The sequence below is a fragment of the Mesorhizobium sp. B3-1-9 genome (assembly GCF_006439595.1).
In the GTDB taxonomy this organism is placed as follows: domain Bacteria; phylum Pseudomonadota; class Alphaproteobacteria; order Rhizobiales; family Rhizobiaceae; genus Mesorhizobium.
Genome location: NZ_VFTJ01000017.1, coordinates 1 through 56,107 on the forward strand (window position 1 = coordinate 1; position 56,107 = coordinate 56,107).

General features: G+C 64.1%; 52 protein-coding genes and 1 tRNA gene (1 of these 53 cut by a window edge). 23 read left to right on the plus strand and 30 right to left on the minus strand.

Annotated elements, in window-relative coordinates:
- From FJW07_RS23990 to FJW07_RS24000, 3 genes are all read right to left on the minus strand, one after another.
- Positions 1-6,110: autotransporter-associated beta strand repeat-containing protein (locus tag FJW07_RS23990; protein ID WP_210239908.1), on the minus strand; the 6,110-nt coding region annotated here is incomplete at its 3' end.
- Positions 6,111-6,316: 206 nt separating this feature from the next.
- Positions 6,317-7,942 carry a hypothetical protein gene (locus tag FJW07_RS23995; protein ID WP_246680856.1) on the minus strand — a complete coding sequence of 542 codons (1,626 nt, stop codon included), beginning with the start codon at positions 7,940-7,942 and terminating at the stop codon, positions 6,317-6,319.
- A 603-nt stretch (positions 7,943-8,545) separates the two neighbouring features.
- Positions 8,546-8,621: transfer RNA gene (locus FJW07_RS24000), tRNA-Ile, on the minus strand.
- Positions 8,622-8,830: 209 nt separating this feature from the next.
- Here FJW07_RS24000 and FJW07_RS24005 point away from each other — a divergent pair.
- On the plus strand, positions 8,831-9,541 hold the full coding sequence (locus FJW07_RS24005) for an SIMPL domain-containing protein (protein WP_140640624.1): 711 nt from the start codon (positions 8,831-8,833) through the stop codon (positions 9,539-9,541).
- 200 nt (positions 9,542-9,741) lie between these two features.
- On the opposite strand, the gene FJW07_RS24010 is transcribed toward FJW07_RS24005, so the two are convergent.
- Positions 9,742-10,101, minus strand: a complete 360-nt coding sequence (locus FJW07_RS24010) for a hypothetical protein (protein ID WP_140640626.1) — start codon at positions 10,099-10,101, stop codon at positions 9,742-9,744.
- Between the two features lie 366 nt (positions 10,102-10,467).
- Complete coding sequence (locus FJW07_RS24015) at positions 10,468-10,914, minus strand: YcgN family cysteine cluster protein (protein ID WP_140859026.1); 447 nt, start codon at positions 10,912-10,914, stop codon at positions 10,468-10,470.
- Between the two features lie 243 nt (positions 10,915-11,157).
- Here FJW07_RS24015 and FJW07_RS24020 point away from each other — a divergent pair, with 243 nt between their 5' ends.
- Together FJW07_RS24020 and FJW07_RS24025 are read left to right on the plus strand one after the other, a co-directional pair.
- Positions 11,158-13,413 carry an OmpA family protein gene (locus FJW07_RS24020; RefSeq protein ID WP_348640188.1) on the plus strand — a complete coding sequence of 752 codons (2,256 nt, stop codon included), beginning with the start codon at positions 11,158-11,160 and terminating at the stop codon, positions 13,411-13,413.
- Positions 13,414-13,713: 300 nt separating this feature from the next.
- The gene (locus FJW07_RS24025; RefSeq protein WP_140859028.1) at positions 13,714-14,262 is read left to right on the plus strand and encodes a TIGR00645 family protein; all 549 of its coding nucleotides are present in this window, start codon (positions 13,714-13,716) and stop codon (positions 14,260-14,262) included.
- Here FJW07_RS24025 and FJW07_RS24030 read toward each other — a convergent pair.
- From FJW07_RS24030 to FJW07_RS24040, 3 genes are all read right to left on the minus strand, one after another.
- Complete coding sequence (locus FJW07_RS24030; RefSeq protein ID WP_140859029.1) at positions 14,246-15,112, minus strand: NAD(P)-dependent oxidoreductase; 867 nt, start codon at positions 15,110-15,112, stop codon at positions 14,246-14,248. The genes FJW07_RS24025 and FJW07_RS24030 overlap by 17 nt on opposite strands.
- Positions 15,113-15,373: 261 nt before the next feature.
- A complete protein-coding gene (locus FJW07_RS24035; RefSeq protein ID WP_140859030.1) occupies positions 15,374-16,021 on the minus strand; it encodes a helix-turn-helix transcriptional regulator in 648 nt (215 codons plus the stop codon).
- Positions 16,022-16,029: 8 nt separating this feature from the next.
- Positions 16,030-16,905 carry a S1C family serine protease gene (locus FJW07_RS24040; RefSeq protein WP_140859031.1) on the minus strand — a complete coding sequence of 292 codons (876 nt, stop codon included), beginning with the start codon at positions 16,903-16,905 and terminating at the stop codon, positions 16,030-16,032.
- A gap of 160 nt (positions 16,906-17,065) precedes the next feature.
- Here FJW07_RS24040 and FJW07_RS24045 point away from each other — a divergent pair, with 160 nt between their 5' ends.
- On the plus strand, positions 17,066-18,013 hold the full coding sequence (locus tag FJW07_RS24045; protein WP_140859032.1) for a trypsin-like peptidase domain-containing protein: 948 nt from the start codon (positions 17,066-17,068) through the stop codon (positions 18,011-18,013).
- Between the two features lie 15 nt (positions 18,014-18,028).
- Here the strand turns inward: FJW07_RS24045 and FJW07_RS24050 are convergent, their stop codons facing one another.
- On the minus strand, positions 18,029-18,454 hold the full coding sequence (locus FJW07_RS24050) for a VOC family protein (protein WP_140859033.1): 426 nt from the start codon (positions 18,452-18,454) through the stop codon (positions 18,029-18,031).
- 66 nt (positions 18,455-18,520) lie between these two features.
- Between FJW07_RS24050 and FJW07_RS24055 the strand changes: the two genes are divergently transcribed.
- Positions 18,521-19,147 (plus strand): TetR/AcrR family transcriptional regulator, encoded by a 627-nt coding sequence (locus tag FJW07_RS24055; protein ID WP_140859034.1) that lies wholly within the window; start codon positions 18,521-18,523, stop codon positions 19,145-19,147.
- On the opposite strand, the gene FJW07_RS24060 is transcribed toward FJW07_RS24055, so the two are convergent.
- Entirely contained in the window at positions 19,089-20,036 is a 948-nt protein-coding gene (locus tag FJW07_RS24060; RefSeq protein WP_140859035.1) for a LysR family transcriptional regulator, read from the minus strand. The two genes, FJW07_RS24055 and FJW07_RS24060, sit on opposite strands and share 59 nt — an antisense overlap.
- Positions 20,037-20,152: 116 nt before the next feature.
- Here FJW07_RS24060 and FJW07_RS24065 point away from each other — a divergent pair, with 116 nt between their 5' ends.
- Positions 20,153-20,791, plus strand: a complete 639-nt coding sequence (locus tag FJW07_RS24065) for an FMN-dependent NADH-azoreductase (protein WP_140859036.1) — start codon at positions 20,153-20,155, stop codon at positions 20,789-20,791.
- Positions 20,792-20,868: 77 nt separating this feature from the next.
- On the opposite strand, the gene FJW07_RS24070 is transcribed toward FJW07_RS24065, so the two are convergent.
- From FJW07_RS24070 to FJW07_RS24080, 3 genes are all read right to left on the minus strand, one after another.
- Positions 20,869-22,044, minus strand: a complete 1,176-nt coding sequence (locus tag FJW07_RS24070; protein WP_140859037.1) for an ROK family transcriptional regulator — start codon at positions 22,042-22,044, stop codon at positions 20,869-20,871.
- A 149-nt stretch (positions 22,045-22,193) separates the two neighbouring features.
- On the minus strand, positions 22,194-23,213 hold the full coding sequence (locus FJW07_RS24075) for a sugar isomerase (protein ID WP_140859038.1): 1,020 nt from the start codon (positions 23,211-23,213) through the stop codon (positions 22,194-22,196).
- A gap of 19 nt (positions 23,214-23,232) precedes the next feature.
- Complete coding sequence (locus tag FJW07_RS24080; RefSeq protein WP_246680857.1) at positions 23,233-24,150, minus strand: BadF/BadG/BcrA/BcrD ATPase family protein; 918 nt, start codon at positions 24,148-24,150, stop codon at positions 23,233-23,235.
- Between the two features lie 155 nt (positions 24,151-24,305).
- Between FJW07_RS24080 and FJW07_RS24085 the strand changes: the two genes are divergently transcribed.
- The 4 genes from FJW07_RS24085 to FJW07_RS24100 are packed head-to-tail and all read left to right on the plus strand — an operon-like array spanning position 24,306 to position 28,307.
- On the plus strand, positions 24,306-25,556 hold the full coding sequence (locus tag FJW07_RS24085; protein WP_140859039.1) for an extracellular solute-binding protein: 1,251 nt from the start codon (positions 24,306-24,308) through the stop codon (positions 25,554-25,556).
- 17 nt (positions 25,557-25,573) lie between these two features.
- Entirely contained in the window at positions 25,574-26,509 is a 936-nt protein-coding gene (locus FJW07_RS24090; RefSeq protein ID WP_140859040.1) for a sugar ABC transporter permease, read from the plus strand.
- On the plus strand, positions 26,509-27,339 hold the full coding sequence (locus tag FJW07_RS24095) for a carbohydrate ABC transporter permease (RefSeq protein WP_140859041.1): 831 nt from the start codon (positions 26,509-26,511) through the stop codon (positions 27,337-27,339). Before FJW07_RS24090 ends, FJW07_RS24095 begins: the two co-directional genes overlap by 1 nt.
- 35 nt (positions 27,340-27,374) lie before the next feature.
- Entirely contained in the window at positions 27,375-28,307 is a 933-nt protein-coding gene (locus FJW07_RS24100) for a 3-keto-5-aminohexanoate cleavage protein (RefSeq protein ID WP_140859042.1), read from the plus strand.
- A gap of 12 nt (positions 28,308-28,319) precedes the next feature.
- On the opposite strand, the gene FJW07_RS24105 is transcribed toward FJW07_RS24100, so the two are convergent.
- Positions 28,320-28,613, minus strand: a complete 294-nt coding sequence (locus tag FJW07_RS24105; protein WP_140653798.1) for an HlyU family transcriptional regulator — start codon at positions 28,611-28,613, stop codon at positions 28,320-28,322.
- A 67-nt stretch (positions 28,614-28,680) separates the two neighbouring features.
- Positions 28,681-29,322 (minus strand): TetR/AcrR family transcriptional regulator, encoded by a 642-nt coding sequence (locus tag FJW07_RS24110; RefSeq protein WP_140859043.1) that lies wholly within the window; start codon positions 29,320-29,322, stop codon positions 28,681-28,683.
- Between the two features lie 174 nt (positions 29,323-29,496).
- Here FJW07_RS24110 and FJW07_RS24115 point away from each other — a divergent pair, with 174 nt between their 5' ends.
- Together FJW07_RS24115 and FJW07_RS24120 are read left to right on the plus strand one after the other, a co-directional pair.
- Positions 29,497-30,174 carry a PspA/IM30 family protein gene (locus FJW07_RS24115; protein WP_140859044.1) on the plus strand — a complete coding sequence of 226 codons (678 nt, stop codon included), beginning with the start codon at positions 29,497-29,499 and terminating at the stop codon, positions 30,172-30,174.
- A gap of 43 nt (positions 30,175-30,217) precedes the next feature.
- The gene (locus tag FJW07_RS24120) at positions 30,218-30,478 is read left to right on the plus strand and encodes a YiaA/YiaB family inner membrane protein (protein ID WP_140859045.1); all 261 of its coding nucleotides are present in this window, start codon (positions 30,218-30,220) and stop codon (positions 30,476-30,478) included.
- A gap of 79 nt (positions 30,479-30,557) precedes the next feature.
- Here the strand turns inward: FJW07_RS24120 and FJW07_RS24125 are convergent, their stop codons facing one another.
- From FJW07_RS24125 to FJW07_RS24150, 6 genes are all read right to left on the minus strand, one after another.
- Complete coding sequence (locus FJW07_RS24125) at positions 30,558-31,211, minus strand: PadR family transcriptional regulator (protein WP_140859046.1); 654 nt, start codon at positions 31,209-31,211, stop codon at positions 30,558-30,560.
- 136 nt (positions 31,212-31,347) lie between these two features.
- On the minus strand, positions 31,348-31,728 hold the full coding sequence (locus FJW07_RS24130) for a DCC1-like thiol-disulfide oxidoreductase family protein (protein ID WP_181182706.1): 381 nt from the start codon (positions 31,726-31,728) through the stop codon (positions 31,348-31,350).
- Positions 31,729-31,793: 65 nt separating this feature from the next.
- Positions 31,794-32,087, minus strand: coding sequence for a GYD domain-containing protein (locus FJW07_RS24135; protein ID WP_140640672.1), 294 nt, complete (start codon positions 32,085-32,087; stop codon positions 31,794-31,796).
- Positions 32,088-32,295: 208 nt separating this feature from the next.
- The gene (gene rpoD, locus FJW07_RS24140; protein WP_140640674.1) at positions 32,296-34,323 is read right to left on the minus strand and encodes an RNA polymerase sigma factor RpoD; all 2,028 of its coding nucleotides are present in this window, start codon (positions 34,321-34,323) and stop codon (positions 32,296-32,298) included.
- A 429-nt stretch (positions 34,324-34,752) separates the two neighbouring features.
- Complete coding sequence (dnaG, locus tag FJW07_RS24145; RefSeq protein WP_140859047.1) at positions 34,753-36,696, minus strand: DNA primase; 1,944 nt, start codon at positions 36,694-36,696, stop codon at positions 34,753-34,755.
- 136 nt (positions 36,697-36,832) lie between these two features.
- A complete protein-coding gene (locus FJW07_RS24150) occupies positions 36,833-37,195 on the minus strand; it encodes an RcnB family protein (RefSeq protein ID WP_140859048.1) in 363 nt (120 codons plus the stop codon).
- Between the two features lie 363 nt (positions 37,196-37,558).
- Between FJW07_RS24150 and FJW07_RS24155 the strand changes: the two genes are divergently transcribed.
- From FJW07_RS24155 to FJW07_RS24165, 3 genes are all read left to right on the plus strand, one after another.
- Positions 37,559-39,223 (plus strand): Na/Pi cotransporter family protein, encoded by a 1,665-nt coding sequence (locus FJW07_RS24155; RefSeq protein ID WP_140859049.1) that lies wholly within the window; start codon positions 37,559-37,561, stop codon positions 39,221-39,223.
- Positions 39,224-39,318: 95 nt separating this feature from the next.
- Positions 39,319-39,528, plus strand: coding sequence for a DUF2061 domain-containing protein (locus FJW07_RS24160; RefSeq protein ID WP_140640682.1), 210 nt, complete (start codon positions 39,319-39,321; stop codon positions 39,526-39,528).
- 126 nt (positions 39,529-39,654) lie between these two features.
- The gene (locus FJW07_RS24165; RefSeq protein WP_140859050.1) at positions 39,655-40,836 is read left to right on the plus strand and encodes an MFS transporter; all 1,182 of its coding nucleotides are present in this window, start codon (positions 39,655-39,657) and stop codon (positions 40,834-40,836) included.
- 16 nt (positions 40,837-40,852) lie between these two features.
- Here the strand turns inward: FJW07_RS24165 and FJW07_RS24170 are convergent, their stop codons facing one another.
- Positions 40,853-42,229, minus strand: a complete 1,377-nt coding sequence (locus tag FJW07_RS24170) for a PLP-dependent aminotransferase family protein (protein ID WP_181182707.1) — start codon at positions 42,227-42,229, stop codon at positions 40,853-40,855.
- A gap of 116 nt (positions 42,230-42,345) precedes the next feature.
- Here FJW07_RS24170 and FJW07_RS24175 point away from each other — a divergent pair, with 116 nt between their 5' ends.
- A complete protein-coding gene (locus FJW07_RS24175; protein WP_140640688.1) occupies positions 42,346-42,732 on the plus strand; it encodes a DUF983 domain-containing protein in 387 nt (128 codons plus the stop codon).
- A 3-nt stretch (positions 42,733-42,735) separates the two neighbouring features.
- Here FJW07_RS24175 and FJW07_RS24180 read toward each other — a convergent pair whose 3' ends face one another.
- Together FJW07_RS24180 and FJW07_RS24185 are read right to left on the minus strand one after the other, a co-directional pair.
- On the minus strand, positions 42,736-43,293 hold the full coding sequence (locus FJW07_RS24180; RefSeq protein WP_140859052.1) for a GNAT family N-acetyltransferase: 558 nt from the start codon (positions 43,291-43,293) through the stop codon (positions 42,736-42,738).
- Between the two features lie 49 nt (positions 43,294-43,342).
- Positions 43,343-44,053: a DNA helicase gene (locus FJW07_RS24185; protein ID WP_140859053.1), complete on the minus strand. Its 711-nt coding sequence runs from the start codon at positions 44,051-44,053 to the stop codon at positions 43,343-43,345.
- A gap of 285 nt (positions 44,054-44,338) precedes the next feature.
- Here FJW07_RS24185 and FJW07_RS24190 point away from each other — a divergent pair, with 285 nt between their 5' ends.
- A complete protein-coding gene (locus tag FJW07_RS24190; protein ID WP_140859054.1) occupies positions 44,339-45,337 on the plus strand; it encodes a hypothetical protein in 999 nt (332 codons plus the stop codon).
- A gap of 11 nt (positions 45,338-45,348) precedes the next feature.
- Here FJW07_RS24190 and FJW07_RS24195 read toward each other — a convergent pair whose 3' ends face one another.
- Positions 45,349-45,798 carry a GatB/YqeY domain-containing protein gene (locus FJW07_RS24195; RefSeq protein WP_095817380.1) on the minus strand — a complete coding sequence of 150 codons (450 nt, stop codon included), beginning with the start codon at positions 45,796-45,798 and terminating at the stop codon, positions 45,349-45,351.
- A gap of 260 nt (positions 45,799-46,058) precedes the next feature.
- Here FJW07_RS24195 and carA point away from each other — a divergent pair, with 260 nt between their 5' ends.
- Complete coding sequence (carA, locus tag FJW07_RS24200) at positions 46,059-47,264, plus strand: glutamine-hydrolyzing carbamoyl-phosphate synthase small subunit (RefSeq protein WP_140859055.1); 1,206 nt, start codon at positions 46,059-46,061, stop codon at positions 47,262-47,264.
- A gap of 117 nt (positions 47,265-47,381) precedes the next feature.
- Here the strand turns inward: carA and FJW07_RS24205 are convergent, their stop codons facing one another.
- The 4 genes from FJW07_RS24205 to mntR all read right to left on the minus strand — a co-directional run bounded on the left by FJW07_RS24205 (position 47,382) and on the right by mntR (position 50,667).
- Positions 47,382-48,653: a TCR/Tet family MFS transporter gene (locus FJW07_RS24205; RefSeq protein WP_140859056.1), complete on the minus strand. Its 1,272-nt coding sequence runs from the start codon at positions 48,651-48,653 to the stop codon at positions 47,382-47,384.
- A gap of 165 nt (positions 48,654-48,818) precedes the next feature.
- Positions 48,819-49,748: a neutral zinc metallopeptidase gene (locus tag FJW07_RS24210; RefSeq protein WP_140703780.1), complete on the minus strand. Its 930-nt coding sequence runs from the start codon at positions 49,746-49,748 to the stop codon at positions 48,819-48,821.
- 176 nt (positions 49,749-49,924) lie between these two features.
- The gene (locus FJW07_RS24215; RefSeq protein WP_140640705.1) at positions 49,925-50,113 is read right to left on the minus strand and encodes a hypothetical protein; all 189 of its coding nucleotides are present in this window, start codon (positions 50,111-50,113) and stop codon (positions 49,925-49,927) included.
- Positions 50,114-50,208: 95 nt separating this feature from the next.
- Positions 50,209-50,667 carry a manganese-binding transcriptional regulator MntR gene (gene mntR, locus FJW07_RS24220; RefSeq protein ID WP_140640707.1) on the minus strand — a complete coding sequence of 153 codons (459 nt, stop codon included), beginning with the start codon at positions 50,665-50,667 and terminating at the stop codon, positions 50,209-50,211.
- Between the two features lie 221 nt (positions 50,668-50,888).
- Here mntR and FJW07_RS24225 point away from each other — a divergent pair, with 221 nt between their 5' ends.
- The 4 genes from FJW07_RS24225 to FJW07_RS24240 all read left to right on the plus strand — a co-directional run bounded on the left by FJW07_RS24225 (position 50,889) and on the right by FJW07_RS24240 (position 54,673).
- Positions 50,889-52,247 (plus strand): Nramp family divalent metal transporter, encoded by a 1,359-nt coding sequence (locus FJW07_RS24225; RefSeq protein ID WP_140859057.1) that lies wholly within the window; start codon positions 50,889-50,891, stop codon positions 52,245-52,247.
- 36 nt (positions 52,248-52,283) lie between these two features.
- Positions 52,284-53,126, plus strand: coding sequence for a methyltransferase domain-containing protein (locus FJW07_RS24230; protein ID WP_140859058.1), 843 nt, complete (start codon positions 52,284-52,286; stop codon positions 53,124-53,126).
- A 154-nt stretch (positions 53,127-53,280) separates the two neighbouring features.
- The gene (locus FJW07_RS24235) at positions 53,281-53,931 is read left to right on the plus strand and encodes a dihydrofolate reductase family protein (RefSeq protein WP_140859059.1); all 651 of its coding nucleotides are present in this window, start codon (positions 53,281-53,283) and stop codon (positions 53,929-53,931) included.
- Between the two features lie 91 nt (positions 53,932-54,022).
- Positions 54,023-54,673 carry a glutathione S-transferase family protein gene (locus FJW07_RS24240; RefSeq protein ID WP_140703789.1) on the plus strand — a complete coding sequence of 217 codons (651 nt, stop codon included), beginning with the start codon at positions 54,023-54,025 and terminating at the stop codon, positions 54,671-54,673.
- 118 nt (positions 54,674-54,791) lie between these two features.
- Here the strand turns inward: FJW07_RS24240 and FJW07_RS24245 are convergent, their stop codons facing one another.
- On the minus strand, positions 54,792-55,658 hold the full coding sequence (locus FJW07_RS24245) for a LysR substrate-binding domain-containing protein (protein WP_140859110.1): 867 nt from the start codon (positions 55,656-55,658) through the stop codon (positions 54,792-54,794).
- Between the two features lie 100 nt (positions 55,659-55,758).
- Here FJW07_RS24245 and FJW07_RS24250 point away from each other — a divergent pair, with 100 nt between their 5' ends.
- Positions 55,759-56,107, plus strand: partial view of a LysE family translocator gene (locus FJW07_RS24250; RefSeq protein WP_140859060.1) — the 5' portion only. It continues 251 nt past the right edge of the window; only the first 349 of its 600 coding nucleotides appear in the window; it begins with the start codon at positions 55,759-55,761; its stop codon lies off the right edge, out of view.

A 56,107-nucleotide genomic window follows, 5' to 3' on the forward strand; every position in this document is an offset into this window, starting at 1 on the left:
CTGCCGCCGATCGTGCCGGTGCCGCCGAGGGTCGCGCCGCTCGCGACCGATGTCGGGCCGGTAGCACCCGACTGGTTGCCGTTGATCAGCAGCGTCCCGGCATTGATGTTGGTGGCGCCGCTGTAGCTGTTGGTGCCGGTGAGCGTGGTGATGCCGGTGCCGAGCTTGTTGACCGCGCCGGTGCCGGAGATGACGCCGTCGAAGCTGTAGTTGTTGTTCAGGTTGAAGGCGAGCGTGCCGTTGTTGGTCACGCTCGGTGTCGTCAAGGTACCCGCTGTCGCGCCGCTGCCCACCTGGAGCGTCCCGCCCTGGATCGTCGTGCCGGCGCTGTAACTGTGGTCACCAACAAGCGTCAACGTTCCGGTGCCCTGCTTGTCCAGGCTCTCGAACCCGCTGATGCCCGCGCCCTGGACTGTGCGATTCACCGTGTTGATTACCCGAAGCGTGTCGCCCGCGCCCGTCTCGCCACCGGTGCCGGCGTTGACTGTTCCGGTGAGAACGGCGCCGTCGTTAAGCGTCAGCGTGTCGTTGCCGGCGCCAAGGTTGACCGCTCCCACTCCGGTGTTCAATGTCCCGGTCAGATTGACAGTGTCGCTGCCACCGCCAAGGTCGCCATTGCTGCGCAGCGTGCCGCCATTGGCGATGTTGATCGTGCTTGCCCCTGCGTCGCCGGTGATTGCTACGGGGGTCGCGCCGACCGCCTGCACGGTGCCATTGACGTTCAAGGTCGAGCCGCCATCCATGGCGATGGTCGGCGTTTGCAGGCCGCCATCCACCTGCAATGTGCCGGCATTGATGGTGGTCGCGCCAATGGCGTTGTTAGGCGATGTCAGCACGCTTGTGCCCATACCGATTTGCGCCAGGGTGCCGGGCCCGCTCAGCGTGCCGCTGAAGGTGAAGGTGTCGCTGCGGTTGAGGGACAGGGTGGATGTTGACGAATTGACGATGACATTGCCCACACCGGCATTGCCGGTGGTGCCGCCATTGCCGATCATCAGATTGCCGTCGTTGATGACGGTGTTGCCGGAATAGGTATTGTTGCCGGTGAGGACCCAGGTGCCGCTGTCGTTCTTGGCGAGCGTCGTGGCGCCGGTGCCGTTGTCGCCGATGGCACCGCCCATCGTGTTAAGGCCGGTGTTGGTGCCGCCTAGCGCAATCGTGCGCGTTGCGTTGGTGCCGGTCAGGCTGACCGTCCCGGTACTGGCGAAGACGAGCGCTCCTGTCCCCGAGGACTGGATATAGGTCACGCCGGTATCGAGCGTGAATTGACGGTCGGTGGTATCGCCCGTGCCGACATAGCGCAACGTCGAATCCTTGCCGATCACCAGGTTGCCAGCTGCGTTGGAGGATGCACCGATGCTGCTGGCCATGCCGCCATCGGCTAGTTTGTCGACGATCAGTATGCCGCCGCCGATGGTGGTCGCGCCCGTATAGCTGCTGGCCTGATTGGTCAGGCGCCAGGTGCCGGTGCCGGTCTTGGCGAGCGAGGTGACGCCGGCGACATTGTCGTCCAGCCGCGCGGCCAGGATATTGGTGCCGGTGTTGGTGCCGGTCAGCGTCAGGGTGCGCGCGATGCCGGCTCCGGCCAGGGTTGCCGGGCCGGCGTAGGTAAACTGGATGGCGCCGGTTCCTGATGAATCGAGCGTGCTGCCACCTGCGCCGAGCGTGAACTGACGGTTGGTGCTGCCGCCCGTACCGACATAACGCAGGGTGCCGCCGCTCAGGACTAGATTGGCGGGATCGGACGACGAGGCGCCGATCGAGCTGTTGACGCCCCCATTTGCCAGACAGTCGACCTGCAGCGTGCCGGCATTGATGACCGTGCTGCCGGTATAGCTGCTTGCGCAGCCGGCGAGCGCCTGGATGTTGTTGCCGTTCTTGACCAACCCGCCGCTGCCGCTGATCGCGCCGGCATAGGAGCGGGTATCGACTCCGTTGATCGTCAACGTGGCGCTGCCGAGGCTGATATTGCCGCCATTGGCGCCGCCGCCGATGAGCGACGTCACCGCCGTGTTGAAGCTATTCAAATCCAGCAACACGCCGGCGGTATTGTCCAACGTCATATGCCCCTGCGGGCCAAAGGCATTGGTCGTCCCCGCACGCAGCACGCCGCCGGAAACCTGGGTATTGCCGGTGGACGTATTGGTGCCCGACAGGACGAGGGTGCCGGGTCCATCCTTTCGGAAGGTGCCGGCCCCGATGACATTGCCGGTGAATTGCAACGTGGTGGCGCCGGTGGCCACGCTGATCGCCCCATTCCCTCCCGCCAGCTGGAAGCCGCGATCGGTGGTCACACTGCCGCCGGTGTAGAATAGCGAGGAACCGTTGAAGATTAGATTGGTGGGAGCGCTGCTCGAAGCGCCGATGCCGCTGGCCACGCCGCCGTTGCGAATGCAGTCGGTGCTGATGCTGCCGCCGCCCTGCAGGCTGGTGGCCCCGGTATAGCTGTTGTTGCAGCCGTTGAAGGTCTGGGTGCCGCCACCGGTGCGCAGGATGCCGCCGGTGCCGCTGATCCTGCCCGCATAATTGCCGTTGCCGCCATTGATCTGGAGCGTGGCCGAACCCAGCGTGACATTGCCGCCATCGGCGCCGCCGCCATTCAGGGGGCCGATCGTGTTGTTGAAATTGTTGAGGTCGAGCGAAACACCCGCTGCATTGGCCAGGTTCATGGTCGAGGCGTTGCCGTTAACACCGAACACGTTCGTAGCCCCGGCGCGCAGGACACCTGCGTTGACCGTACTGCCCCCCGTATAGGTATTCGCGCCGGTCAGCACCAACGTACCGGCACCGTTCTTGGTAAGCCGGCCGGTGCCCACTGCAAGACCGCTCACGGTGAGCGTCGTGCCCCCGTTTGCCACATCGACCGTGCCGCCGCCGGTCCCCAGGGTGAAGCCGCGGTTAATGCCGACCGTACCGCCGGTATATTGAAGGCCGCCGCCATCGAGCACGAGGCTGGCGGAAGCGCTGCTGGCCGCGCCAATGCTGCTCGCGACGCCGCCGTTGCTCAGGGTCGTCGCGCCCAGCAGGCCGCCGCTGACGGTGACGACGCCTGTGAAACCATTGGCGGCGTTGGCGAGCGTCAGAGTGCCGGCACCGCTCTTCGTGAAATTGGCGCCGTCTGCGCTGGTGACGAGTCCGCTGAAGGTCAGGTTGGCACCGGCATTGGTTACGTCGACGCCGCTGCCGAGGATCGCGCCCGACTTGCCGAAGGTGAAACCGCGATCGCTGGTATCGCCGGTGCCGGTATAGCGCAGCGTGCTGCCTTCCAGCACAAGATTGGACGAAGCCGCCGAGGATGCGCCGATGCTGCTCGCCGCGCCGCCATTGCCGATGCTGGTCACCGCCAGCGTGCCCTGCACGACGCGGGTGGCGCCGGTGTAGCTGTTGGCGGTGTTGGTAAGCGTGACCAGTCCCGTGCCCGCCTTGGTGAACCCCATGCCCGGACCGTTGTCGACGATCTGCGAGGCGATGGTGAAGTTGCCGGTACTGTTCTGCTGGATCCCCAGCACGCCGCCATTGGCGCCGGTCATCTTTCCGCCGGTGATCAACTGGTTGTTGCCCAGCACCGTCGGCGCGACAATGATCGTGCCGTCCACGCCCAGCGTCTCGCCGGCATTGACCGTCACAGTGGTGGAGACCGGCTGAGTATAGCGCAGCCCGCCGAGCTGCTTGGTCCCGGTCACCGTACCGGAAAAGCCGGCCACATCGGTGATGAACTCATTGTCCAGCCAGTTGGCGGCGTTGTCCTTGTCGGTGTAGTCGGCGTCAGTGAAGGCAAGGATGTTGCCGCCGACGACCTTGGCATAGTCGGTGCCGTTGACCGTCGCCCAGCCGCCGAGCGAGGTGCTGGTCGTCCTGATGTTGCCGCTGGTCGGCAGGTTGAAGTTCATCAGCCCGCCGGTACGGGTGATGGCGCCCAGATTGATGGTCAAACTGCCGCCCGACCCCGACGTGGCGTTGACCGTGTTGTTGCCGGCGGTGATCGTCAGGCCGTCGAAGGTCTGCGTGTCATTCTCGTTGTCGGCGCCGGTCACGTTCAGCGTGCCGCCGGTCATGACCAGGCTGGAATCGCTGCCGACGATATTGCTCGTCGGGCCGCCGGCCGGGCTGAAGTCGAGCGCAAGCGTGCCCCCGCCTATGGTCGTGTCGCCGGTATAGGTGCTGGCGCCGGTCAGCGTCTGGATGCTGTTGCCTAGTTTGGTGAGCCCGCCGCTGCCGGCGATGCTGCCGGCGAAGGTCGCGCTGGTCCCGGTCGCCGCGTTCAGCGTCAGCTGGGCGCTGCCCAGGTCGAGCGTGCCGCCGGTGCCATTCAGCGTCGTCAGCGTCTGGCCGAAGCCATTAAGGTCGAGCGTGCCGCCATTGACCACGAACTGGCTCGAACCGGCGAACGCGCCAGCGGAGCCGGCCCGCAACACGCCGCTATCGACGATGGTCTGGCCGGTATAGGTGTTCGTACCGGAAACGACCCAGGTGCCGGCCCCGGCGCCATGCAGGTTGCCGGCGCCCGAAATCACCCCCGAAAACATATTGTCGGCGCCAGCGAAACTGCCGCCCAGCGTACCCATGCCGCTGAGGCTCATGGTTCCGCTCAGCGCCAGTGCGCCGCTGCCGTCATTGTCGAGCGTGCCGCCGCCGCTGAGCACCCAGTTGCGGTTGGTGCTGGCGCCCGCCCCGGTATAGCTCAGGGTGCCGCCGCTTATGCCTGTTGTGCTCCCCGCTCCCAGCGAGCTGGCGACGCCGGCATTCGCAATGGTGCCTGCCTTCACGATTCCCGCGCCTGATACACCGGAATTGCCGGTGAACGTGTTGGCACCACCAAGCGTCAGGGCCTGCCCGGCATTCGCGATAAAGGTGGCGCTACCGCCGCTGATGACGCCAAGCAGCTCCAGGTCGGCGGTCGCCGCAGTGAAAGAAGGCACTTGGGCGAGACCGCTATTGCCCACCGAGATGGAGCCGGTCAGCGTCAGGGTGCCGGTGCCGCTGTTGCCGAGGCCCGTGCCGCGATAGCCGTTGGAGTACAAGCTCCAATTGCGGTTCGACACATCGCCATCGCCGACATAGGTGGCAGTGCGCGTGCCGGCGGTTCCGCTCGGATTGGATATGCTGATGGTGCCGGCCGCGACCGTGGTGGGCGCCCCAAGCGAACTCGCCTCGCCCAGGTTGCCGATCGAGGTGAAGGTGGAGCTGCCAGCGCCAACGAAGCTGGTTGCACCGGTGTAGTTATTGGTGTCGTCGGTCAGGTTCACCCCTGGGTTGACGGAAAGACCGCCCGTACCGGTGAAATGGGCACCACCGATACCGGCCCCGGAAATGCCGACATTCCCCGTCCCGCTGAGCGTGACGGTGCGCCCGGTCAGGCTGCCGCCGGCCGTGCCGATGTTCAGCGAACCGCCCGAGATGGTGATGTTGTTGCCGACATCGCCCAAGGCGGCGGCACCGCTCGCGGTTAACGTACCGTTGACGTTGATCTCGCCCATGAAGCTGTTGATGCCGGTCAGCGAGAGCGCGCCGCCGGTGACCACGGGGCTGCTGCCGAAGCTGTTGTTGCCTGTGAGGGACAAGATGCCGGCGCTTACGGTGAGGCCGCCATTGAAGCTGTTGTTGCCGGACAACGTCAGCGTCCCGCCACCGGCCTTGATCACCCTGCCTGTGCCGTCAATCGTCGATGCGATCGTGGAGCCCCCGGTCGTGACCGTGAGCGTGGGGTCGACTCCGCCGAGAGTCAGCGTACCGCCGGTGACGGAATAGCCATTGACCTCGAACGTCATGCTGTGGACGGTGGTCGGTGCGCCGAGCGTGACGATGCCCGCCGTGCCGCCAAAAAAGGCGTCGTCGAGCGCCCCGTTGTTCCAGGCATTATAAGGGCCGCTCACACCGTCATTGCTGGCGCTCCAGACCGAATCGGTCAGATTCCAGATGCCCGTGCCACCGCGGTTCAGCGATGTGTTGTTGACGTCCCAGTAGAGGTTGGCTGCCGGAGCGGTTGTCGTGGCAAGCCCTGTGAGCAGTGCCAGCGCTGGCAGCCTGCCCGGTACTCCATGGGTGACGCATGCGAAGAACCCGACCGCCTGGGGGGCGTAGCTGACCGCTTGTCCTTGCCATTTCGTCATGCGTCCGCCGCGACTGCTTGCGGGCAACAAGATTGTACAGTTCGATCCTGCCGCATGTTTCCCTCGCACCGTATCTAGGCGCGATGGTCACCGGAAAAGTCATGGAAACCGATATTTTACGCCCCAGGCTATCTACGGCGAAGCCCAGCCACAACGGAACGTAACTTACGGTATCGAACATCGGGAACGGCGCCTCGCATGAGGCATCAGTCCCGCATCAGGCCTGCCTTCTTGATGGAGCCGAGGAACGTTTCGGCATCATTGGAATTGCCGAACCGGAACAACGTCTCTTGTCGAATATTTGCGACCAGTCCGGGCTCATGGAGCATGAGCCACGAACGCTCGCGCTCGGCGTCCGCCGTGTAGCCTCCCTCGGCAAGGATCGCGGCGGCGATCGAATGATAGAGCGCATTGTCGGGAACATTCGCCTTTTTGATCCACATGACCGCCTGCTCGATGTCGTGACTGAAATAAGCGCAGAGAGCCAACCCCGCCTCGTAATAGGCGAGCGGCCCCGGATTGCGATTTCGTGCCTCCGCGACCAACGGGCACCCTTCTTTCCAATTTCCGGACAGCGCCAGCCGATACCCGTACTCACCTACGAATACAGTGTCGTTCGGATTGATGGCCATGCCACGGCGCCCCACTCTGATGGCCGCGTCAATTTCCCCCTTGAAATAGAGAGCAATCATCTGCGCCTGAAGGGCCCGGACGTTGGTCGACTCCAGTTGCACGGCGCGATCCGCCGCAGCAAGGGCGCGATCGATCAGCGGTGCCGATTTCTGGGATTCGAACGGATAGTAGAACCGGACTTCATCAATGTAGATCAGCGATAGAAGCGCCCAGGCGGTTGCATATCCGGGAAATCGCTCCACGGCCCTTTCGAGACAGGAACGGACAACGGGACGGGTCTCAGGATTGAAGCCGGCTCGATACGAATAATAGGAAAGCGTGCAGAAATAGGCAGCCTGATCGTCGGGAGCACCGGGAACGGCGCGCTTGGCATCTGCCTCGAACAGCGCGCCATATGGCTGTGCCAGGTTCGTGGCGACATCGGCGGCGATATCGGCCTGGACCTTCAGAAGTTCGGGCACGGTTGTCGCGCCGTCGTAACTGTGCGCCCAGAGCACCGATCCGTCCCCACGGTTGAGCATGCGAACTCGAACCCGAAAGCTCCCGGCGGACATATCCACACTTCCTGCGAGCGCGTACCGTATGTCGGATCCCACTTGGCCGAGAGGCTGGACCACGACAATGTCACTGAATTTGGAGAGCTGGCTTATGACCTCCTGCGTAAGCCCACGGGCCAGAGCCGTGGTTGCGCTCGACCCGTTCATGTCGTCAAACCACTCAACCAGCAAATGTGGGGTTTCCGGCTCGCTTGGAGAAAGCCGGGAAGAACCGAACCACAAGACGAGCACCGTGGCAGCAGCAACCAGCACGGCCACCGCTGCGATGAGTCGAGGCTTGCCCGGTCGGCGCGGCGGCTGCGGGGGCTCGCGTATAATGGCGGGCGTATGTTCTTCTGCGGAGGCAGCTACGGTGTCGCGCGATGAGAACGCGGCAACATATCCTCCCTTTGGAAGGCTGATGAGAATGGGATCGGCCAGTCCAGCCGTCAGGTAATACCGTTCAAGCGACCTGCGAAGGTGGCTGGCCGTAATGCGCACGATCGGGTCAGTCTGCGGGTCGAACGAAGGGTCCCGGTCGAACACCTCTACGGCTATTGAATAGGCCTTGATGCGATCGCTCCGCCCAGCCAAGGTTTCGTCCACGACATAGCTGAGGAACCGACGCTCGCGATCGGTTGCCTGAAAGTCCGCGCTGCTCAAAATACTCGCCAGCTGGGCTCTGCAGTCTTCGGTGGAGAAATCTATCCGTCCATGTGCGTTCAATTTCGCGCCAATCTATCCCTCATCCACCTTCATACCAACGGCGCCGAGTCGTCCGCGCGATGGCGCAGGCGTCTGTTGGTTACATTCCGGCCCGTGTGTCTGCAATGGTGCTTGCGCGTACCCCACCAGCTGTGGGCGGGAACTCGATAGGGAGTCGACGGAAATGGAGGCACGCAGGCCGGCGGCGACATAGCCGGAAACTGGTTTCCCAGTGCCGCTGCATCTGCGGCCCGACCGCCATCGGCCTTTAGCGTCCCGACACCAACGATGGATTCGCCCGTGAACGCCTAGTTCTCGGCGCCACGGCTGATTTTTGCTCGATCGGCGGCGGAACTCCGGCGTTGCCGCCATCGACAGCATGACATAGGCGGGATTCGTGAGCAGAGAACGGTCACGGTCAGCCAGCCGCTAGCCGCCTCCTCGAACTCTCAGCAGCCCACCGCAAGTCAATAAAATCAAGGCGATGCGCGGAGGTTCGCAAAAGGAACTCGGCTAACCGAAGGAAGAAATAGACGCCAAATCATTGATAAATAACGACAATGGTGGGCCCGGAGGGACTCGAACCCCCAACCAAGCGGTTATGAGCCGCCGGCTCTAACCATTGAGCTACAGGCCCCACGCGAGCTGGCTTAGTGTTTTTCGTTCGTCCGCACAAGGCTTTCGAAAACTCTGGCGGGAACCGTCAAAATCAGCCCATATTCGCTGCGTAGAGCGGCTTGCGCCCATAAGGCGCGTGAACAGGTCCAGGCCATGCACCGCACTGCAGGGAATCGGCGCCTTTGCGGGGTCGCACGGGCGGCGGACAGCAGACTTCGAGGAGTTTTCATGACCAGACATCTTTTGCCCATCGCGCTCGCTGCCGCGGTCGCGTTCCCGGCGCTGGCAAGCGCCGCCGACACCCAGCCCCCGCCCCGCATCATCGTGTCCGGTGAAGGCGAAGCGACGGTGGCGCCTGACATGGCGATCCTTTCGCTCAGCGTCATGCGCGAGGCCAAGAGCGCGCGCGAAGCGCTCGATGCCAACAACGACGCCATGGCGGCGGTGATCGCGGCGATGAAATCCGCAGGCATTGCCGACCGCGACCTGCAGACCGCCGGCATCCAGATCAACCCGCGCTACAATTACACCAACAAGGCCGACGGCAGCCAGGAAGCCCAACTCGTCGCCTATCAGGTGACCAACACGCTGTCGGTGCGCGTGCGCAACGTCGACAAGACGGGCGAGATTCTCGATAAGGCGGTGTCGCTCGGCGTCAACCAGGGTGGCGGCATCACCTTCACCAATGACGATCCGAAGGCGACGATCACCGAGGCGCGCAAGAAGGCCGTCGCCGACGCGATGGCCAAGGCAAAGACGCTCGCTGAAGCGGCCGGCGTCAGCCTGGGCAAGGTGCTCGAGATCACCGACCAGAATGTCGCGCCGGTGCCGATGCCGATGGCGGCCAAGTCGTTCGATGCGGCCCGTTCGGCCGTGCCGGTGCAGGCGGGCGAGAATTCCTACAACGTCCAGGTCACGGTCACCTTCGAGCTGAAATGACGCCCGGCCTAGTCGCGGGCATGCCGTTAACAAAAAGCCCCGGAGGAATCATCCTCCGGGGCTTTTTGAGCCGCGCCTCATTTGGGGGGCCCCGCTACTCGAGATTGATCTTCGCAGGAGATCATATCTGATAGCTGATCCTCGCAAGGATCATGCTTTCGGGCGATCCTCGCAGAGGATCTTCCTTTTCAGCTCCAGTCTCAACGATAGATGATCGGGCAGCCGCGCTCGTTGGCGAACACCACCACGACACGGTCGCCATACTGGCGGCCGGCCACCTTCACGGTACGGCGGCTGATGTCGACGATGCGCGCGCGATGCAGGCCCATGCGCTCGGCCTTGTCGAGGGCGCGGTCCGGCGAGCAGCCGCGCCAGTCGCGGTCGCGGTCACGGCGCCAGTCGCGGCGATAGCCGTCATCGTCGCCGGTGTAGATGCCGAAACGCGGGTCGTGCCTGTCCCCGAAACCGAGATAGAGGCTGTCCGCATGCGCCGGAATGGCGGCCAAAGTGCCAAGCCCGACAAGGGCCGAAAGGGCTGCCGTCTTGATCGTGTTGAACATCGTCTTCTCTCCTTGTTGTGGGCTTTCGCCCGTAGAACCGATGATTGGAAAATGCCTTTTTGTGTCTGAATTTTCTGCGAACCGACCATTCATGTCCGGTTCATGTAGCGCGAACCCGCCAAGGTTCCCCGCTCGCAGTGCTTAAACACGAACCCCACGATGGTTCGTCCTTAAACGCGGACCCTTCAACGTTCGTCATCAATATGCGTTGCGAACCGGTTACGGTTCGTCATCCAGACGCGAACCCATTAGGGCTCGTCGTCAAAACGCGAACCCACGTTCGTCGTAAAAACGCGAACCCGCAGGGTTCGTCGCTCGTCCTAAAAACGCGACCCCGTCAGGGTTCGTCACCCAGATGCGAACTGGTTACGGTTCGTCATCCAGTAGATAATCGAAATAGTCGTCTGGCTCGGCCAGATCGGTTTCCTTGGCCTTCACACGGCCCTGGACTGAAATCCCGGCATCGTGCACGGTCGCGGCGCTTCCCGAAACAAGCCTGTGCCACCAGTAGAGATCATGGCCCTCGGCGATAAGCCGGTAGGCGCAGGTTTTTGGCAGCCAGGTGATGGTGCGCACATTCTGCGGCGTCAGGCCGACGCAGTCGGGCACCCGCGCCAGGCGGTTGGCATAGTCGGAGCAACGGCAGTTCTGCGCGTCGAACAACCTGCAGCCGACGCTTGTCCAGAATATCTCGCCGGTATCCTCGTCCTCGAGCTTCGACAGGCAGCATTTGCCGCAGCCGTCGCAAAGCGATTCCCATTCGGCCGGGGTCATCGCTTCAAGCGTCTTGGTTTTCCAGAACGGCGCGGTCATTTTGGTGGATTTGGCCCTCCGCGGCCTTCCGGTCAAGCGCTGCTGTGACGCTGACCCCGTATCAACATTAGAAAAACATGAAATTGCCTTTAAAAGGCCGGTTGGGCGTCCTTGGCTGATGCCAATGCCTGACGGAACCAATTGCGGATGATGAAAGTTTGGGCAGGGATGGGACCCCACTAGGAGAAAATTGATATGAAACGCCAACCACGGATTCTGGCGGGCACGGCAATCGGCCTGCTTATGGCATCCGCGCCGTTGGGCGCGTACCCGCTGCAGGGGGGTGTCGCTTCTGGCAGCCTGCACGGCGCGCCACTCATTCTCGCGCAGGCCGCCTGCGCCGAAGGCCAGTCGGCCGAGGAATGCGCCCAGGCCGGTGGCGGCCAGCAGGGGGAACAGCCGCGGAAAAGGAAGCGCGAACAGCAGCAGCAAAGCGAATCGGCGCCGGCTGAACAAGCCGCACCCGCCGAGTCCGAGCAACAGCCGCGCAAGAAACGGCATGATCAGCAGCAGACGGACAATGGCCAGTCCGGGGAGGCTGCCCCGGCCGAGCAGCAATTCAAGCCGCGCAAGAAGCGCGACCAACAGCAGCAGATCGAAGCGGCGCCCGCCGATCAGGGCGGCCAGCCCGCGACCGACGAGCAGCCGATCAAGCCGCGCAAGAAGCGCGATCAACAGCAGCAGATCGAGGCGGCGCCCGCCGACCAGGGCGGCCAGCCCGCGACCGACGAGCAGCAGCCGCGCAAGAAGAAGCGCAATCAGCAGCAGATCGAAGCAGCGCCGGCCGACCAGCAGCCCGCGCAACAGGTCGCACCTGCCGCCGGTAACCAGCAGCAGAACGACCAGCAGCAAGGCAACCAGGGTCGCAAGAAGCGCAAGCACGATCAGCAGCAGAGCGAGCCGGCCGGTCAGACCGGCGAGCAGGTGGCGCCGACCGAACAGACCGCTCCCGCCAACGACAACCAGCAAGGCGGCAACCAGGGGCGCAAGAAGCACCGGCAGAACCAGCAGAACGAGGCCGCTCCGGCGGGCGAACCCATGCCACAGGCCGAGCCACTGCAAAACGGCGAGCAGCCGGTCCAGGGCGAACAGACCCAGGACAAGAAGAAGCGCGGCAAGAAACCGGCTGCCGAACAGCCGGCAAACGGTGAACAGCCCGCTACCGGTGAGCAACCTGCCAACGGCGAGCAGACAAAGACTGGCCGCCAGCCCGCCACCGGCGAGCAGCAACCCGGGACCGGCGAACAGCCGGCGAACAACAACCAGCCTGCCAATGGCGGCAACGCCGCGCAGGGCGAAACCGCCAATCCGAACGAGGCACCTGTCCTGGACAGCCAGAAAGATGCCGTGCGCAAGCACCGGGGTCGCAACGATAACGGCCAGAACGGTGGTGCCCAGAACGACAACGGTCAGGCCGGCAATGGCCAGAAGACCAATCAGGCCGGACAGCGGCAGGGTGGCGAGCAGGCGCAGAGGCCGGCTCCGGTCGATCAAGGCCCGCCGCCCACCGACGACAAGTCGGCGCAGCAGGCGATCAAGCCCGAGAAGCTCGTCCCTGTGGATGAGGAGAAGGGCAAGCGGATCGACCGCACGCCCGAAGACTTTGCCCGTGACCGCCGGCGGCCAAAGGGCACCGACGTCGTGAAGCAGTTCGGCGACCGCGTCATCCTCCAGTTCAACAACCAGACATTCGTGGAAAGCAACGAGGCGCCCCGCATCACCCGCGGCGCCAAGGACGTCTACTACGAGGACCTGTCGGGCGGGCGCACCCGCGAGACGGTCGAACGCGGCAACGGCGTCCGCGTCGTCACCATCCGCAACCGTTATGGCGATGTCATCCAGCGATCGCGCGTCATGCCGGATGGCCGTGAATATGTGCTGAGCTATGTCGATGAGCGGCAGTACCAGGATGACGGCGACTGGCGCGATCCCGGCGACGACCTGCCGCCGATGCGGCTCACCATCCCGCGGCGGGATTACATCCTCGATTCCGAGGATGTAGAGAGCGACGACGACTACTACACCTTCCTCGAGCAGCCGCCGGTGGAAAAGGTGCAGCGTCTCTACTCGATCGACGAGGTCAAGCGCTCGGCCCGCGTGCGCGACATTGCACGGCGTATCGATCTCGACACGCTGAACTTCGACTTCGGCTCGGCCACCATTTCCGACACCGAGGTGCAGAAGCTTGATGGCGTCGCCAACGCTATCGAAAAACTGCTGCAGAAGAACCCGGCCGAGACCTTCCTGATCGAAGGCCACACCGACGCCGTCGGCACGCCCGACGCGAACCTCGCTCTGTCGGACCGTCGCGCCGAGGCGGTCGCCGAGGCGCTCACCAACGCCTTCGGCATTCCGGCCGAGAACCTCACCACGCAGGGTTATGGCGAGGAGTATCTCAAGGTGAACACGCCCGGCCCGAACCGCGAGAACCGGCGTGTCGCTATCCGCCGCATCACCTCGCTGGTGGCGCCGGTGGCGAGCAACAGCGACCAGCAATGAGCGTGTGATTTCAAGATCCTGTCCGGATTTTCGGAATCAGCGCGCAAGATGAAGGCCCGTCCCGTCCGGACGGGCCTTTCTTCTTGCCGGCTCAAGAAGATTTGTCCTGCCGATTAGCGACTGCTCATTGAATCGCCGCATTGCGACACCCAGATTCTGTGCAGGGCGTTCCCTGCCCTGTCCCGACTCCAGCGGGACACACTGAGCCCCGTCGGGTCCCCTCCCCGGCGGGGTTTTTGTCTTGAAAACCGGCCCTGTCTGGCCGAAATACCCTCTATCGCAATTTGAACGGAAGCCTTCATGAAGCGTCTCGAACTCGCCATCGAATCCGTCATCCTGGCCTCGCGCTGGCTGCTGGTGGTCTTCTATCTGGGGCTCGGCGTGGCGCTGGCGATCTACGCGCTTTCTTTCGGCAAGAAGCTTTATGAGTTCGTGATGAGCGCCTTCACGATCGGCGACACCGACACGATCCTGAAGATGTTGGGCTTGATCGACGCCGCGCTTGTCGCCTCGCTGGTGGTGATGGTGATCATCTCGGGTTACGAGAACTTCGTCAGCCGCTTCGACGAGCAGGACGGCGAGGTCCATTGGCTGGGCACGATCGATGTCGGCTCGCTGAAGGTCAAGGTCGCCTCGACCATCGTCGCCATCTCCTCCATCCACCTTTTGCAGGTGTTCCTGAATTCCGTGTCCTACACGACCGACCAGCTGATGTGGCTGACCATCATCCATCTCGCCTTCGTCGTTTCGGCGCTGATGCTGGCCTATATCGACCGGGTCATGGCGTTGGCCAAGGGCAAGAAGGCCGCGATGGATCGAGGCGGGCGCTCCGTCAGTAGATCCTTCTGACTTTCGTCTGCGCGTTCGCGAACACCTCGTCGGGGACAAAAAAGTCGCCCGCGAGCTGATCGGCCGCGCCCGGTGCGTAGACCGAAAAGTCCGTGACGCCTTCGGCGCGCAGAACCTCTTCGTCGATGTAGAAATTGCCGGTCGCCTCGCGCGACGGGCGCAGGAAGATCGCGTGCGCCGCATCGGCCATGATGTCGGGCGAGCGGCTCATCGCCGCCACCGTCGCGCCGCCAAGCAGATTGCGCACGGCGGCCGTATCGATGGTCGAGATCGGCCATAGCGAATTGACGGCGATGCCGTCCTTGGCGAATTCGGCGCTCATGCCCAGCGTGCACATCGACATGCCGAACTTGGCCATTGTGTAGGCGACATGGTTCTTGAACCACTTGGCCTTCATGTCGAGCGGCGGCGCCAGATTCAGGATGTGAGGATTGTTCGCCAACTTAAGGTGGGGAATGCACATTTTGGAGACCAGGAAGGTGCCGCGCGTATTGATCTGGTGCATCAGATCGTAGCGCTTCATGTCGGTCTCCAGCGTGCCGGTGAGCTGGATGGCGCTGGCATTGTTGACGCAGATGTCGATGCCGCCGAACCGCTCGACGGTTCTTGCCACCGCGTCGGCGACCTGGACCTCGTCCCGGATGTCGCAAAGCAGCGGAAGCGCCTTGCCGCCGGCCTGCTCGATCTCTTCGGCTGCCGTGTAGATGGTGCCCGGCAGCTTCGGATGCGGCTCGGCGGTCTTGGCCGCGATCGTCACATTGGCGCCGTCGCGCGCCGCGCGCAGCGCTATCGCCAGCCCGATGCCGCGCGATCCGCCCGAGATGAACAGCGTCTTTCCGTTGAGCGACATCCTTCGCCTCCCTCATCAATTCGGAAGGCAACTTGCGCGGCTGATGGGCACGGCGCAAGAGCCGAAAGGAGGCGAAGCGGTTACGCTGCGTAGCGTAGGAAACCACCCTGGCGCGGAGCGGGTCACTTCAGATTCAGGTCAGGCCGAGTCGAGAATGGTGGGTTCCGAGAACCGGAGCGGAGCGTACTTGGGGTACGTGAGCACCGGAAGCGCAGGAAGCCGCCATTCGCAGGCTGGCCTCACCTGAATCTCAAGTGACCCCTAGACCAGCACCAGCCCCTGCCGCATGGCGATGGCAATCGCGTCGGTGCGGTTGGCGGCGCCGAGCTTGATCAGGATGGCGGCGACATGGAACTTCGCCGTGTGGACGGAAATGTTGAGCCGCCGGGCGATGACCTTGTTCGGCGCGCCTTCGGCGAGCAGCGCCAGCACCTCAGCCTCGCGGGGCGACAAAGCCGGGCGAGGCTGGTTGTCGTCAGGCGTCTCTTCCTCGGCAGGCTCGTCATCGTGGAAATCGCCATGCGCGGCCTCCGACGGCGCCGCCCTGCCGACGCGATAGCCTGAGGCCGCCAACCGCGCTGCGGCGGCGATCAGCAGGCCATCTGCGGAGGCAGGCAGCACGGCCAGCACATTGTCCGTCACCTGCTCGCTGCCCGCACGCCGCGAAAGCAGGACGATTGGGGTGGCCGAACTGACGACCCGGCCTTCCAGGCCGGCCTCATCGGCGATGGCGACATCCGCCATTTGGCCGACGCCGCTTCCAGCCAAGGCCGGCGCCAGATCGTCGCTCGCGGCCAGCGCATCGGCAAGTTGCTCGGCGCGCTGGGCATCGGCGAGCGCGACCAGCACCGTCAGCCGGTGAATTGCCGGCTCCGGTCTCGCGACTGCTTGTGCTGCGCTGTTTGCCATAGACCCTCTCAGCTCAGCGGCTTCTCGCCGATGGTGATCGAGACATCGCGCTCAGCGCCGCCGCTTGAAACACCGAGCGTCACGGTGGTGCCGGCGCTGTCCGGTCCGAGCTTGCGGATAAGCTCGCGCGGACCATGCACCGCCTCGCCGTTCCAGGCGACCACGATATCGCCGACATGCAGGCCGGCGGCCTTGGCCGGGCCGTTGTCGTCGAGGCTCATCACCATGGCGCCTTTGGTGTCGCCATTACGGATCGGATGCAGCCCGGCGCCGAGATAGCCGCGCGCGACATGGCCCTTCTCGCGCAGTGTCGCGACCGCGCGCTCGATCGTCTCATAGGGCATCACCAGCGCCCGCCGGCGCGGTCCGAACAAGAGCATGCCGATCACGCCGCCCTTGGCGTCGAGCACCGGCCCGCCCTCGAAGCGCCCGCCGGTGTTGATGGCGAGGTTGATGCGCCGGTCGATCGTGCCGCCGCGCATCGAGCGCCAGGCCGGCCCGACCTCTCCGACCGTGCCGAACACGGCAAGCGCGGTTCCCTCGCTGCTGCCCGCGGCGATCGCCAGATTGCCTGGGCGCACGGCAGAGGCCTGGGCCAACTGCGGGAGACCGGCGGAAGCGGAAGCCGGCTTCAACAGGGCAACGCCCGTCGAAGGATCGCGTCCGACAAGCTCGGCCTTGACGGCCTCGCCGGAAGCCAGCGTCAATTCGATCTCCTCGCCGGCTTCGACCGCTTCCTCGGCGGTGACGAAGAAACCGTCGCGCCAGTGGAAGGCGCTGGCGGTGCGGTGATGGTGCGTGACGAAACTCGCCACCGCGGGGGCAGCGGTGGCCGCGACGTCGGCGATCGCGTCGGAAAAGGCACTGAGGTTGAAGTCGCTCATAAGACTGTCTCCTGGGTTCGGTGACCCAGATATCGCTCGGTAGCGCAGCCTCGGGTACTCGCCTGACGGCTAGTCGCCGGCCGGACTGGCCATCTGGTCAGGTCGCGGCAATTGCGGCCGCTCCGCACATATAGTCATCATTGTACGAGGGAACACGCCCATGGCTTTCGCAGCCGAAAAACTTCCACCCGATGACACTTTGCTCGACGCTTACTCGGTATCCATCGCCGATGCCGTCGACCGCATCGGTCCGGCCGTGTGCCGCATCGAGCGCATCGGCGCCGGCGGCCACGGTTCGGGCTTCGTCATCGCGCAGGACGGACTGGTCGTCACCAACTTCCATGTCGTCGGCGACGCGCGCGCCGTGCGCGTCACCATGCCGGACGGCGCCGCGCGCGAAGGCCATGTGCTCGGCCGCGATCCCGACACCGACATCGCGCTGGTGCGCGCCGACGGCAGTTTCGCCGACGTCGCGCCGCTGGGCGATTCCAAACGCCTGCGCCGCGGCCAGATCGCCATCGCCATCGGCAATCCGCTCGGTTTCGAATGGACAGTCACCGCCGGCGTCGTCTCGGCGCTCGGCCGCTCGATGCGCGCCTCGACCGGGCGGCTGATCGACGACGTCATCCAGACGGATGCCGCGCTCAATCCCGGCAATTCGGGCGGACCGCTGGTGTCGTCGGCGGGCGAGGTGATCGGCGTCAACACCGCCATGATCCACGGCGCGCAGGGCATCGCCTTCGCGGTCGCCTCCAACACCGCCAATTTCGTCATCTCGGAAATCATCCGCTTCGGCCGTGTGCGCCGCGCCTTAATCGGCGTTTCCGCCGACACGACCAATCTGCCGCGCCGGGCGGCACTCTTGTCGCAAGTGACCACGAACACGGCGGTGCGCCTGCGCGGCGTCGAGAAGAACGGCCCGGCGGCCAATGCCGGCCTGAAGGAAGGCGACATCATCGCGGCAATAGACGGCCGGCCGGTCACCGGCGTCGACGACCTCGTGCGCATGCTCGACGCCGAGCGCATCGGCCGCGAGACGCTTTGCACCGTCGTGCGCCGCACCGGCGTCAGCCAGGTGACGGTGATGCCGGTGGCGCGGACGAACTGAGAGCCGTCGGGCGGCCTAGCCCCCGGCCGCGCCCTCGGCGTAATGCGCCAGGAACTCCTCGCTTGGCGGGATCGGCTTGATCACGTCGATCAGCACGCCGTTGGGGTCCCTGGTGATGAAGTGGCGCTGGCCGAAGGGCTCGTCGCGCAAGCTGCGCAGGATCGGCAGGCCTGCGGCGACGACGCGCTCATAGACGGCGTCGGGATCCCGGACCTCGAAATTGATCAGCAGGCCGGACGCGCGCCCCCGTCCCTCTTGCGGGATCGTCTCATGGTCGCCCTGGACGATGCCAAGGTTGACGCGCCGGTCCTCGACCGACTGCAGGTGCACATACCAGTCGCTCTCGAAGAGCGGGGTGAAGCGGAAATGCTCGACGTAAAAGGCCGCCGTCCCGGTGACATCGCCCGTCATCAGCACCGGATAATAGCTGGTCGTCTTCATCTTTCCTTCTCCTCACATCCAACATACAGTTTGTATGTAAGTTCAAATAACATACAGGCTGCATGTATGCAACAAGAGTCCGTACGCCGCTCCAACCGCGACCGCACCGAGGCGACGCGCGCCGATCTGATCCGCGCGGCGCGAAAACTGTTTACGGAAAAATCCTATGCCGAGACCGGCACGCCGGAGATCGTCGCCGAGGCCGGCGTGACGCGCGGCGCGCTCTACCATCACTTCGCCGACAAGCAGGCGCTGTTCGCGGCGATCGTCGAGCAGGAGGCCGCGTCCGTGGCGGCGGAGATCGACCATGCCTCCCCGCCCTCGCTTTCCGCGCGCGATGCGCTGATCGCCGGATCAGATGCCTATCTCAAGGCGATGCGCGCGCCCGGCCGCACGCGGCTTCTGCTGCTCGACGGGCCGGCCGTGCTCGGGCGCGCCGCCATGGACGAGATCGACAACCGCCACGGCAACCGCTCGCTGCGCGAAGGTTTGGCGGCTGCGATGCGCGCGCAAGCGATGACCAGATTGCCTCTTGAGGCGCTGACCGCCCTGCTGGCGGCCGCCTTCGATCGGGCGGCTTTGGCCATTGAGGCGGGCGCGTCCGGCGCGGATTACCGCGCGGTGCTGATCGCGCTCATGGACGGCTTGTCTCCGGCCGTTCCTCCGTCCACACGCCCGGCTCCATCTCGTTGAAGCAGCCGAGCTGCCGCTTGAACTCGTCGATCAGCCAGGATGCCGCCGGCTTGGGGCTGCGGTCGACGCGGTGCATGGCATAGAGCGGCGAGCGTACCTCGCGATAGGGCTCGAGATCGAGTTCGACCAACCGGCCGCTGGCAAGGTCATCGGCGATCAGCCAGCGCGGCAGGCCACCCCAGCCAAGGCCTTCGCGCATCAAGGCATGCTTGGTGCGCACATCCGTCAGCCGCCACGTCCGATAGGCAAACACGCCATAGTCGCGCCCGCGTGTCCGCTCCGACTGGTCGGTGACGACGAGCTGGATATGCTCGCGCAGATCCTCGACGGCGACGGGCCTGGGCAGCTTCGCCAGCGGATGGTCGGGCGCCGCCGCCGGCACCATCGAGGTGAAGCCGACGCGCAGCAGATTGACCTCGGCATCGCCTTGCAGGCCGCCAAAGCCAAGATCAGACTGGCCATTGACGACCTGGTCGACGATCAGGCCGAGCGAGCCGATATAAAGCCGCAGCATCACCGCCGGGAACTGCGCCTCGAAGGCCTTGAGCACGCGCACCAGCGCCGGTGAAGGCAGCGCCACGTCGACCGATATTGCAACTTCCGCTTCCAGCCCTTGCCGGTAACCGTCGGCGCGCGAGCGGATGCGCTGCAGGACGCCGATCATGCGCCGCGCGTCCTCCAGCATCGCCTTGCCGACATCGGTCAGTTGCGGCTCGCGCACGCCTTCGCGCTCGAACAGTTTCAAGCCGAGCTGCGCTTCGAGATTGGCGATGCCGTAGCTCACCACCGACTGCGCCCGGTTGAGCTTGCGCCCCGCGGCCGAGAAGCTGCCGGTGTCGGCTACTGCCACCAGGATCTGGAGCTGATCCAATGTCGGGTTCGGCTGCATGGCTAGGCCATCTATTTTATTGATGGATTGTATGCACATTATACCAGTTATCCTGATGGAGCAGCAATCCCATATCGGTGTGGAAAGTTTCAATCCAACCCCAAGGGGACACCGCCATGTCTATTCTGCTCGTTACCTCCAGCCCGCGCGGCGCCGCTTCGCACTCGACCCGCGTCGCCACCGATCTTGCCCAGAAGCTGGTTGCCTCCGATCCGACCAGCACGCTTGTCGTGCGCGATCTGGTCGCCAATCCGCTGCCGCATATCGATCCTGACTACGCCACCGGCATCTATACGCCGGCCGAAGCCCGTACGCCTCGCCAGGCCGAAGTCGTCGGCGTTTCCGACGCCGTGCTCGACGAGCTCTTCGCCGCCGACACGGTTATCCTCGCCACCGGCTTCATCAACTTCAACATCTCTTCCACGTTGAAGTCCTGGGTCGACCACGTCGCCCGCTCGGGCAAGAGCTTTGCCTATGGCGAAGGCGGCCCGAAGGGTCTCGTCAGCGGCAAGAAGGTCTATATCGTGCTGGCTTCCGGCGGCATCTATTCTGAAGGCGCCGCGGTGCAGATGGACCATGCCGTGCCCTACCTGTGCAGCGTGCTCGGCTTTCTCGGCATGACCGACGTCGAAGTCATCCGCGTCGAGGGCGTAGGCATGGGCGCCGATGCGGTTACCGCCGCGCTGGCCAAGGCTACCGCCAAGGTCGATGCGATCGCTGCCGCCAGCGCCAATCAGGTCGCCGCCGCGGCCTGATCGCCGATGCCGGTAATGAAAGAGGCAGGCGCCCGCCAGCGCCCGCCTCTTTTTGCATTCGCTGGTAGGTGGCCGCCCTACAGCGGCGGCAGCACTACCGCCGGATGGCGATCCTCGCGCAGGATCAGGCCCAAGCTGTAATCCAGCGCCAGCTTCATGGCGCCAAGCGCGGTTCCGACATCTTCCAGCGAGCTGACCGCAATCTGCGTCGGCCATGCCAATTCGCCGGCCACCCGTTCGACCTCCGCCGTCATCAGCGTATTGCGCCCGACGCCACCACCAAGCACGATCAGGCCCGGATCGAACATGCCGATACAGCCGGCCGCGAGCCGGCCGATATCGGCGGCATGGCGCGACACTGCCTCGGCGGCCGGGCGCGACCCTGCGAGCGCCAGCGCAAACAATTCCTTGGCCGAGTTAGGCGGGGCTCCTTCTTGCGCCGGCCAGGTCTGCCGGCTGCGTTCGATCAGCGCCCGCGAGCCGAGATAGTGCTCCAACCCTTCGCGATAAGGCACTTCGCTGACCGACCACGGAAAAGGCATGCGGCCGACTTCGCCGGCAGCGCCGCCTGCGCCGCGATAAAGCCGGCCTTCATTGATGAGGCCAAGGCCGACGCGCACGCCGACCTGCAGGAAGGCAAAGGTCTGGTGACCTTGCGCCGCGCCGAAATGCATTTCGCCGATCGCCGCGCAGTTGACGTTGTTCTCCAGGATGATCGGCACATCGATCTTTCGTCGAAGCGTGTGCAGCACGGCGTCCGGACTATTGCCCTGGCCATTGCCGAGGCGGTTGTGCGAGACGATGCGCGGCACCGCGACCGCTATGCTGCGCAAGGTGCGGAAAGTCTTGCCAACCTTTGCGGGGATCGATTTGGCCACCGACAGAACGACCGCGCCGATCTCATCGACGGTCGCCCCGTCCGCAATGCTCTCCTCCCCCGTGGCCAAAGGCTGGGCATCCATCGAATAGGCGACGGCGCGCACTTGTGCGGCGCCGACATCGATGCCGATCACATAGCCGGCACCGGGGCCAATGCCATAGACGGTGGCGGTCCGCCCGACGGCGCCGCGTTCCGTCCCGCGCGACGCAACGAGGCCGAGCGCGCTGAGCTCTGAAACGGCGGCCGACATGGTCGGCTTGGAGAGTTCCAGCATCGAGCCGAGCTTCGGCCGCGTCACCGGCCCTTGCGAGGCCAGCAGGCGCAGCACGGCGCGGGCGCTTTCCGTCAAGCTGGGGATGTCGGCTGGAGCCATCTGCGACGTTTATCCCGCCTCTAATCCCTCTTGGCGCTCGGGCCGGACCTGCCGTAGCGTATATCGCGAATCAAACACGACAGCCGTCATTGTGAAGGGTTTGAGCGGTTTCCGCGAATTCCCCGGCAAGAACAGCGGCGGCGACGGGATCAAAGCTCAGTCGGCGACCAGGGTTTCAGCTTGGTGTCCGTCTGCCGGTAGCGGAAGGTGATATCGGCGAGGCCGGCCGCATCCTGCATGTCGCCGACGATCATCTGCAGCGCGATGATTTCCAGGATGCCGTCCGCCATCGCATTGCCCAGCGCCGGAATGGAGATGACAGCCAGCCTGTCGGCAGCAGCGATGTCCATCCTGCGCGTAGTCAGGACCGAGGGGCAGCCGAAGGCCGCGACATCCTGCGCGATCTTGACCTCGCGGCCGTCGCCGAAGGCGACAAGACCTGTGGCCGCGTCCTGCGATTCCATCGGGCCGTGCAGATAGTTCAGCGTATCCCAGCCGGAGGCAGGAACCCGAACTGCCTCGCGGATCAGCATCGCCGCCTCGCCCGCGTTCGCAAAACCTATACCGGCGCCGACGATGTCGATGGAGGCACGGCCTGCCAGCAGCCTCGCTGCCCGGCCAGCACTTTCCCAGCCATCGGCCAGCAGTCGCTCGACTGCCCCCGGCAATTGCGCCCAGTCGAAGGAGCCGCCGGTGATCCTGTCGACCAGCATGCCGAGCGCGAGCAAAGTGCCGGTATAGCCGGTCGAACTCGCGCCATTGTCGGCGCCCGATTCCATGGCGATCACCGCGCCAGTTATACCGGCCAGCGGATTGTCGCCGCCACGGCAGATGGCAAGGCGAGGATAGGCTTTCGCCTGTAGCATCACATCGGCGATTTCACGGCTCTGGCCGGAGGCCGACAGAGCGACAAAGGCCTCCGCGGACGCATCTGTCCGGCCATAGAGCTCGGTCGGCACGAAAGCGAACCCCCGCCTGCCGGACTGGCGCAGATAGAAGGCGCCGGCGAGCGCCGCCTGATAGCTGGCGCCGATACCGGCAAAGCCGATGGCTCCCGCGGTGAAGCCCGAGAGGTCGAGCGTGTCGAGTGCCTTGGCCACAGCCTGCCTTCCGGTCTCAAGGCTTTCAGCTTGGCGGGACACCGCCGTTCGGTAGCCGATACGCTTCATTTTCGATGCTCCATGACTGCTATGCTCTGCTGCGGGAAGCTGTTTGGCCCGCGACAAGGCGTCCAGCCAGCGCCACCGCGCCGATCACCGGCGGCTCGCGCAGCAGGACCACGTGGCTTATCGGCGACACCGACGCCATGGCCTCGACGAAAGCATCCATCAGCATCGGCTGCTCGGCAATGACGCCGCCGCCGGCAACGACAAGCGCGGCATTGGCGCCGCGTTCGATCAGCAATTGGACGAGCGCGGCAAGTCCCTCCCCGCCTTCCTTGATGACGCGGGAAGCGAGCGGCGAGCCGGCAGTTGCCGCATCGAAGACGGCGTTGGCGTAGCGGCCCCAGGCCGCGGCACCCCTCGTCTCGTTGAGCAATATACCGAGCTTGGTCTGGTCGTCGGTTCCGATTTCGCGCATCAGCACGGCGATCAGCGGATCGCCCTCCTGGCCGCGGTCGAGCGCGCGGCGGATCGCCTTGGCCGCTTCGCGCACCAGTGCGGCGGCGCTGCCTTCGTCACCCAGGATCCAGCCCCAGCCGCCAGCGGCAAGCATCTTGCCCTCGGCTGTGCGCGCGACCGCGATCGAACCGGTTCCGGCCACCACCCCGATGCCGTCATCATAGCCGGCCGCGGGCACCATCAGTTCGGCGTCGTTGACCACCTGCACCCTCGTTTTGAGGTTGGCTGACAGCAGCGCCTGGAAACGCCGGCATTGCTCGTCGGTATCGCAACCATGCGCGCCGACGGCCATGGCAGCCGGCGATGATCCGCCGCACAGGTCCGCAACGATGGCCGCCAGTTTCGCCGCATCGGCCTCCATCTGGCGGATCCGCCACTCGTCGGTGACAACCGTCTTGTCGAACAACAAGGTGTCGCCGCGGCGCCCCATGATGCGCGTCTTGGTGCCGCCTATGTCCACGCCCGCCACCAGGTTCTGATCCACGAACATTCCCCTCGTCGCATGGGCTACCGATGGACCGCACGACGTCACGATCACATTAGTTAGGAAACTTTACAAACTATCTTTCCAGACGGCAAGAACTATGATTTGATTAATCGCGTCAAAGCGCATGAAGCGCTGAATGGGAGATCGGGAAGATGAGCAGGAGAAGGATCGGCCTGGCCCTCGCGGCCGCCTCTTTCGCATGGGGATTCGCAACAAGTCTGGCGCACGCCGCCGACATCTCGTTCTGGACCTGGCGCCAGGAAGACAAGGCCGCCTACAACGAGCTCTTCGCCGACTTCACCAAGGCCAATCCGGACATCCACGTGAAGTTCGAGTCCTTCCCGGACGAGAATTATCCGACCATCGTCTCGACGGCGTTGGCCGGCGGCAAGGGCGGCGACGTCATCCACACCCATGCCTATGGCTGGCTCGAGCAATTCGTGAAGGCCGGTTATTTCGAGCCGCTCGACATGAGCACCGTGCCCTCGCTCGCCAACCAGCCGGCGGATGCGCTGGTGTCCGGCACCTACCGCGCCGACAAGAAGGTCTATTCGCTGCCCTTCGCCTCGCAGACGCTTGGCCTGTTCATCAACAAGGACGTCTTCGCCAAGGCCGGCCTGACGCCGCCGACCACCTGGGATGAGTTCATCGCCGTCAGCAAGGCGCTGAAGGAAAAAGGCATCTATCCCTTGGCTAACGGCATGGGCACAAGCTGGTTCAACGAGATGTTCGTGGCCATCTTCACCAACCCGTTCCTCGGCCAGGACTTCGTCAGCGACCTGACCAGCGGCAAGACCACCTTCAAGGACCCGCGCTATGTCGCGGCACTCGGCAAGCTGCTCGAACTGCGGCCCTATATGCCCGAAGGCTTCGAAGGCATCGACTATGAGACGGCCGGCCAGTTGTTCCTGAGCGGCAAGGCGGCGATGCTCGCCGGCGGCAGCTTCGACATCGCCACCTACCGGTCGCAGAACCCCGCCATCAACATGGACTTCGTCGCCCCGCCAATGGCCAAGGCCGGCGACACGCCGCAAGCCACGAAATTCTTCGACGGCGGCTACGCGGTCAATTCCAAGTCGGCCAACAAGGAAGCGGCGCTCAAGCTGGTCAACTGGATGGGCACCAAGGAGTTCGGCGACAAGTTCTCGGCCTTGCTCGGCAACATCTCGCCGATCAAGGGCGTCGTCATCAAGGACGAACTCTTGTCGCATGTCGCCAAGTTGAACGAGACGGCGATGCCGCATATCAATGTCGTCTATTTCCGCTTCGAGAAGCCGACGGGATCGGAGCTGCTGCAGGGCGACATCACCAAGATGATGTCCGGATCGATCACGCCGGACCAACTCGCCGCCGACATCACCGACGGCCTCGCCAAATGGTACAAGCCGTTCCAGGACCAGTGAGTTCCAGGGCAAGTGAGATGACGGACGGCTGGCGCCACACCGAAAGACCTTTTCCGTGGCGCCGGTCGCTCTGGATTGCCGCGCTGCTGACGCCGGCGCTGGTGGTCATGGTGCTGTTCGTGCTGTGGCCGCTTCTGTCGGCCTTCCGCTTCGCCTTCTATGAGTTCAACGGCCTGCGTCCGTCCGGCTTCATCGGTTTCGAAAATTTCCGCGAGGTCCTGTTCGAAAAGCCATATAGCGACTGGACTTACAATGCGCTGAAGCACAACGTCGTCGCCTTTCTGGCGCTGATGGTCTTCGAGAACGGCACTGCTTTCCTGATCGCCTTCGCGCTGCTCAAGGCGCTGCCGGGCCATCGCGTCCATCAGGTCATCGTCTTCCTGCCGGTGGTGCTGTCGGCGGTGATCGTCGGCTTCCTGTGGAAGCTGTTCCTCCATCCCCTGTTCGGGCTGGTGAACCAGCTCCTTGGCCTGGTCGGCGTCGGCGCCATTCCGTGGCTCGGCAACGAAAACACTGCGCTCGGCAGCATCCTGTTCGCCAACATCTGGCACTGGCTCGGCTTCCCCACTCTGGTGCTGCTTGCCGGCATGCAGCGCATCAGCAAGGACGTGCTGGAGGCCGCCCGCCTCGACGGCGCCGGCGACCACGCGCTGATGACGAAGATCGTCTGGCCGTTGATCGCGCCGAGCGTCACCATCGTCACCATCCTGACCTTCATCGGCAGCTTCAACTGGTTCGAAATCCCTTATGTGATGGCGGGCCTGACCGGTTCGCCGGGCGGCTCGACCGACGTGCTCGGCCTCTATTTCTACCGCACGGCCTTCGGCAGCACGACCACCGGCATCCAGGATTTCGGCCAGGGCAGCGCGCTGGCCGTGCTGATGTTCGTCTTCGTCGCCGGCGTCACCGCCATCGCCCTGCGTTACCTGCGCCGTCGCGAAATCGAGCAGTGATGGGGGATCGCGGCGAGACGATCAGGAACGGCGCCATCCAGCTCTTGCTGGCGGTCAATGCCGTGATCATGATCTATCCGCTGTTCGTCATGGTGGCGTCGTCGTTCAAGACCAACGCCGAGATCTTTTCCTCGCCGCTCTCGCTGCCGACGCATTTCTCGACCGCCAATCTGGAGAAGGTTTGGACCGAGACCAATTTCGTCCGCTATTTGGCAAATTCGGTTGGCATCACCGCGGCCTCGGTCGCGCTGATCCTTTTGTTCAGCACGCTCGCCGGCTATGCGATCGCCCGCTACCGGTTCCGGCTGAGCTCGCTGGTCCTGATGTTCTTCCTGAGCGGCATGACCGTGCCGCTGAAGCTGGCGATCATCCCGCTGTTCATCCAATTGGATACGCTCGGTCTCGTCGACAGCTATCTCGGGCTGGTGCTCGTCTATGTGGCCATGGGCATTCCCTCGGCTGTCTTCATCATGACCGGCTTCCTGCGCACCTTGCCGCGCGAGTTGGAGGAATCCGCCCGTATGGACGGCGCCAGCGAGCTCCGCATCATGTGGTCGATCATGCTGCCGCTGGCGCGGCCGGCGCTGGTCATCGTGGCGATCCAGAACGCGGTGCCGATCTGGAACGACTTTTTCTTCCCGCTGGTGCTGATCACTTCCGACAATTTGAAGACACTGCCGCAAGGGCTGACCGTGTTCGTCGGCGAATTCACCACCGACTGGGGGGTGCTGTTCACCGGGCTGACACTGGCGGCGCTGCCGATTACCCTGCTCTATATCGTGCTGTCGAAGCAGTTCATTTCTGGCATCACGCAAGGCGCGGTTAAATAGGCGCAGTCAGATAACGAAGAGATTGAGGATCATAAGTGGCGAACCAGAACAAGATCATCATCACCTGCGCGGTAACGGGCTCGATCCATACGCCATCGATGTCGCCGCATCTGCCGGTGACGGCCGAGGAGATCGCCACCGCCGCCATCGAGGCCGCCGAAGCGGGCGCCGCGATCGTCCATCTCCATGCCCGCAATCCGGTCGACGGGCGCCCCGATCAGTCGACCGAGGCCTTCGCCCCTTTCCTGCAGGTCATCAAGCAGCGCTCCAACTGCGTCGTCAACATAACCACCGGGGGTGCTGCGACGATGAGCGTGGAGGAGCGCGTCCGACCGGCGAAGGTGTTCGCGCCCGAGGTCGCGTCGCTCAACATGGGCTCGATGAATTTCGCGCTGTTTCCGATGCTGGAGCGCTTCAAGACCTTCGAGCATGATTGGGAGCGGCCTTATCTGGAATCCTCGCGCGACCGCATCTTCCGCAACACCTTCGGCGACATCGAGCACATATTGCGCACCTGCGCCGACAACGGCACGCGCTTCGAGATCGAGTGCTACGACATCGGCCACCTCTACACGCTGGCGCATTTCGTCGAGCGCGGCCTGGTCAAGGCGCCGTTCTTCGTCCAGAGCGTGTTCGGCATCCTCGGCGGCATCGGCACGCATCCGGAGGATGTCGCCCATATGAAACGCACGGCCGACCGCCTGTTCGGCAACAACTATCACTGGTCGGTCCTGGGCGCCGGCCGCCACCAGTTGCCGATCGCCACGCAGGCGATCGCACTGGGCGGCAATGTGCGGGTCGGCCTGGAGGACTCGCTGTGGATCGGCAAGGGCAAGCTCGCCCGCTCCAGCGCCGAGCAGGTGACCAAGGTCCGCCAGATTATCGAAGGCCTCGGCGCCTCGATCGCCACGCCCGACGAGGCGCGCCAGATCCTGCAGCTCAAGGGCGGCGACAAGGTCGCGTTCTGACTGGGGCGCCGGTCAGCCGAACATCCTCTCGCCCTGCTCGTCGACGAGTTGGATGCCCTTCTTGATCGAGATGTCGACGGCGTCGTCCAGCCCGGCGAAACGGTCGGCGCGGATGAAGCGGTGCTCTTTCATCACGCCGTCCACTTCCTTCGAGACGACGCCGCAGGTCTGGTACTGGCCCTCGGCCTTGTAGGGCGTCGCGCTGATCAGGAATCCCTTGTGCTCGACCTGCTTGGCCGGCTTGGTGGAGCCAGTCTCCGTTGCCTCACTACCGCCGCCGCCAAAAAGCTTTTTCAGAAAAGACATTTTTCAAAACTCCCGTTCACGCCCACACAAGAGGAATCACCGCATCCCCTGTTCGCGCAGGCCCTGTTCACGCAGGCTTCATCTCAGCATGCGCGAATGCGCCGCCGTGTTCCAGCCCCTTGACGAAAACGCCGACAAGAAGCTCGATCTGATGCCAGATCTCCTCGGCCTGCCTGCTGTTCGAATTCGCAACATAGCCACTGGTCACAATGCCATGCACGCTTGACCACAAGGTCCGCGCCGCAAGCGCGCGACGGTCGTCGTCGAGATCGAAATCGCCTGCCTTGAGCACGCCGGCGACGATGTCGAAGAGCGCGTCGAGCAGCGCGTCATAAGCGTCCGGGCCAGGCCGCGTCGCGCGTCGGCGGTTGAAGGCAAGCACAGCCGGCCAACTGCCGGGATGCGCCTCGACGAAGCGCACATAGGCAGCCGCCATCGCCAGGATGCGATGCTGGACATCGGTCACCCCTTGCCTTTCGAGATCGGCCATGGCCGCCAAGCCTGTCGCGCCCAACCGGTCGAGCAGCCGCATGTTGACGGCGCGGTGCACCTCGTCGAGATCGGCAAAGAGGTTATAGACGGATCCGACGGAAATGCCGGCCTGCTCGGCGATGGTGCGCGCTTTCAGGTTCTCGGCGCCGCCCTCGTTGAGCAGCGCCTCGGCGATGGCGAGCACCTTCTCGCTCATCTCTTCCTTGTCCAGCGCCATGCTCTTTCCTGTCCTTATGTCCGAAGTCGCAAGCCTAGCCCGGAATCCATTCCATTTGCTTGCGTTTACCATGTCCGGCAGCTCATGAACAGCGTTCAAAAGAGCTCTTGAACAATGTTCATTTCCTGTTATGTTGAGTTTGTGAACAACGTTCACGAAAACAGGGAGAAGACCATGCTTAGCCTGATCAAGACATTGCTGGACGGCGCCAGCGCACGGGCCGAGGACAATCTGAAGGATCGTTTTGCGATCGACCTCCTGGCCCAGCGCATCCGCGACGCGGAGGCGGGCCTTGCCGCCGCCAAGCAGATGCTCGCCTCGCTGATCGTACGCCAGCGAGCCGAGCAGACCAGCCTCGACCAGCTCGACCGCCGCATCGCCGATCTGGAGACCCGCACGCTCAGCGCGCTTTCGGCCAAAAACCAGGCGCTTGCCGAAGGCGGCGCTTCCGCAATCGCCGAGCTCGAGAACGAGCGCGAGGTCCGCCGCGCCACGGTCAAGAGCCTGGGCGAGAAGACCTTGCGGATGCGCCTGTCCGTAGAACAGGCGCATCGCCGTATCATCGATCTCAACCAGGGCATGATTTCCGCCCGTGCGATCGATGCAGAACGCAAGGCGCAGTCCCGTCTCAACCGTTCGATCGGCCGCACCGCGAGCATCAACGAAGCGGAGGAATTGCTCGCTCGCATCAAGGAAAGCAGCGACCCGTTCGAGGAGGCCGGCATCCTCGATGAGATCGACGGCGAGCTGCGCCACGAGGCGATCCGTGAACGCCTCGCCGAAGCAGGCCACGGACCAGCCACCAAGGTGCGCGCTGAGCATGTCCTGGCGCGCCTGAAATCGCTGAACTGAGCCCGAAATTTCCAAAACGGATCAAACCAAAGGAAACACCACGATGAACGTCAATCAGACCTACATCCTGTTCAATACGGTGTCGGTGGGCGCCGCCTACTTCATGCTGGCCCTGTCGCTGTGGCTGGCGCCGGTCGACCTCTCGACCAAAGGCTATTGGGCGATGGGCGTCCTCTTGCTCACCGGCAGCCTGGTGAATCTGGTCAAGTACCGCACCGACGAGCGGATCGCGGCCGAGACCACCGCCAAGATCGAGAAGGCGCGCAACGAGAAGCTGATCAGCGAATATGTCGGCAAGGAATAGTCCCCTGCCCTTGCCGATCACGGACTGAATGCAAAAGCCCGGAGCGATCCGGGCTTTTGGATTTCCACATGAGAATGGCTTAGCGACGAGCCAAGGCCTCGATCGCCTCGGCGGCGTCTTCCAGGATGCTGATCGCCTCGGCCTGCTTGTCTTCCGGCGCGTCGGCGATGTCGCCGAGCGCGGCGCGCAGCCGGTGGCGCAGCGCGCGGAACCGGTCGCGCGTTTCCGAGCGGCCGCGGCGCCCCTCGTCCTTGTCGTCGCCCCAGCCGAACCATTCGCGCGCCGCGGCCATCTTGCGGCCGAAACGCTCAAGATGGTCGAGCACGCTGTCGATCATCTCGCGATTCTCCTCGAGATGCGCCTTGCCGGCTTCGGTGATCGAAAACACCTTCTTGTTGCCTTCGCTCGAGGACACCGCGTAGCCCGCCTCCTCCAGGAAGGTCAGCGTCGGATAGACCACGCCCGGGCTCGGGCTGTAGACGCCGCTGGTGCGTTCTTCCAGAGCCTTGATGATGTCGTAGCCGTGGCGCGGCGCGTCGGCCAAAAGCGACAGCGTGATCAGCTTGAGATCGCCGTCGGCCAGCATGCGCCCGGCGCGGAACATGTCGCCCGGGCCGCCCCGTCCACCACCCCTGCCGCCATGGCCGAACGGACCGAAGCCGCCGCCGCGGCGGCCGAATTTGCCGGCCATATGCATGAACATGCGCTCGCCGAAGTGATTGTGTCTGTGCATGGATTGCTCCTTGAGTTATATCTTACGATACATCGTAAGTAAGACTCAGCGCTTGCGGAGTCAAGATATATCTTAAGATGTATCTTACGACGTGCCAAGACCGCTTATGCGTCTTCGTATGACTGGGCCGAGAGCGCTACCAATGGCCGTTGCGTCGGTTCCAGGCGTAGAGCACGTCCGCGAAACGGTCATAGGCAAAGCGCGTCAACGGCAGGGCGATGGGGTTGCCGAACAAGCTCGCCAGCCATTCCCCGCCCGGCGTGATCCGCCAGACCGCGATCGCCACGTCGGCGCCAACCAGCAGCCGCCCGCTGGCGTCGGTCGCGTGCAGGCGCCGGCGGATATCCTCCAGCGAGGCGCCGAAGGCGGAGAGCGCCTCGGGTTCGAAATTGATGTCGCGGAATTCGACGCGGCCGGCCTTGACCGCTTCGGCGAGCCGCCGCTTCTGGTGGTTGATGCCGGCGTCGCACACCGGACAGCGCGTGTTGTACCAGACGGTGAGCAGCGGCTTGGGCATGGCGCGACTATCGGGAATGCGGCGCGGCTGCGCAACAGCCGCGCCGATCCCTAGGCTAAGTCGCCTTACCCGAGCGAGCTGATGATTTCGCGATAGGCGAATTCCGGGAACGCCTTCATCGTCCGCGTTTTGACATTGCCGCCCGACGACAACAGCAGCGCGAAGCGGGCGAGCACCGCATCATCCGGGGCTTCGACGATGGCGACCATGTCGCATTCGCCCATGGTCAGATAGAACGACTTGAACGATCCGCCCATTTCTCCCAGCAGCTTCTTGGCGGCATCGAGCCGCTTTGGCGACTCCCGCACATTCTTGGCGCCCAGCTCGGTCCAGTTGATAAGCACGATGTAGGTTGTCATGGCACACCTCCCTCCGGCGCCACGGAGCTCGACGCCTGGCCGTTACGACCGGCGCCGGGGCGGGCATCCGGCTTTGTCGCCCATAAATGCATCCGACCACGAAATTATCCTCCTGTCGGGCAAAGCCGGCAAGGCGGCATGAGAGACGGCCGGGAACGAAAAAAGGGCGCCGGAGGCGCCCTTTGGATCTTGATATGTCTGGTTCCGCTCAGCTGTCGAGGAAGCTTCTGAGCTTACGCGACCTGCTCGGATGCTTGAGCTTGCGCAGCGCCTTCGCCTCGATCTGGCGGATGCGCTCGCGGGTGACCGAGAACTGCTGGCCGACTTCTTCCAACGTATGATCGGTGTTCATGCCGATGCCGAAACGCATGCGCAGCACGCGTTCCTCGCGCGGCGTCAGCGAGGCAAGCACGCGCGTCGTCGTCTCGCGCAGATTGGCCTGGATCGCCGCGTCGATCGGCAGGATCGCCATCTTGTCCTCGATGAAGTCGCCGAGATGCGAATCCTCCTCGTCGCCGACAGGCGTTTCGAGCGAGATCGGCTCCTTGGCGATCTTCAGCACCTTGCGCACTTTTTCCAGCGGCATGGCGAGCTTCTCGGCCAGTTCCTCCGGCGTCGGCTCGCGGCCGATCTCGTGCAGCATCTGGCGCGAGGTGCGCACAATCTTGTTGATCGTCTCGATCATGTGCACCGGAATGCGGATGGTGCGCGCCTGGTCGGCGATCGAGCGGGTGATGGCCTGCCGGATCCACCAGGTGGCGTAGGTCGAGAACTTGTAGCCGCGGCGGTACTCGAACTTGTCGACCGCCTTCATCAGGCCGATATTGCCTTCCTGGATCAGGTCGAGGAACTGCAGGCCGCGGTTGGTGTATTTCTTGGCGATGGAGATGACCAGGCGAAGGTTCGCCTCGACCATTTCCTTCTTGGCGATCGCCGCCTCCCGCTCGCCCTTCTGCACCTGGTTCACGATCTTGCGGAATTCCAGGATCGAGATCGCCGTTTCGGTGGCGAGGTTCTGGATCTCGGCGCGCAGCTCCTTGATCGCGTCCTTCTCGTTCTTGGTGAACTCCTTCCAGCCGCGCGAGGTCAGGTTGGCGATCGAGCGGGTCCAGTTCGGATCGAGCTCCGAGCCCTGATACTCCCTGAGGAATTCCTCGCGGCGCACGCCATAGCTTTCGGCGAGGCGCAAAAGCTTGCCCTCGTTCTGCACCAGGCGCTTGTTGATGTCGTAGAGCTGCTCGACCAGCGCCTCGATGCGCGCGGCGTTGAGCGACAGCGACTTCACCGCCTTGATCAGCTGGTCCTTCAGCTCCTTCAGGCGGCGGTCCTGGCTGGGCGACAGCGTGCCGGCCGCGGCCAGTCGGTTCTCGACCTGCTGGTCCTGCAACTTGCGCAGCTTCTTGTAGGTGTCGGCGATGACGTCGAGCGTCTCCATCACCTGCGGACGCAGTTCCGCTTCCATCGCGGCCAGCGACAGGCTCGCCTCGTCCTCGTCGTCTTCCTCTTCCTCCAGCCCACGCGTGTCGCCGCCGACATTGGTGATGTCGTCTTCTTCCTCGCGCGCCGCCGCGCGGCCGCGCGGCTTCTCTTCGGGCTTGGGCGCTTCCTCGACGCGTTCGACCACGGGCGCCTGCTTGGCCTCGGGGCCGGCATAGGTCGCCTCGAGGTCGATGATCTCGCGCAGCAGGATCTTCGATTCGTTGAGCTCGTCGCGCCAGATGATGATGGCCTGGAAGGTCAGCGGGCTTTCGCACAGACCCGCGATCATCGTTTCGCGGCCGGCCTCGATGCGCTTGGCGATCGCGATTTCGCCCTCGCGCGACAGCAGCTCGACCGAGCCCATCTCGCGCAGATACATGCGCACCGGGTCGTCGGTGCGATCGGTCGGCTCTTTCTTGGTGGTCGTGGCGGCGACGGCGGTGCCGGTCTGCTCGGCGAGCTCGTTGGCGTCTTCCTCGGCGTCGGCGGCCGGCTCGGCTTCGGTCTCCTCGCCCACCTCGTCGTCCTCGACGACGTTGATGCCCATGTCGCTGAGCATCGCATTGATATCTTCGATGCGGTCCGGATCCGTCTCTTCCGAGGGCAGCACCGCGTTGAGCTCGTCGAGCGTGACATAGCCGCGTTTCTTCGCGGCCTTGATCATCTTCTTGACAGCATCGTCGGAAAGGTCGAGCAGAGGGCCATCGGTGGCGCCTTCACGTTCGGTCTCGACCTCTTCCTTTTCCTTTGTCGCCATTCTTTGTCGTCTCCAAGCGGCCGAATATCGAGGCCGCGTAAACTGTCGGATCGGTTATGCCGGATGCGCTCGCACCGGAACGCTTTTTACCGGTCCGGCAACCGTGTCATCGCTTTTGTTTTGTGCCTGTCGCTAGTCCCAAACCGGTTTCCACTTTTGGGCGACATGCATTAAGTCCAGATTAACCCTGATATCTGGAGCGGGCACTTTGCCTGTCCAGTTGTCACCAGTGCCTCACATCGCTCGAATTTCCCGCCGACGCCGGGGCACGGGTTAACGTTTCGAATCGTCCTGATTCCGCCAATCTGCCAGAAGGTCAAGCGCCTCTGGCATGATTCGCATGAAAAAAGCGAATCAATTACCCGACTTAGAGGCGTCGATTCGACGCGCTGCGCATTTCCACTTCACTTCCAATGGAGGTATTCGGCCCTAAACGCGGCCAACCCTGCCCGATGAAACGCCAAACCCTTCGATCAGCGCTTCCGTTGCCTGCACATCGTTGAATTGCGCTTGAATCTCGACGAGATGCCGGAAGTTTTCGTCCGAAGGGTCTGCATCGAGCGCCGCCTGCGCCTGTTTCAGCTCTCTATGTAATGTGCGGGCGCTGCGCTGCAAGTGCATCGCCTGGTTGAAGGCGTCGCGGGCATCCTCGAGCGCCGCGGTCTCCAGCGCCGGCCATTGACGCGCGCGCTTGATCAGTTCCACCGCCCGCTCCCAGATGCCGCCGCAGCCGGCGCGCTCGATGGTGGCGATGACCGCGCCGCGCTCGTCGGCCGCGTCATGCGCCATGGCGTCGAGGATGGCGGCGTGGAGTTTCAGCAAATCCGAATTGGCGAGGTCGAGGAATTCGACATGCGCGAAATTCTCGTCGATCAGTGCCGGATGGTTGACGAGCGCCACGATGATCGTCGCCTCGCGCACCGACATCCCCTCGCCCCGCTTGACCAGCGCCGACTTGCCGAGGCTTTCGCTGATCGCGATGCGCCCGCTTCCGCCCTTGGCGAACTGTCCACCGGGTGCCGGGGCTTTGCCTTGGCCGCGTTCGCCTGGCCGCCCGCCATCCTGACGGCCCTGCCGCGGGCCGCGCTGCGAGCCGAAGAAGCTCAGCTCCCGCTCGCGCATTTCCTGTTGGTAGTGATAGCGTGTGCTTTCGTCGCGTATACGACTTGCGAGCTCACGCAGCCTTTTTCCAAGTTCCGCCCGACGCTCCGGCGTGTCGAAGACGCCGCCCGCGGTCTCGCGCATCCACAACAGGTCGACCAGCGGTCGCGCATCGGCAAGCACCGCGCGAAATGCGTCCGGCCCGTCCGCCTTTACCAGATCGTCAGGGTCCTTGCCTTCCGGCAGCAGCGCAAAGCGCGCCGAGCGTCCGGGTTGGACTGCCGGCAGCGCCAGGTCGGCGGCGCGCCATGCCGCCTTCAGCCCCGCCTGGTCGCCGTCGAAGCACAGAACCGGCTCGCCGGCCATGCGCCACAACAGCTCGAGCTGGTTTTCGGTAAGGGCCGTACCGAGCGGCGCCACGGCGTTCTCGAAACCGGCCTGCGCCAGCGCGATCACGTCCATATAGCCTTCGACCGCGATCACCGTGCCGCCCTTGGCGAGAGCTTTGCGGGCGCGGGCGAAATTGTAGAGCACATTGCCCTTGTGGAAGAGCTCCGTCTCCGGCGAGTTCATGTATTTGGCCAGCGCATCGGGCGCCAGCGCCCGCCCGCCGAAGGCGATGATCTTGCCGCGCGAATCCGGGATCGGAAACATGATGCGGTCGCGGAACCAGTCATAGGAGACCGGGATGTCGTCGCCATGCCGCACCAGGCCGCAGGCCTCGATGTCGGCCTTCGGCACGCCCTTGGCGGCAAGATGTTCCTTGAGCGCATTGCGGCTGTCCGGCGCATAGCCCAGCCGGAACGACTGCTGCGTCGCCGGCGTCAGCCCGCGGTCGCGCAGATAGGCGCGGGCCTTGGCACCCTCCGGTCCTTGCAGCCGCTCCTGGAAGAAGGCGGTCGCCATTTCCATGACGTCGGTCAGGCTGGCGCGTTCCTTCTCGCGCCGTTCCTCTTGTTCGTTGCGCACCGGCATCGGCACGCCGGCCATCTCGGCGATCTTCTCGACCGCTTCGGGGAAGCTGATGCCGTCGAGCTCGGTGAGGAACTTGAAATGGTCGCCCGAAACCGAGCAGCCGAAGCAGTGGTAGCGGCCCTTCTTGTCCTCGCAATGGAAGGACGGGCTTTTCTCGCCGTGGAACGGACAACAGGCCCAGTAGTCGCCGCGCGACGCGTTGGTCTTTTTCCTGTCCCACGCGACGCGCGTGCCGATGACCTGCGAAATCGGCACGCGGTCGCGTATCTCGTCGAGGAAGGCGGGCGGAAAGCGCATCGGGGAAACTCGTTTGCCCTCCATATAATCAAGCCGCCCGGGCACGGCGACTCCGTCCGGCCCATCGTACCCGCTTTTCACAGACGAAAAGAAGGCGGCCGGGCGGCCGCCTTCTGAATTTCGGGATTGCCGTGGATTACTGCGCGGCGATCGCGCCAAAGATGATGCCGGAAAGGATGCTGACCAGCACGTAGTCGTTGCCGACGCGGATCCACTCCTGGCCGGGGCCGGGGCGGCGCAGGCCATGGCGGTTCCAGTCGCGGACCGCCTGGTGACGTTTCCAGTTGGAATAGCGCTGGCCGTTGCGCCAATGGCTGCGCTTTACCACCTTCTTCTTGACGATGACGCGCTTGTCGACATGCCTGCCGGGCTTCTGCCAGTCGACCTGCGTGTAATTCGACTGCGGCGCGCTCGGCTGGACGAGCGGCGCGGCCTGGCCGGAGAAGGCCGAGGCGGCCAGCATGGAGGCGGTGACGGCGGAAAGTATGAGACGCTTCATGGTCGGTACTCCTTGTTGTCGATAGGCAGAGGAATAGCCGCCAATGAATGAACTGAAACTGAACATGAAAATTACAATTCTGTAATGGTTTCCGATGCTTGCAGAGCCTGCTTCAACAAGGCTTCGGATCGCGCCGGTCGTGCCGTCCCGGCATCGCTTCATTCCGAGCGAAGGCGCAGCCGCCAGGCGCATGCAACCAATGCTTCCGCCATTCATTTCCGACATGCGCCGTCGAGCCGGGACTATCATCGCATCAGAAAAATCTATTATTCGGCTAATCTTAATTGGTATATTTCCACGCATTGAAATGATTGAGATTCGTCCTCCTCCACGCATTGCCAGAGCCACCTTGCGAGGTCGGCCTTGAGCGGCTCCGTCGTCCTCCTGCACCTTGCCGGCGCGGTGGCGCTGATGCTGTTCGCCACCCGCATGGTCAAGACAGGCGTCGAGCGCGCCTATGGCGACGTGCTGCGCCACAGGCTGCGCGCCACCATGCGCAATCCGGTCATGGCGGTGCTGGCCGGCTGTGGGCTGGCGGTCGCGCTGCAGAGTTCGACCGCGGTGACGCTGCTGGTCGGCTCCTTCGCCGGAGCCGGCATCGTTTCGGGCGCCGCCGGGCAATTGGCAGTGCGCGGCGCCGAGATCGGTTCGGCGCTGGTGGCCAAGCTGCTCACCTTCGACCTGACGCTCTTGGTGCCGCTCTGCCTGATCGCGGGCATGGTCATGTTCATGGCCACCGAGCGGCGCGATTGGCGGCAGCTGGGCCGTATCCTGATCGGCGTCGGCCTGCTGATCCTGTCGCTGGAGATGATCGGTCAGGCGTCGGAGCCGCTGCGCAACAGCCAGTTGATGCCGCTGATCATCAATTATTTCTCGGGCGACTCCATCACCACCTATCTCCTGGCCGCGCTGGTCACCTGGCTGTTCCAGTCCAGCATTGCCGCGGTGCTGCTGATGGCGACGCTGGCGGGCCGCGGGCTGATCACGCCGGAGCTCGGCGTGGTGCTGGTGCTTGGCGTCAACCTTGGCTCGTCGCTGATCGCGCCGATGCTGACGCGGTCGGCGCCACCGGAGGTGCGCATCGTGCCGATCGGCAATCTCTTGATGCGCGGCCTCGGCTCGCTGATCATGCTGGTGCTGATCATGACCTTCAAACCGGATGTCGCCTTCCTCGGCAAGACCGCGCCGGATCAGATCGTCAACGCCCACATCCTGTTCAACGTGCTGATCCTGCTGGCCGGACTGCCGCTGGCCGGCCTCGTCTACCGCGCTTCCGAAAGGATCGTGGCGCTGGGCAGCAAGCCTCAACCGGCCGCCGCGCTCGAGGTCGTCGAGCTATCGGCGCTGAACGAGAGCGCCCTCGATACGCCGAGCCAGGCGCTCGCCAACGCGACGCGTGAGGTGGTGCGGGTCTGCGAAATCGTCGAAATCATGCTGAAGCGCATCATCGAGCTTTACGAGGATGCCGACCCCGCCAAGATCAAGGCGCTTGCCGCGCTCGACGACCGCGTCGACAGGAAGCATGCCGCGATCAAGCTCTATCTCGCCAAGATCACCAGGAATCCGCTGACCGAGGACGAGGCATTGCGGTGCCAGGAGCTGATCGGCGCTTGCGTCAAGATCGAGCAGGTCGGCGACATCATCGTGCGCAACATGCTGGTGCATGTCAGGAAGAAGCTGGAGCGCGGCCTGGAATTCACGCCGGAAGGCTGGCAGGAACTTTGCGCTTTCCATTCCTCCGTGCTTGCCAATGCGCGGCTTGCCTTTAACGTTCTGGTCTCGCGCGATCCGGAAACCGCCAGGCAATTGGTGCTGGAAAAGGACCTGCTGCGCGAACGCGAGAAAGAAACCAGCGCCAGCCATTTCGTGCGCCTGCGCGAAGGCACCGCCAAGAGCGTCGAGACGAGCTCGATCCACCTCGACACGATCCGCGACCTGAAGCAGATCAACTCGCTGCTTGCCTCCATTGCCTATCCGGTGCTGGAGGAGCGCGGCCTGCTTGGCGGCTCGCGGCTGAAAGCCAGCTGAGGTTATCGAAGGCAGCCGAAAAATTAATCTTTGCTCATCCTCGCTTCCGTCGGCTAAGGATCGCCTGAGGGACCTGTTAAGAGGACGATCCGTCGATGGACACGCATTCGCGCAGCTTCGCCAAGGCGCTTTCCTGGCGCGTCACCGGCACGATCGACACGATGATCATATCGCTGGTGGTCACCGGCAGCATCAAGCTCGCGGCCACCATCGGGCTCACCGAAGTCGTCACCAAGTCGCTGCTCTACTACCTGCATGAACGGGCCTGGCTGAAGATCCCGTATGGACGCAAAACGGCGGCTTAGTCGCGGCGACAGGCCGGTTCTGATCGGTCCGGTCAAGAAAAGCTAAAGCGCCATCGTCAATTTCTGCATTGCCGCGCCCGCCCGAGCGTGGTTTGAGGCGTGCATTCCTCGCCTGTGTTTTGAACCATGCTGCCGCTGATTGCCCTTTTCCTTGCCGCCTTCGCCTTCGGCACCACCGAATTCGTCATCGCCGGTGTGCTGCCCGAGGTGGCGCAGGGCCTCGGCGTTTCGGTGCCGACCGCAGGCTATCTCGTCTCCGGCTATGCCTGCGGCATTGCCATCGGCGGCCCGCTGCTGGCTTTGGCCACCGGCAAAATCTCGCGCAAGACGCTGCTGATCGGGCTTACGATCGCCTTCACCCTTGGTCAGGCGGCCTGCGCGCTGGCGCCCGATTTCACCTCGATGCTTCTGCTGCGTATCGCGACCGCCGTGGCGCATGGCTGCTATTTCGGCGTCGCCATGGTGGTTGCGGTCAGCCTGGTGCGCGAGGACCAGCGCGGCCGGGCGGTCGCGGTCATTCTCTCGGGGCTGACGGTCTCCAATGTCATCGGCGTGCCGGCGGGAACGGCGATCGGCAGCCTGTGGGGTTGGCGCGCGACCTTCTGGGTGATGGGCGCGCTGGGCATCATCGCGATCCTCGCCATGCTGGCGCTGCTGCCGCGAACGGCGGGCGCCGCCAATCGGACAGCGGGCCTGGCGCGCGAAGTCCGTGTGCTCGCCCGCCAGCAGGTCTGGACGTCGCTGATCCTGATGCTGATGCTGATGATCGGCCAGTTTGCGCTGTTCACCTACATCACCCCGATGCTGCTCGAAGTGACTGGCCTCGACGAGAGCCTGATCCCCTTTGTGCTTTTGCTCAACGGCGTCGGCGCCACGATCGGCGTTCTGGTCGGCGGCAAGCTCGCCGACTGGAAGCTGATGCCGTCGCTCATCGTCATGCTTGCCCTGCAGGCGGTGGCGCTGGGCATCATCCACCTTGTCAGCCCCTACCCGGTGCCGATGATCGTCGCCATCGTCATCTGGGGTGGTCTCAATTTCGCCATCGGCGCGCCGATCCAGACACGCATCCTCGCCTGGACGGCCGATGCCTCCAACCTCGCCTCTTCGCTGATCCCGTCCGGCTTCAATGTCGGCATTGCGCTGGCCGCCTCGCTGGGCGCGGCGATGCTCAATGCCGGCTACGGCTATCGCAGCCTGCCGCTTGCCGGCGCCTTGGCGATGCTGGTGGCGGTGGTGGTAGCTGTCGCCTCGCAGGCCTGGGAGTGGCGCAGCCGCGCGACCCCGCCGCTGCCGGCGGCGGCCGAATAGCAGGCTTTCGCTTGCCTCAGACTTTTGGCCGCGAAGGGCCCGCAGTTCCCGAAAGGATGGAAGCCAGGCCTTGAAGGCCCTCCTTCAACCGTTCGCGGTTGGGGGTGGCGCCCAGCGCCAGGCGAAAGCCGTTGGGAAACTCCTGCCCGACGGCGAACTCTTCCGCGGGGCTGATGGCGAGCCCTCGGCGGCGGGCGGTGCCGGCGAGCTCTTCCGAGCGCAGCTGGCTCTCCAGCGGATACCATAGATGCAAGCCGGACTCCGATTCCACAAAACCCTCGGGCAGGATGTTGCGCGCGATCTCTTGCCTGGCCTGCGCTTCGGCGCGCACGGCGGCGGTGATCTCCTCTGCAAGACCGCTGCGCAGCCACTCGCAGGCAAGGCCCGTCATCAGCGGCGGCGCCATCATCGTCGTGCCGCGTATCGCTGTGGCGATCCGCTGGGCGGCTTGCTGATCGGGCACCGCCAGGAAGGCCGTGCGCAGGAAAGGTGAGATGCATTTCGCCAATGTCGCGACATGGAAGGTCCGCTCCGGCGCCAGGTTCAGAAAGGCCGGCGGCGGTGCGGCGAGCAACCTTCTGTAGGGATCGTCCTCGATGATGGTCAGCTCGAGTTTTTCGGCCATGCGGGCGAGTTCGCGCCGCCGGCCTTCGGGCATGACGGATGCGGTCGGATTTTGAAGCGTCGGATTGAGGTAGAGAATGCGCGCGCCATGCCGGCGCGCCGCCTCTTCGAGATCGTCCGGCCGCATGCCCTTGCTATCGTTTGCGACAGCGGCGAGCTTGCGGCGCGCGGCCTCGGCCAGCGCGATCAGCCCGGGGTAGGTCAGCGCATCGCAAAGGATCGTGTCGCCCTCGCGGGTCTGAGACAGCACGACGGCCGTGAGCAGCGCCTGCGCACCCGAGCCGACAACGACCCTCTCGGCCGGCAACCTGTCCCCCGTTTCGGCAAGCCATGACGAGCCGACGGCGCGCTCCACGGGCGAGCCCGGACCGGGATGGTAGGAAAGCAGCGCTTCGGCGCTGGAGCGCTTCAGCAATCCCTCGATGCCCGTCCTGATCAAGGCCGGCAGGTTGAGGCCGGCGGGTGCCGGCGGAATGTTCATGCTGAGATCGAGGACAGGCTCTTCCGGCTCGCCCGGCGTGACGAAGGTGCCCCGGCCCGCGTTCGCGTCGATGAGGTTCCTGCGCCTGGCTTCGGAAAACGCCCGCGTGACCGTCGTGAGATCGACCCCCAGCAGCCTTGCGAGTTCCCGCTGCGGCGGCAACCTGTCGCCAGGCTGCAACCGGCCGTTCGAGCGGGCATCCGCAAGGGCGTCGACGATCTTCAGATAGACCGGTCGCGGCCCTGCCTCCAGAACCGGGAGCCAGCCGATGTCGCTTTCGTCCGTCACGTATAGCCAATCCATACATTTTGTCGCATTGTATGCATACAAGTATGATATATGTATGCATCTGAGACCTCAAGGCCTGCACCGACCCACACGCGGGGTCCATTGGAGCGACGATCATGGAAGACCTGGCGCATTATCCACGTCTGGTACCTTGGCAGGTAGGAATCCGTGGCCGTTGCCCGCGTTGCGGCGAGGGCCACCTGTTCGAGGGATTCTTGAAACTGGCTCCGAAATGCGATGTCTGCGGGCTCGACTATTCCTTTGCCGATCCAGCCGACGGCCCGGCGTTCTTCGTCATCTGCTTTGCCTGTGTGCCTTCGGTGCTGTTCGCCGTCTGGGCGCAGGTGACTTTCGAGCCCTCCATGTGGTTCCACGCTTTCGTTTCGATCCCGATCGTTCTTGCGACCTGCATCCCGCCGCTCAGGCCGCTCAAAGGCTGGCTCGTCGCAAGCCAGTTCTACCACAAGGCGGAAGAAGGAAGGCTGGCCAGGCCCGGCGAGTAACCTTCAAAGGTCGATGCGGAACTTGAGGCTCTCCGCGCCGCCATAGGCGGCGTCCTCGAAGAAGCGGCCGACGAGCTTGCCGCCATTGGCTGTGATGACCTTGTGCGAGGCCGGATTGCCCGGCTTCGCGGTGATCTCGACATGGTCGAGCCCGACCGCTCTCGCCTCGTCCAGCATCAGCCGCAGCGCTTCGGCGGCATAGCCTCGGCTCCGCTTCCACGGCACAACCGCATAGCCGATATGGCCAAGCACATGCGAGGGCAGCGCCGACGTGCCCTTCCGCCAGCGAAAACCGATCGAGCCGGCCGCCTCGCCATCCCAGATCCAGCGCCGGAAGCCCGGCAGGCGCGGCACGGTCGGGCCGTCGGGCAAGGTGATGGGCGGCCCCTTCGCTTCGGGGTCGTCAAGGCCGGCGAGAAAGGCGACGGGATCTTTCTCGATCGCCTCGAGCTGCTCGCGCGTCGCTTCGAGGAACCGCACATTGTCGGGCGACCACCCGCGCTCCAGCGCCGCCTTGTAGGAAGGCAAATGTTCGAGCGCGGGTTTGACGATCTCGATCATGGTTCGTTTCCCTGTCGAGACTCCGGCATAGCCGCGACACGGATCGCCCTCAAGTCGCCTGAAACCGGATTTCGCCTTTGTTCAGGAAACAGGCCTTGTCGAACAGCGACATGTCGAGCGGGTTCGGCAGCCGGATATCGCCGATATCCGGGAACGGTCTCCCGGAGGACTCATAGGACCTGTCGACCTGCGAGATGAAGACCAGCACCAGTCCCCGTTCCCGGGCAAACGACCTCAAGGCGCGGATCTGGACCATGAGCTCGGGATTCTCCCGCTTCTGGTCGAGCAGTTGCAGATAGTCGATGACCGCCAGCGTGCCGCGCGGCGCCGACCGCAACCTCTCGACGATGTAACTGGCGCTTATGGCATCGGAATTGTCGAAATCGAACAGGTGATTGAAATCGGCCGGGTCGATCCCGATGTCGCGGAACCGGTCGAGAATGTCGGCATGCATGTATTCCAGGGTGAAGAACACGGCGCGACTGCCTTGCTTCATGGCCGCCACGGCGAGATCGAGGCTCATCAGCGTCTTGCCCTGGCCTGGCCGCGCCGCCACGAGAACCATGTCGCCGGGGATCAGCCGCCTCAGCAAGCTGTCGCCGGGCGCGGCCTCGGCGGCCTTGGCCGCAAGCAGGCTCCAGCTGGCAAAGCCTTCCTTGGCGGCAACGCGGTCGAGCGCCTGATGGAGCGGAACATTTTCCCGGCGGGACAGGAGCCTCGCCTGGCGTTTCAGATGATAGACGGGTGCGGAAAGCCGCATCGAAAAACCTCCTGTCGCGAGCAGTCTCGACAACCCCTCCTTTTGCCTGGCGCTCGAACAGTTGGTTGGATGTGAATTGCCCTGCATGAACGATGCTTTCCGATGGAGGGAGGAGGCGTGGGCGCGCCGGAATCAGATCATAGCTCAATCGAAGCGGTCCGGAAATCCGACTTCCAAAAGGCGTCGCTAAACTAGAAGTGTTTCGCCGATGGATGCGAGATCTCCTATGATCGACCTGGGTGATTCACGGGTACGAGACAACGCTTCGACAGGAGGGGCAAAACGGTGGGGTTGAAATCTGTTCCGCTGGGCGCGGCCATCTTTTGTCTTGTCGCGACCCTCGCCGCATTGACGGCGTCCGTCAGCTCGTTCGCGGCGTTGCGGCCGTCGACCGTTCCCGATTGGCTGCAGCGCCATGTCGGCGACGGCGAGGGCCAGATTTCGCAGGTCGTTCTGGAGCGGGCGCGCGCGCTCTACCAGAAGAAGGTCAGCGATGGTTCGGTCGGCAACCCCTGCTACTTCGCCATGGATGCCACGCGTCCCGGGGATTTGGGCAATAGCGTGCTGGGCCAGCGCTATTACATCATATGCGAAAGCAAGCAGCTCTTCCGCGCGGTTTCCTCGGGCCATGGCGGCGGCCGCAACCTGAAAGGCGTTGCCGATTTCTCCAACGGCAGGCGTTGCGCGAAGAACTTCGGCAACGCGATGGACTCGGCGCTGACGGCCGGCGGCGCCTATATGACCGCCGAGACCAAGACGTCCTTCAAGGGGTATTACCGTGTCGGCGCGCAGAACGCGGTGTTCATGCGCAGCTTCATCCAGTTCGACGGCGAAGGCGAAGCGGCGAACGCCAGGCAGCGCTTGATCGGCGGCCATCCGGCTGCCTTGCTCAGGGGTATGTGCATGCGCAAAGAGCCGAACAGCTCATACGCCGACCATGACGGCCTTGTTCCGTTCGGCAAGCTGGTGAACTATGCCGGCGGCCGCAGCAATGGCTGCACCAGTTGGTCGCCCGCTGACGCCGAGCAGATCATCCCGCTGGTGAAGAACAAACCGACGACGCTCTACATCTATCCGGAATCGCGCGACATCGCCGCTGTCGCCCGGGCCAAGGCCGCAGGCCAATCGCTGTCAGGCGCGGGCCTCTATTGGAACGTCTCCTGCCTGAACGAGATCGGCTCGCCGAAATTCTGGCCCAGGAAGACGCTGGAGCCGATCATCGCGCAATACAAGAAGGATCATCCGGCACCGCCGCCGCAGCCGATACCGATGTGCAAGGATTAGCGAAGCCGCACCTACTGCAGCAGCCCCTTGATGATGGCGCTCGCCTTGGCGAAGTCCATCTGGCCGGCATACTTCTGCTTCAGCGCGCCGATCACCTTGCCCATGTCCTTCTGGCTGGCCGCACCCGTCGCCGCGATCGCTTCGCGCGCCGCGGCCTGGATCGCCGCGTCGTCGAGCTGCGTCGGCAGGAACGCGCGGATGATTTCCATCTCGCCGCGCTCCTGCGCCGCCAGTTCCGGCCGCTTGCCGTCCTCGAAGGCCTTCGCCGATTCCTCGCGCTGCTTCACCATCTTGGCGAGGATCTGCAGGATCTCTTCCTCGCTCGCCGGCGGCTTGCCGGCGCCGCGATTGGCGATGTCGCGATCGTGGATGGCGGCCTGGATCAGCCGCAGCGTCGGCAGGCGGTGCTTGTCCTGCGCCTTCATCGCGCTCTTCATGGATTCGGCGATTTTCTCGCGCATCGTGCTTCTCCTTCGAATGCGGCGGACAATAGCTTTGCCGAACGGCCAACGCAAATCGCGGCAAGATGCTGATATTGCTGGACGAAAGCAAATCGGCCGTGGTCCGGGGACGCCGCATTGACCGCTCCGGCCCGTTCGCCTATGTACTCGGTCCTGCATGAGACAATGAGTTGACGCGTGGGAGCCGGGAAATCCAGCTTCGCGCCTTGCCGCGCAAATGGTCCTGCCGACCGATTGCCGCGCCTGACAGGAGTGCCGCAATGGCCACCACCACCGCCCCCTGGGCAACCGAAAAGCCGACCGCCCTTCTGGTCCTCGCCGACGGCACGGTGATCGAAGGCCGCGGCCTTGGCGCCACGGGATCGGCCGTTGCGGAAGTGTGCTTCAACACCGCTCTGACCGGCTACGAGGAAATCCTCACCGATCCGTCTTACGCCGGCCAGATCGTCACCTTCACCTTCCCGCATATCGGCAATGTCGGCACCAATGACGAGGACATCGAGGATTTGCATCCAGCCGCCCGCGCGGGCGCTGTCGGCGCGATCTTCAAGGCCAACGTCACCGACCCGTCCAACTATCGCGCCGCCGGCCATCTCGACAAGTGGCTGAAGCGGCGCGGCATCGTCGCGCTGTCCGGCATCGACACCCGCGCGCTGACCGTGCTGATCCGCGAGAAGGGCATGCCCAATGCCGTCATCGCGCATGCGCCCGATGGCGTCTTCGACACCGAGGACCTGAAGCGGCGCGCCGCGGCCTGGTCGGGCCTGATCGGCCTCGATCTCGCCAAGGAGGTCACGTCGGGCCAGTCTTCGGTCTGGCGCGAGACGCCCTGGATCTGGAATGAAGGCTATGGTGAGCGTGGCGAGCCTTCCATGCACGTCGTGGCCGTCGACTACGGCGTCAAGCGCAACATCCTGCGCCTGCTTGCAGGTCTCGGCGCCAAGGTCACCGTCGTGCCGGCCAAGACCGGTGCCGAGGAGATCCTGGCCATGCGGCCGGACGGCATCTTCCTGTCGAACGGCCCCGGCGACCCGGAGGCGACCGGCGAATATGCCGTGCCGGTGATCCAGAGCCTCTTGAAGACCGACATCCCGGTGTTCGGCATCTGCCTCGGTCATCAAATGCTGGCGCTGGCGCTCGGCGGCAGGACCGAGAAGATGCACCAGGGCCACCACGGCGCCAACCATCCGGTCAAGGACCACACCACCGGCAAGGTCGAGATCGTCTCGATGAACCACGGTTTCGCCGTCGACGCGGACTCGCTGCCCGAAGGCGTCGAGGAAACCCATGTCTCGCTCTTCGACGGCTCCAACTGCGGCATCGCGCTGACCGGCCGTCCAGTGTTCTCGGTCCAGCACCATCCCGAGGCCTCGCCTGGCCCGCAGGATTCGCATTACCTCTTCCGCCGCTTCGTCAACCTCATCCGCGAGCGGCGCGGCGAGGAAGCGCTGGCCGAACGCGCCTAATGCATGTCGCGCAAAAGTGTGCAGCGGTTTTGCGACAACGACATGCATGAAAACAAAGGTTAAAGCGCGTCGCCTGAATCCGCTTCAGCGCGACGCGCTTTAGATCAAACCGCCAGCCTAAGCAGCGTCAGTCACCGCCGCCTCCTGTGTGTGCATGCGCTCGACTTCCTTCGGCGTCGGCTTGGCCACTTTCGTCACGAAGACGATGACCGCCAGTGTCAGGAAGATTGCGCCCAGCACATAGGGCGCGCCGCCGAACACGACCGGCGCCGTCGGGCTCGTGAACCAGGAAAAGATCGCCGTGTAGAGCAGCGGCGTGATGATCGAGGTGATCGAGAAGATCGAGGTCATCGCCCCCTGCAATTCGCCCTGCGCCGAGGGCGGCACCTTGGCGGCGGCGAGGCTTCTGAGCGGCGGATCGGCCAGCGCCTCCAGGCAGCCGGCCACGATCACCGCATAGATCATCCAGCCTTGCGTCGAAAACGCATAACCGAAGGCGCTGAGCGCGGTGAAGGTCAGCCCGATAGCCGCCGTCCTCCATTCGCCGAGCTTGGGAATGATCCGCGGCAGCACCGTCGCCATGATGATTGCGCCGCACAGGCCGAAGGCGCCGAGCGAAAAGCCGATCTGCTGCTGGCTCCAGCCATAGCGATAAGTGGAGACGAACGACCAGACCGCCGGATACATCATGTGGCCGAGCGTCATCAGGAAGAACACCAGCCCGATCCAGCCGATGCCTGGATAATTGCGCATCTGCATGAGCGTGCCGACCGGATTGGCACGCTTCCACTCGAAACGGCGGCGATGCTTTTCATCCAGCGTCTCCGGCAGCAGGAACATCGCGATCAGGAAATTCGCGAAGGCCAGTGCTGCGGCGAAATAGAACGGCACGCGCGGCCCGAACGTACCGAGCAGCCCGCCCAGCACCGGGCCGATGACGAAGCCGACGCCGAAGGCGATGCCGAGCAGGCCGAAATTCTTCGCCCGGTTCTCGTCGTTCGAGATATCGGCGATGAAGGCCGATGTCGTCGAATAGCTGGCGCCGGAAATGCCCGCGAGCACGCGGCCGATGAACAGCATCGGAAAGGACCAGGCGATGGCGCAGATCAGGTTGTCGATGGAAAAGGTCAGCACCGAGGCAAGCAGGATCGGCCGTCGTCCGAAGCGGTCGCTCAAGCCGCCGATGATCGGCGCGAAGACGAACTGCATCGCCGCATAGACGAAGAACAGCCAGCCGCCCTCGATCGCGGCCTCACTCACGCTGACGCCGCTCAGTTCCTCCAGATAGGCCGGCAGCACCGGCATGATGATGCCGAAACCGATGATGTCGAGCAGCAGCGTCGTGAAAACGAGCGCAAGGCCCCGCTTGGCGGTCTTCGGGTCGATCATGGTGACAAGCTCCTCAACCGCCTTGCGGCACAGGCGGGAGGGACCTTATAGGCGAGGTTAGCGGCGGGAACAATCCGCGAACGAAGGCAAACGTCTTATGCTGACATCCCTTGCCAGCCGCCTTCGATCGTTGGTCGTCACCCGAAAGAAGCGGCAAGCGCCGCCTCAGATCGGACCGCTCATCGTGTTGCAGTCGGACAGCTTGCCGCTCTTGTAGCCGCGCGCCAGCCATGTCTGCCGCTGCTGGGAGGTGCCATGGTTGAAGCTTTCCGGCACGACATAGCCCTGCATCTTCTTCTGCAGCGTGTCGTCGCCGATCTGCTTGGCGGCATTCAGCGCGCTTTCGATGTCACCCTGCTCCAATATACCTTTTTGCGCGGTGTAATGGGCCCATACGCCGGCGAAGCAGTCGGCCTGAAGCTCGATGCGCACCGAGAGCTGGTTGGCGTCGGCCTCGCTCATGCCTTGGCGCATCTGGTTGAACTTGCTCATGATGCCGGTGAGGTTCTGCACATGGTGACCGACCTCATGCGCCACCACATAGGCACGGGCGAACTCGCCGGAAGCGCCGAACTGCTGGTCGAGCTGCTGGAAGAAGGTCATGTCGAGATAGACCTTGCGATCGCCCGGGCAGTAGAACGGCCCGGCCGCCGCCGAGGCGAAACCGCAGGCTGAACGGATCTGGCCGCTAAACAGCACCAGCTTGGGATCCTCATAGGTCAGGCCCTGCGCCTTGAAAATGCCGGTCCAGGTGTCTTCGGTTTCCGCCAGCACCGTCGCGACGAACTGCTTCATCTCGTCATTGGCGGGCGCGCCGCCATTGTCCTGCGAGCCGCTGTTGTCGGTGATCTGGCCGCCGCCACCCGGGAGCAATCCGCCGTCGCCGCCACCCAGGATCTGCGATGGATCAAAACCGAAATACCATCCCGCGAGCACGACCAGGATGACCAGGAGAATGCTGCCGCCGCCACCGGTACGGCCGCCGACGGGAAGTCGGAACTGACCGCCGCCGCCCATTCCGCCGCCAAGTCCGCCGCCGCTGTCGCTACGGTCATCCTCGATGTTGTCGCTCTGACGACGGCCTCTCCAAAGCATGGCAACTCCTCGCAACGCGAATGTCCTGGAGGGACTGGCCCACGACCACCCCCTGCAGACAATTATCGCAACGGCTGGCCTAAGTCACAGAATTTTTCGCTCCCGCCAAATGTCGGACGCACCGGAAACCTCAATCGGACAAGCAAAGCCCACCGACCATAAACCGGCTAAAAGCATCAGCTTTTCTGCTTGGCGCCGGCGCTCTTGCCGTCCGAACTTTTCGAACGTTCCTCGAAACGCGCCGCGCCCTTCTTCAGCGGATGGCCGGTCTCGGCCTCGGTCTTGCGCTCGTCCTTGGCGGCCGCCTGCCGCAATCCCCTGGCTGCCTGCTTCCCTTTAGCGGTCGGAGCCTGTTCGACGCCCATTGCTTCCTCCTTGAGCGCGGCAATCGCGCGATGTGGGAAGTAATGCGGCGGAGATGCGTCGGTTCCGCTTCAATACGCTCGGACGGACCGCAGACCTAATCCTGGCGGTTCGTCATCGCCCGGCGGAAAGCTTCCAGCGTTTCGGCGCTGACATGGTGCTCGATGCCCTCGGCGTCGATGCGCGCCGTCTCGGCGCTGACGCCGAGAGAGCGCAGGAAGGCCTCCACCGTCTGGTGGCGGATACGGCTTTCCTCGGCGACCTTGCGGCCGGCTTCGGTCAGGAACACGCCGCGATAGGGCTTCCGCGAAACCAGCCCATCGGCGCACAGCCTGGTCAGCATCTTTGCCACCGTCGGCTGCGCGACGCCGAGCCTTGCCGCGATATCCACCTGCCGCGCTTCGTTGCCGTCCTCGATCAGGTCGGCGATCAGTTCGACATAGTCCTCGACCAGCGCGCCGCGGCGCGCTTCGCGCGTCTGCCGGAAACCCTCCGAATGGATTTCGGCATCGGGAAGCGGCTCCTCGCGTCGAACTGGTTTGTTCCTAAGCGCCAATACGCGCTCCTCCTTGAATCGGGGTCGTATCCATAACACGAACCCCTGATGGTCCGGCCGTTTATTTGCATTCCCGCGCGGGCGCAACCAGCGTTTGCGGTCGCCCGCGTCCTGCTCTGGCGCATCACGAAAGCATGATCAATGAAATATAGCCTATTGCATAATGTTGAGCCATGGCGTAGATAAAAGGCACCTTCGATACATTCCAGTGGAAATCCCCCATGTCCGACGCCGATGCAGCAACCGTAGCCCGACCCACATGGCGATTCGACAAGCCCGACGACGAGCAGCCAAGCCTGCGCGAGGTGAACGCCTCGATCGCGGTGCCACAGACTGGAGTCTGGTTCCGCCGCCTGTTCGCGTTCATGGGACCGGGCTACATGGTCTCCGTCGGCTATATGGATCCGGGCAACTGGGCGACCGACCTCGCCGGCGGCGCCCAGTTCGGCTACACGCTGCTCTTCATCATCATGCTGTCGAACCTGATGGCGATCCTGTTGCAGGCGCTCGCCGCGCGCCTCGGCATCGCCACCGGGCGCGACCTCGCCCAGGCCTGCCGCGCCTACTATCCGCGCCCCGTCAATTTCGTGCTCTGGATCGCCTGCGAGCTGGCGATCATCGCCTGCGACCTCGCTGAGGTGATCGGCACGGCGATCGCGCTGCAGCTTCTGTTCGGCATTCCGCTGATCGGCGGCGCCATGCTGACCGCGCTCGACGCCTTCCTGGTGCTTCTCTTGATGAACAAGGGGTTCCGCTATCTCGAAGCCTTCGTCATCGCGCTCCTGATCATCATCTTCGGCTGCTTTGCCATCCAGATCTTCGTCGCCGCGCCGCCGGCCGGCACGATCCTGCATTCGATGTTCGTGCCGTCACCCGAGATCGTCACCAATCCGACGATGCTCTATATCGCCATCGGCATCATCGGCGCGACGGTCATGCCGCATAATCTCTATCTGCACTCCTCGATCGTGCAAACCCGCGCCTATGAGCGTACCGACGCAGGCAAGCGCGACGCCATCAAATGGGCGACGACGGATTCGACCATCGCGCTGATCCTGGCGCTGTTCGTCAACGCCTCGATCCTGATCGTCGCGGCGGTCGCCTTCCACGACACCGGTCATCAGGACGTCGCCGAGATCGGCCAGGCCTTCGAGCTGCTGTCGCCGCTGCTGGGCCTGAGCATCGCCTCGATCCTGTTTGCCATCGCGCTGCTGGCTTCTGGCCTCAATTCGACCGTCACCGCGACGCTTGCCGGCCAGATCGTGATGGAAGGTTTTCTGCGGCTGCGCATCCCGCAATGGGCACGGCGCCTCCTGACGCGCGGCATCGCCATCGTCCCGGTGGTGTTCGTCACCGCGCTCTACGGCGAAAAGGGCACAGCTCAATTGCTGGTCTTCAGTCAGGTGGTGCTGTCGATGCAACTGCCCTTCGCGGTCATCCCGCTCGTGCAGTTCGTGTCGGACAAGAAGAAGATGGGCAATTTCGCCGTACCGCGCGGCGTCGCGGCGCTGGCCTGGGTGGTGGCCGCCGTCATCCTCGTTCTCAACTTCAAGCTGCTCTACGACACCTTCGCCGGCTGACCGCGACATTCGCGCCGGCCGCGCTATCTTCGCGCCATGGCCAAACCGGACGAAGCCCGCAGATTCTACGCCAGGCTGATGGCCGCGCAGGCCCGGTCGTCCGATCCGCGCATCGAGGAGGTATTCGCCTCGGTGCCGCGCGAGGCTTTCCTGGGTCCGGGACCATGGACTGTTTTTGCCGGCGAGGGCCGGTTCGAGACGCCAAGCGCCGATCCAACCTATATCTACCAGAACGTGCTTGTCGTGCTCGATGCCGACAAAGGCATCAACAATGGCGAGCCGCTTCTGCATGCCATGTGGCTCGGCAAGGTCGAGCCGAAGCCAGGCGAGCACGTCACCCATATCGGCGCCGGCACCGGCTATTACACGGCACTGCTGGCGAGGCTGGTCGAGCCGGGCGGCGGCGTCACCGCCTTCGAGCTGGAGGCTGGTCTCGCCGCGCGCGCCAAAGCGAACGTTGCGGCTTACGGCAACGTCGAAATTGTCCAGGCCGATGCCGTCGCCAATCCATTGCCGCCGTCCGACGTCATCTACGTCAATGCCGGCGTCGTCGCTCCGCCCGCCGCGTGGCTGAAAGCGTTGACGCCCGGCGGCCGCATGATCTTTCCGTGGCGCCCGTCCGAAACCGTCGGCCTCGCGGTCCTCATAACACGCCTGGAAAACGGCTTTGCTTGCCGACCGTTCATGGGCTCCTGGTTCATACCTTGCGTCGGCGCCTCCATTGCCAAGCCGACCGCGAAAATACCGACCCGCGAGCGCGCCGCGCGCACCCGGTCGATCTGGCTGAGGGAGGACAAGGCGCCGGACCGGACGGCAACCGCCGTGTTCGGCGACGTCTGGTTCTCATCTCGCACGGTCCGCGCCGAGAGCACGCGATAGAAATTTTAAAACCCTTGTCGAAAACGCGCCTTGCCGTTCGTCCTAGGAGCAATTCCAGGAAAAGTGCGAACCAGTTTTCCGTCAGGAATTGCGTCAAACCGCTCTAGGCAGAAATCCGGCCCTGACGGCGCGGGTCGTGAAACGGAGAAGACAGATGCGCAAGATCATCGCCGCCACATTCGTAAGCCTCGACGGCGTCATGCAGGCGCCGGGCGGACCGGAAGAGGATCCGGTCGGCGGTTTCAAGTTCGGCGGCTGGACCTTCCATTACTTCGACGAAGTGGGGCGCGCGGCAATGGAGGAACTGTTCTCCAAACCCTTCGCCTTGCTGCTCGGCCGCAGAACCTATGACATCTTCGCCGCGCACTGGCCGTATCAGAACGATCCGATCGCGGATGTCTTCAACCCCGCGGTCAAATATGTGGCCACGCACCGGCCGGATTCGCTGACCTGGCAGAACACCCAGTCGCTCGGGCCCGATATCGTTGCCAGGCTTAAGGAACTCAAGCAGGAAGACGGACCGGATCTGCTCATCCAGGGATCGGGCAATCTGATCCAGACCTTGCTCGCCAACGGGCTGATCGACGAGATTCGGCTGATGACCTTCCCGCTGGTCCTGGGCAAGGGCAAGCGGCTGTTCGGCGACAGCGCGATGCCGGCGGCGTTCAAGCTCGTCAAATCGCAAGCTTCCGCCACCGGCGTCATCATAGCGATCTATGAGCGCGCGGGCGAAATCCGCACGGGCTCGTTTGCTCAGCAGGACCCTTCGGAAGCCGAGCTCGAACAGCGCAAAAATTGGAAGTAGCACAAGGCTGTCGCGCGGCGGCCGGGCCCGCCGCGTATTCGCTTTATGAAGCCTCTCTTCGCCACGACGACTGAACGGTCAGGAGCCGCCGATGATCCCCACCATTACCGCCTTTGAACGCTCGCCCGATGGCGGCAGGGGGCTGGCGCGCGACATGCACGTGCGCTGGGCGCTCGAGGAAGTCGGCCAGCCTTATGACGTTCGCCTTGTTTCGTTCGATGCGATGAAGCGACCCGCGCATCTTGCGATCAACCCCTTCGGCAGCATCCCGACCTATGAAGAAGGCGATCTCGCTCTGTTCGAGTCAGGCGCCATCGTCCTTCACATCGCGGTTCGTCACCCCGGCCTGATGCCCGAGGATGCGAACGCGCGGGCGCGCGCGATCGCCTGGATGTTCGCAGCCTTCAGCACCGTGGAGCAACCGATCCTCGATCGCACGACAGCCGTGATCCTGGAGCGCGAAGCGGCGTGGCACGACCAGCGCCTGCCTTTGGTCGATGACCGGATCCGCAAGCGGCTGGCCGAGCTCTCCCGCCATCTCGGCGATAGCGACTGGCTCGACGGCGCGTTCAGCGCCGGAGACCTCGTCATGGTGGGCGTGCTGCGCCGGCTGCAGAGATCGGGTTTGCTGAACGAATTCCCGAACGTTGCCGCCTATGTCGCCCGCGGCGAGGCTCGGCCCGCCTTCAAGCGCGCTTTCGATGCGCAATTAGCGGTCGCCATGGCCGCGTCGAACGGCTGACCGGGTGCCTAGAGCAATTCCAGGAAAAGTGTGAGCGGTTTTCCGTCCGGAATTGCGTAGAAACAAAGAGATAGAGCGGTTCGCCGTTTCCGTGAAACGGTGAAAACGCGCTAGCCGTTCACGCTGCCTGGCGATAGCGTGAAAGGCCCTCGCGGATATGGCTGGCGAAAGCCTGCGCGGCCGGCTGGGTGGCATGTTTGGGCATATGCAGGTTGACGGAGAAATTCGGCAGCGCCGGAAGCCCGGCATCGGACAGGATGTCGAGATCGGTCGGAACCGTCGAGGCAAGCCATGCGGTCACCGCAAGATCCGACCGCACCGTCGCGGTCGTTGCGTCGATGTTGCCGTTCTCGAACACGGTGCGCCAGTCGAGCCCGTGCTCGCCAAGCGCTGCCAGCACCGCCGGCCGGAAGGCGCAGGTGTCGGCGACAATGGAAACCGGCAGCGGCCGCTTCAGGCGTGCCGCCCCGCCTCTGGCGCCCACCCATACCAGCCGGTCGACGAGCAGGCATTCGCCCGCGCTGGGACCGACGCGCTCCTCGACGACGGCAAGGTCGATCGTGCCCGCCGCCAGGGCCGCCGCGAGTTCCGGCGAGGACGCGCAGACCAGCGAAATCTCGACCTGCGGATAGGCTTCGGCATAGGCTTTCAGCGCGGGCGCGAGCAGCGTGCCGACGAGATCGTAAGGCACGCCGATCCGCACCTGCCCGGCAACCGCCCCGCCCCTGATTTCGGCAAGGATCTCGTCGTTGAGCTGCAGCAGGCGCCTTGCCCTGTCGAGCAGCCGCTCGCCGGATCGCGTCAGCTTGAGGCCGCGGCGGTCGCGCTCGAACAGGCTCTGACCGAGCACCTCTTCCAGCCGCTTGACCTGCTGGCTGACGGCGCCTTGCGTCAGGTGAAGCGCATTGGCCGCCGCTGTCATGCTGGCCTTGTCGGCCGTCGTGACGAAGGTGCGGATGAGAGTCATGTCGAGATCGCGGATCATGGCTGGCATTATAATCTCTAATGCAAACCATATCAAACATTGCATTTACTGATGCTACGAAGCGCCTAAGCATTCCGGCTTCCTCGACTGGGAAGCCCGCATGTCCGACACCATCATCCCGCTGGTCCTGTTCGCGCTGATCTCGACCTCGACGCCAGGCATCGCCACGACATTGTCGACGGCGTCCGGCGCGCAATTCGGCTTCCGCCGTTCCGTGCCTCTGATGGCCGGCAGCGCCGCCGGTTTGGCTACCGTGGCGGCTGCGGGTGCTGCCGGGCTAGCCAGTCTGCTCGCCGCGGTGCCGTCCTTGCAGCTTGCCATGAAGATCGCCGGCTCACTCTATCTGATCTGGCTGGCCATCAAGATCGGCCGCAGCGGTCCCCCCAACCTCGACATCAGCATAGCAAAGCCAAACAGCTTCTTCGGTGGCGCCGGCATCCAGTGGATGA

Bases quoted from the DNA above. Each gene is read 5' to 3' on its own strand.
- FJW07_RS24150 (WP_140859048.1), bottom strand. From the start codon at position 37,195: ATGAAGCGTCTCATACTTTCCGCCGTCACCGCCTCCATGCTGGCCGCC.
- FJW07_RS24175 (WP_140640688.1), top strand. From the start codon at position 42,346: ATGGAAGACCTGGCGCATTATCCACGTCTGGTACCTTGGCAGGTAGGA.
- FJW07_RS24110 (WP_140859043.1), bottom strand. From the start codon at position 29,322: ATGGCGCTGGACAAGGAAGAGATGAGCGAGAAGGTGCTCGCCATCGCC.
- FJW07_RS24095 (WP_140859041.1), top strand. From the start codon at position 26,509: ATGGGGGATCGCGGCGAGACGATCAGGAACGGCGCCATCCAGCTCTTG.
- FJW07_RS24165 (WP_140859050.1), top strand. From the start codon at position 39,655: ATGCTGCCGCTGATTGCCCTTTTCCTTGCCGCCTTCGCCTTCGGCACC.
- FJW07_RS24120 (WP_140859045.1), top strand. From the start codon at position 30,218: ATGAACGTCAATCAGACCTACATCCTGTTCAATACGGTGTCGGTGGGC.
- FJW07_RS24070 (WP_140859037.1), bottom strand. From the start codon at position 22,044: ATGGCTCCAGCCGACATCCCCAGCTTGACGGAAAGCGCCCGCGCCGTG.
- FJW07_RS24195 (WP_095817380.1), bottom strand. From the start codon at position 45,798: ATGCGCGAGAAAATCGCCGAATCCATGAAGAGCGCGATGAAGGCGCAG.
- FJW07_RS24030 (WP_140859029.1), bottom strand. From the start codon at position 15,112: ATGTCGCTCAACGGAAAGACGCTGTTCATCTCGGGCGGATCGCGCGGC.
- FJW07_RS24160 (WP_140640682.1), top strand. From the start codon at position 39,319: ATGGACACGCATTCGCGCAGCTTCGCCAAGGCGCTTTCCTGGCGCGTC.
- FJW07_RS24115 (WP_140859044.1), top strand. From the start codon at position 29,497: ATGCTTAGCCTGATCAAGACATTGCTGGACGGCGCCAGCGCACGGGCC.
- FJW07_RS24205 (WP_140859056.1), bottom strand. From the start codon at position 48,653: ATGATCGACCCGAAGACCGCCAAGCGGGGCCTTGCGCTCGTTTTCACG.
- FJW07_RS24050 (WP_140859033.1), bottom strand. From the start codon at position 18,454: ATGAAGACGACCAGCTATTATCCGGTGCTGATGACGGGCGATGTCACC.
- FJW07_RS24075 (WP_140859038.1), bottom strand. From the start codon at position 23,213: ATGAAGCGTATCGGCTACCGAACGGCGGTGTCCCGCCAAGCTGAAAGC.
- FJW07_RS24045 (WP_140859032.1), top strand. From the start codon at position 17,066: ATGGCTTTCGCAGCCGAAAAACTTCCACCCGATGACACTTTGCTCGAC.
- FJW07_RS24105 (WP_140653798.1), bottom strand. From the start codon at position 28,613: ATGTCTTTTCTGAAAAAGCTTTTTGGCGGCGGCGGTAGTGAGGCAACG.
- FJW07_RS24065 (WP_140859036.1), top strand. From the start codon at position 20,153: ATGTCTATTCTGCTCGTTACCTCCAGCCCGCGCGGCGCCGCTTCGCAC.
- rpoD (WP_140640674.1), bottom strand. From the start codon at position 34,323: ATGGCGACAAAGGAAAAGGAAGAGGTCGAGACCGAACGTGAAGGCGCC.
- carA (WP_140859055.1), top strand. From the start codon at position 46,059: ATGGCCACCACCACCGCCCCCTGGGCAACCGAAAAGCCGACCGCCCTT.
- FJW07_RS24230 (WP_140859058.1), top strand. From the start codon at position 52,284: ATGGCCAAACCGGACGAAGCCCGCAGATTCTACGCCAGGCTGATGGCC.
- FJW07_RS24210 (WP_140703780.1), bottom strand. From the start codon at position 49,748: ATGCTTTGGAGAGGCCGTCGTCAGAGCGACAACATCGAGGATGACCGT.
- FJW07_RS24180 (WP_140859052.1), bottom strand. From the start codon at position 43,293: ATGATCGAGATCGTCAAACCCGCGCTCGAACATTTGCCTTCCTACAAG.
- FJW07_RS24015 (WP_140859026.1), bottom strand. From the start codon at position 10,914: ATGACCGCGCCGTTCTGGAAAACCAAGACGCTTGAAGCGATGACCCCG.
- FJW07_RS24020 (WP_348640188.1), top strand. From the start codon at position 11,158: ATGGCATCCGCGCCGTTGGGCGCGTACCCGCTGCAGGGGGGTGTCGCT.
- FJW07_RS24215 (WP_140640705.1), bottom strand. From the start codon at position 50,113: ATGGGCGTCGAACAGGCTCCGACCGCTAAAGGGAAGCAGGCAGCCAGG.
- FJW07_RS24035 (WP_140859030.1), bottom strand. From the start codon at position 16,021: ATGGCAAACAGCGCAGCACAAGCAGTCGCGAGACCGGAGCCGGCAATT.
- FJW07_RS24235 (WP_140859059.1), top strand. From the start codon at position 53,281: ATGCGCAAGATCATCGCCGCCACATTCGTAAGCCTCGACGGCGTCATG.
- FJW07_RS24240 (WP_140703789.1), top strand. From the start codon at position 54,023: ATGATCCCCACCATTACCGCCTTTGAACGCTCGCCCGATGGCGGCAGG.
- FJW07_RS24135 (WP_140640672.1), bottom strand. From the start codon at position 32,087: ATGACAACCTACATCGTGCTTATCAACTGGACCGAGCTGGGCGCCAAG.
- FJW07_RS24130 (WP_181182706.1), bottom strand. From the start codon at position 31,728: ATGCCCAAGCCGCTGCTCACCGTCTGGTACAACACGCGCTGTCCGGTG.
- FJW07_RS24055 (WP_140859034.1), top strand. From the start codon at position 18,521: ATGCAACAAGAGTCCGTACGCCGCTCCAACCGCGACCGCACCGAGGCG.
- FJW07_RS24010 (WP_140640626.1), bottom strand. From the start codon at position 10,101: ATGTTCAACACGATCAAGACGGCAGCCCTTTCGGCCCTTGTCGGGCTT.
- FJW07_RS24125 (WP_140859046.1), bottom strand. From the start codon at position 31,211: ATGCACAGACACAATCACTTCGGCGAGCGCATGTTCATGCATATGGCC.
- FJW07_RS24060 (WP_140859035.1), bottom strand. From the start codon at position 20,036: ATGCAGCCGAACCCGACATTGGATCAGCTCCAGATCCTGGTGGCAGTA.
- FJW07_RS24225 (WP_140859057.1), top strand. From the start codon at position 50,889: ATGTCCGACGCCGATGCAGCAACCGTAGCCCGACCCACATGGCGATTC.
- FJW07_RS24085 (WP_140859039.1), top strand. From the start codon at position 24,306: ATGAGCAGGAGAAGGATCGGCCTGGCCCTCGCGGCCGCCTCTTTCGCA.
- dnaG (WP_140859047.1), bottom strand. From the start codon at position 36,696: ATGCGCTTTCCGCCCGCCTTCCTCGACGAGATACGCGACCGCGTGCCG.
- FJW07_RS24185 (WP_140859053.1), bottom strand. From the start codon at position 44,053: ATGCGGCTTTCCGCACCCGTCTATCATCTGAAACGCCAGGCGAGGCTC.
- FJW07_RS24090 (WP_140859040.1), top strand. From the start codon at position 25,574: ATGACGGACGGCTGGCGCCACACCGAAAGACCTTTTCCGTGGCGCCGG.
- FJW07_RS24245 (WP_140859110.1), bottom strand. From the start codon at position 55,658: ATGATCCGCGATCTCGACATGACTCTCATCCGCACCTTCGTCACGACG.
- FJW07_RS24040 (WP_140859031.1), bottom strand. From the start codon at position 16,905: ATGAGCGACTTCAACCTCAGTGCCTTTTCCGACGCGATCGCCGACGTC.
- FJW07_RS24025 (WP_140859028.1), top strand. From the start codon at position 13,714: ATGAAGCGTCTCGAACTCGCCATCGAATCCGTCATCCTGGCCTCGCGC.
- FJW07_RS24005 (WP_140640624.1), top strand. From the start codon at position 8,831: ATGACCAGACATCTTTTGCCCATCGCGCTCGCTGCCGCGGTCGCGTTC.